At 38.5% G+C, this 57,671-nt stretch carries 52 protein-coding genes (2 of these 52 only partly in view); 34 read left to right on the top strand and 18 right to left on the bottom strand.

What is annotated here, in order from left to right; translation table 11 throughout:
• The 7 genes from dnaK to A9P82_RS01850 all read right to left on the bottom strand — a co-directional run.
• Positions 1-1,526 carry the 5' portion of a molecular chaperone DnaK gene (dnaK, locus tag A9P82_RS01880; RefSeq protein WP_066203589.1) on the bottom strand. It extends 379 nt beyond the left edge of the window, so only the first 1,526 of its 1,905 coding nucleotides appear in the window; the start codon lies at positions 1,524-1,526; its stop codon lies off the left edge, out of view.
• Positions 1,527-1,851: 325 nt separating this feature from the next.
• Positions 1,852-2,574: a pirin family protein gene (locus A9P82_RS01875; RefSeq protein ID WP_066203586.1), complete on the bottom strand. Its 723-nt coding sequence runs from the start codon at positions 2,572-2,574 to the stop codon at positions 1,852-1,854.
• 72 nt (positions 2,575-2,646) lie between these two features.
• Positions 2,647-3,303, bottom strand: a complete 657-nt coding sequence (locus A9P82_RS01870; protein WP_066203584.1) for a hypothetical protein — start codon at positions 3,301-3,303, stop codon at positions 2,647-2,649.
• Positions 3,304-3,360: 57 nt separating this feature from the next.
• Positions 3,361-3,810, bottom strand: coding sequence for a sialidase family protein (locus tag A9P82_RS01865; RefSeq protein WP_156522580.1), 450 nt, complete (start codon positions 3,808-3,810; stop codon positions 3,361-3,363).
• The gene (locus A9P82_RS01860; RefSeq protein WP_066203579.1) at positions 3,807-4,475 is read right to left on the bottom strand and encodes a DUF2461 domain-containing protein; all 669 of its coding nucleotides are present in this window, start codon (positions 4,473-4,475) and stop codon (positions 3,807-3,809) included. The genes A9P82_RS01865 and A9P82_RS01860 overlap by 4 nt, the downstream gene beginning before the upstream one ends.
• Before the next feature lie 3 nt (positions 4,476-4,478).
• Positions 4,479-4,757 carry a type II toxin-antitoxin system RelE/ParE family toxin gene (locus A9P82_RS01855; protein ID WP_082915168.1) on the bottom strand — a complete coding sequence of 93 codons (279 nt, stop codon included), beginning with the start codon at positions 4,755-4,757 and terminating at the stop codon, positions 4,479-4,481.
• Complete coding sequence (locus A9P82_RS01850; protein ID WP_066203576.1) at positions 4,757-4,996, bottom strand: hypothetical protein; 240 nt, start codon at positions 4,994-4,996, stop codon at positions 4,757-4,759. Before A9P82_RS01850 ends, A9P82_RS01855 begins: the two co-directional genes overlap by 1 nt.
• A gap of 356 nt (positions 4,997-5,352) precedes the next feature.
• Between A9P82_RS01850 and A9P82_RS01845 the strand changes: the two genes are divergently transcribed.
• The 7 genes from A9P82_RS01845 to A9P82_RS01815 all read left to right on the top strand — a co-directional run bounded on the left by A9P82_RS01845 (position 5,353) and on the right by A9P82_RS01815 (position 13,372).
• Entirely contained in the window at positions 5,353-7,179 is a 1,827-nt protein-coding gene (locus A9P82_RS01845) for a DNA polymerase III subunit gamma/tau (protein ID WP_066203574.1), read from the top strand.
• Between the two features lie 59 nt (positions 7,180-7,238).
• Positions 7,239-8,036, top strand: coding sequence for an undecaprenyl-diphosphate phosphatase (locus tag A9P82_RS01840; RefSeq protein WP_066203572.1), 798 nt, complete (start codon positions 7,239-7,241; stop codon positions 8,034-8,036).
• Positions 8,036-9,331, top strand: a complete 1,296-nt coding sequence (locus A9P82_RS01835) for an MFS transporter (protein ID WP_066203570.1) — start codon at positions 8,036-8,038, stop codon at positions 9,329-9,331. The genes A9P82_RS01840 and A9P82_RS01835 overlap by 1 nt, the downstream gene beginning before the upstream one ends.
• Positions 9,332-9,426: 95 nt before the next feature.
• Positions 9,427-10,014: a hypothetical protein gene (locus tag A9P82_RS01830; protein ID WP_066203567.1), complete on the top strand. Its 588-nt coding sequence runs from the start codon at positions 9,427-9,429 to the stop codon at positions 10,012-10,014.
• Positions 10,007-10,297, top strand: a complete 291-nt coding sequence (locus tag A9P82_RS01825; RefSeq protein ID WP_066203565.1) for a winged helix-turn-helix domain-containing protein — start codon at positions 10,007-10,009, stop codon at positions 10,295-10,297. The genes A9P82_RS01830 and A9P82_RS01825 overlap by 8 nt, the downstream gene beginning before the upstream one ends.
• A 100-nt stretch (positions 10,298-10,397) precedes the next feature.
• A complete protein-coding gene (locus A9P82_RS01820; protein ID WP_066203563.1) occupies positions 10,398-12,641 on the top strand; it encodes a TonB-dependent receptor in 2,244 nt (747 codons plus the stop codon).
• Between the two features lie 95 nt (positions 12,642-12,736).
• Positions 12,737-13,372, top strand: a complete 636-nt coding sequence (locus A9P82_RS01815) for a hypothetical protein (protein WP_066203560.1) — start codon at positions 12,737-12,739, stop codon at positions 13,370-13,372.
• A gap of 18 nt (positions 13,373-13,390) precedes the next feature.
• Here A9P82_RS01815 and A9P82_RS01810 read toward each other — a convergent pair whose 3' ends face one another.
• Positions 13,391-14,665 (bottom strand): MFS transporter, encoded by a 1,275-nt coding sequence (locus tag A9P82_RS01810; protein WP_197492211.1) that lies wholly within the window; start codon positions 14,663-14,665, stop codon positions 13,391-13,393.
• Between the two features lie 72 nt (positions 14,666-14,737).
• Between A9P82_RS01810 and era the strand changes: the two genes are divergently transcribed.
• Complete coding sequence (gene era / locus A9P82_RS01805; RefSeq protein WP_066203555.1) at positions 14,738-15,610, top strand: GTPase Era; 873 nt, start codon at positions 14,738-14,740, stop codon at positions 15,608-15,610.
• Positions 15,611-15,783: 173 nt separating this feature from the next.
• Here the strand turns inward: era and A9P82_RS01800 are convergent, their stop codons facing one another.
• Both A9P82_RS01800 and A9P82_RS01795 read right to left on the bottom strand, forming a co-directional pair.
• Entirely contained in the window at positions 15,784-16,881 is a 1,098-nt protein-coding gene (locus A9P82_RS01800) for a S1 family peptidase (protein WP_066203553.1), read from the bottom strand.
• A 9-nt stretch (positions 16,882-16,890) separates the two neighbouring features.
• Positions 16,891-17,454 (bottom strand): RNA polymerase sigma factor, encoded by a 564-nt coding sequence (locus A9P82_RS01795; RefSeq protein ID WP_082915167.1) that lies wholly within the window; start codon positions 17,452-17,454, stop codon positions 16,891-16,893.
• A 150-nt stretch (positions 17,455-17,604) separates the two neighbouring features.
• Between A9P82_RS01795 and A9P82_RS15560 the strand changes: the two genes are divergently transcribed.
• From A9P82_RS15560 to fabF, 10 genes are all read left to right on the top strand, one after another.
• On the top strand, positions 17,605-17,817 hold the full coding sequence (locus A9P82_RS15560; protein WP_066203549.1) for a hypothetical protein: 213 nt from the start codon (positions 17,605-17,607) through the stop codon (positions 17,815-17,817).
• Between the two features lie 281 nt (positions 17,818-18,098).
• Positions 18,099-18,692: a TetR/AcrR family transcriptional regulator gene (locus A9P82_RS01785; protein ID WP_066203547.1), complete on the top strand. Its 594-nt coding sequence runs from the start codon at positions 18,099-18,101 to the stop codon at positions 18,690-18,692.
• A gap of 163 nt (positions 18,693-18,855) precedes the next feature.
• Positions 18,856-20,397, top strand: coding sequence for a DHA2 family efflux MFS transporter permease subunit (locus tag A9P82_RS01780; protein WP_066203544.1), 1,542 nt, complete (start codon positions 18,856-18,858; stop codon positions 20,395-20,397).
• Between the two features lie 37 nt (positions 20,398-20,434).
• Complete coding sequence (locus A9P82_RS01775) at positions 20,435-21,103, top strand: hypothetical protein (protein ID WP_066203542.1); 669 nt, start codon at positions 20,435-20,437, stop codon at positions 21,101-21,103.
• Between the two features lie 70 nt (positions 21,104-21,173).
• Positions 21,174-21,914, top strand: a complete 741-nt coding sequence (locus A9P82_RS01770; RefSeq protein ID WP_066209467.1) for an SDR family oxidoreductase — start codon at positions 21,174-21,176, stop codon at positions 21,912-21,914.
• Between the two features lie 124 nt (positions 21,915-22,038).
• On the top strand, positions 22,039-22,584 hold the full coding sequence (locus A9P82_RS01765; protein ID WP_066203539.1) for a carboxymuconolactone decarboxylase family protein: 546 nt from the start codon (positions 22,039-22,041) through the stop codon (positions 22,582-22,584).
• A gap of 90 nt (positions 22,585-22,674) precedes the next feature.
• On the top strand, positions 22,675-23,088 hold the full coding sequence (locus A9P82_RS01760; RefSeq protein ID WP_066203536.1) for a nuclear transport factor 2 family protein: 414 nt from the start codon (positions 22,675-22,677) through the stop codon (positions 23,086-23,088).
• A 24-nt stretch (positions 23,089-23,112) separates the two neighbouring features.
• Positions 23,113-23,976 (top strand): alpha/beta fold hydrolase, encoded by an 864-nt coding sequence (locus A9P82_RS01755; protein ID WP_066203533.1) that lies wholly within the window; start codon positions 23,113-23,115, stop codon positions 23,974-23,976.
• 73 nt (positions 23,977-24,049) lie between these two features.
• Complete coding sequence (locus A9P82_RS01750) at positions 24,050-24,931, top strand: helix-turn-helix domain-containing protein (protein ID WP_066203530.1); 882 nt, start codon at positions 24,050-24,052, stop codon at positions 24,929-24,931.
• A 78-nt stretch (positions 24,932-25,009) separates the two neighbouring features.
• The gene (gene fabF, locus A9P82_RS01745) at positions 25,010-26,251 is read left to right on the top strand and encodes a beta-ketoacyl-ACP synthase II (RefSeq protein WP_066203527.1); all 1,242 of its coding nucleotides are present in this window, start codon (positions 25,010-25,012) and stop codon (positions 26,249-26,251) included.
• 119 nt (positions 26,252-26,370) lie between these two features.
• Here the strand turns inward: fabF and A9P82_RS01740 are convergent, their stop codons facing one another.
• The gene (locus A9P82_RS01740; protein WP_082915166.1) at positions 26,371-27,093 is read right to left on the bottom strand and encodes an FKBP-type peptidyl-prolyl cis-trans isomerase; all 723 of its coding nucleotides are present in this window, start codon (positions 27,091-27,093) and stop codon (positions 26,371-26,373) included.
• A gap of 86 nt (positions 27,094-27,179) precedes the next feature.
• Here A9P82_RS01740 and pyrR point away from each other — a divergent pair, with 86 nt between their 5' ends.
• Positions 27,180-27,722: a bifunctional pyr operon transcriptional regulator/uracil phosphoribosyltransferase PyrR gene (pyrR, locus tag A9P82_RS01735; RefSeq protein ID WP_066203524.1), complete on the top strand. Its 543-nt coding sequence runs from the start codon at positions 27,180-27,182 to the stop codon at positions 27,720-27,722.
• Here pyrR and A9P82_RS01730 read toward each other — a convergent pair.
• Positions 27,708-28,397 carry a DnaJ domain-containing protein gene (locus A9P82_RS01730; protein WP_082915165.1) on the bottom strand — a complete coding sequence of 230 codons (690 nt, stop codon included), beginning with the start codon at positions 28,395-28,397 and terminating at the stop codon, positions 27,708-27,710. The two genes, pyrR and A9P82_RS01730, sit on opposite strands and share 15 nt — an antisense overlap.
• Before the next feature lie 321 nt (positions 28,398-28,718).
• On the opposite strand from A9P82_RS01730, the gene A9P82_RS01725 reads away from it, so the two are divergent.
• The gene (locus A9P82_RS01725) at positions 28,719-28,991 is read left to right on the top strand and encodes a helix-turn-helix domain-containing protein (protein ID WP_082915164.1); all 273 of its coding nucleotides are present in this window, start codon (positions 28,719-28,721) and stop codon (positions 28,989-28,991) included.
• 117 nt (positions 28,992-29,108) lie between these two features.
• Here A9P82_RS01725 and A9P82_RS01720 read toward each other — a convergent pair whose 3' ends face one another.
• Both A9P82_RS01720 and A9P82_RS01715 read right to left on the bottom strand, forming a co-directional pair.
• Positions 29,109-30,413 carry a DUF4374 domain-containing protein gene (locus A9P82_RS01720; RefSeq protein WP_066203515.1) on the bottom strand — a complete coding sequence of 435 codons (1,305 nt, stop codon included), beginning with the start codon at positions 30,411-30,413 and terminating at the stop codon, positions 29,109-29,111.
• Positions 30,414-30,444: 31 nt separating this feature from the next.
• Entirely contained in the window at positions 30,445-32,832 is a 2,388-nt protein-coding gene (locus A9P82_RS01715) for a TonB-dependent receptor (RefSeq protein WP_066203513.1), read from the bottom strand.
• 146 nt (positions 32,833-32,978) lie between these two features.
• Between A9P82_RS01715 and A9P82_RS01710 the strand changes: the two genes are divergently transcribed.
• From A9P82_RS01710 to A9P82_RS01670, 9 genes are all read left to right on the top strand, one after another.
• Positions 32,979-34,049 (top strand): helix-turn-helix transcriptional regulator, encoded by a 1,071-nt coding sequence (locus A9P82_RS01710; RefSeq protein WP_197492210.1) that lies wholly within the window; start codon positions 32,979-32,981, stop codon positions 34,047-34,049.
• A gap of 10 nt (positions 34,050-34,059) precedes the next feature.
• Positions 34,060-35,034 (top strand): alpha/beta hydrolase, encoded by a 975-nt coding sequence (locus tag A9P82_RS01705; RefSeq protein WP_066203511.1) that lies wholly within the window; start codon positions 34,060-34,062, stop codon positions 35,032-35,034.
• A 338-nt stretch (positions 35,035-35,372) separates the two neighbouring features.
• Positions 35,373-35,870: a ferritin gene (locus A9P82_RS01700; protein WP_066209461.1), complete on the top strand. Its 498-nt coding sequence runs from the start codon at positions 35,373-35,375 to the stop codon at positions 35,868-35,870.
• A 156-nt stretch (positions 35,871-36,026) separates the two neighbouring features.
• Positions 36,027-38,414: a TonB-dependent receptor gene (locus tag A9P82_RS01695; RefSeq protein WP_066203508.1), complete on the top strand. Its 2,388-nt coding sequence runs from the start codon at positions 36,027-36,029 to the stop codon at positions 38,412-38,414.
• 283 nt (positions 38,415-38,697) lie between these two features.
• Positions 38,698-42,375: a DNA polymerase III subunit alpha gene (gene dnaE, locus A9P82_RS01690; protein ID WP_066203505.1), complete on the top strand. Its 3,678-nt coding sequence runs from the start codon at positions 38,698-38,700 to the stop codon at positions 42,373-42,375.
• A gap of 109 nt (positions 42,376-42,484) precedes the next feature.
• Positions 42,485-43,528 (top strand): 23S rRNA (adenine(2503)-C(2))-methyltransferase RlmN, encoded by a 1,044-nt coding sequence (rlmN, locus tag A9P82_RS01685; protein ID WP_066203501.1) that lies wholly within the window; start codon positions 42,485-42,487, stop codon positions 43,526-43,528.
• A gap of 26 nt (positions 43,529-43,554) precedes the next feature.
• The gene (tnpA, locus tag A9P82_RS01680) at positions 43,555-44,001 is read left to right on the top strand and encodes an IS200/IS605 family transposase (protein ID WP_066203499.1); all 447 of its coding nucleotides are present in this window, start codon (positions 43,555-43,557) and stop codon (positions 43,999-44,001) included.
• 743 nt (positions 44,002-44,744) lie between these two features.
• Positions 44,745-45,872 carry a pseudouridine synthase gene (locus tag A9P82_RS01675; protein ID WP_066203497.1) on the top strand — a complete coding sequence of 376 codons (1,128 nt, stop codon included), beginning with the start codon at positions 44,745-44,747 and terminating at the stop codon, positions 45,870-45,872.
• Positions 45,873-46,203: 331 nt separating this feature from the next.
• Positions 46,204-46,914, top strand: a complete 711-nt coding sequence (locus tag A9P82_RS01670) for an RluA family pseudouridine synthase (protein WP_066203494.1) — start codon at positions 46,204-46,206, stop codon at positions 46,912-46,914.
• 181 nt (positions 46,915-47,095) lie between these two features.
• Here A9P82_RS01670 and A9P82_RS01665 read toward each other — a convergent pair whose 3' ends face one another.
• A complete protein-coding gene (locus A9P82_RS01665) occupies positions 47,096-47,731 on the bottom strand; it encodes a peroxiredoxin (RefSeq protein WP_066203490.1) in 636 nt (211 codons plus the stop codon).
• A 253-nt stretch (positions 47,732-47,984) separates the two neighbouring features.
• Here A9P82_RS01665 and A9P82_RS01660 point away from each other — a divergent pair, with 253 nt between their 5' ends.
• Positions 47,985-51,308: a TonB-dependent receptor gene (locus tag A9P82_RS01660; protein WP_066203487.1), complete on the top strand. Its 3,324-nt coding sequence runs from the start codon at positions 47,985-47,987 to the stop codon at positions 51,306-51,308.
• A gap of 52 nt (positions 51,309-51,360) precedes the next feature.
• On the opposite strand, the gene A9P82_RS01655 is transcribed toward A9P82_RS01660, so the two are convergent.
• Entirely contained in the window at positions 51,361-52,263 is a 903-nt protein-coding gene (locus tag A9P82_RS01655; protein ID WP_066203484.1) for a hypothetical protein, read from the bottom strand.
• Between the two features lie 117 nt (positions 52,264-52,380).
• On the opposite strand from A9P82_RS01655, the gene A9P82_RS01650 reads away from it, so the two are divergent.
• Positions 52,381-53,595: a M12 family metallopeptidase gene (locus A9P82_RS01650; RefSeq protein WP_197492208.1), complete on the top strand. Its 1,215-nt coding sequence runs from the start codon at positions 52,381-52,383 to the stop codon at positions 53,593-53,595.
• Positions 53,596-54,024: 429 nt separating this feature from the next.
• On the top strand, positions 54,025-54,747 hold the full coding sequence (locus A9P82_RS01645) for a YebC/PmpR family DNA-binding transcriptional regulator (RefSeq protein ID WP_066203478.1): 723 nt from the start codon (positions 54,025-54,027) through the stop codon (positions 54,745-54,747).
• Between the two features lie 57 nt (positions 54,748-54,804).
• Here the strand turns inward: A9P82_RS01645 and A9P82_RS01640 are convergent, their stop codons facing one another.
• A complete protein-coding gene (locus A9P82_RS01640; protein WP_156522579.1) occupies positions 54,805-55,224 on the bottom strand; it encodes an NUDIX hydrolase in 420 nt (139 codons plus the stop codon).
• A gap of 89 nt (positions 55,225-55,313) precedes the next feature.
• Here A9P82_RS01640 and pyrE point away from each other — a divergent pair, with 89 nt between their 5' ends.
• Together pyrE and ftsY are read left to right on the top strand one after the other, a co-directional pair.
• The gene (pyrE, locus tag A9P82_RS01635; RefSeq protein ID WP_066203472.1) at positions 55,314-55,949 is read left to right on the top strand and encodes an orotate phosphoribosyltransferase; all 636 of its coding nucleotides are present in this window, start codon (positions 55,314-55,316) and stop codon (positions 55,947-55,949) included.
• Between the two features lie 31 nt (positions 55,950-55,980).
• Positions 55,981-56,943 (top strand): signal recognition particle-docking protein FtsY, encoded by a 963-nt coding sequence (ftsY, locus tag A9P82_RS01630; protein ID WP_066203470.1) that lies wholly within the window; start codon positions 55,981-55,983, stop codon positions 56,941-56,943.
• 146 nt (positions 56,944-57,089) lie between these two features.
• On the opposite strand, the gene A9P82_RS01625 is transcribed toward ftsY, so the two are convergent.
• A protein-coding gene (locus tag A9P82_RS01625) for a glycosyl transferase family 90 (RefSeq protein ID WP_066203467.1) crosses the window boundary here: on the bottom strand, positions 57,090-57,671 show its 3' portion. 405 nt of this gene lie beyond the right edge of the window; 582 of the gene's 987 nt are visible here — the last part of the coding sequence; its start codon lies beyond the right edge, outside the window; it ends in the stop codon at positions 57,090-57,092.

Raw genomic sequence — 57,671 nt, 5'->3', positions numbered from 1 at the left:
ATCTTTTCGATTTCATCTTTGCTCAAACCGCTACCTGCTTCAATACGGATTTTTTGTTCCTTGCCTGTGCCTTTGTCTTTCGCGCTTACGTGCAAAATACCGTTGGCGTCAATATCAAAAGTTACTTCGATTTGCGGAACGCCGCGCGGTGCAGGCGGAATGCCGTCTAAGTTAAATACGCCCAAACTTTTATTGTCTTTCGCCATAGAACGTTCGCCTTGCAGAATATGAATTTGTACGCCCGGTTGATTGTCGCTTGCTGTTGAAAATACTTCCGTTTTCTTTGACGGAATAGTTGTGTTCGCAGGAATCATAGGCGTCATTACGCTGCCCATTGTTTCGATACCTAAAGTCAAAGGCGTAACGTCCAGCAACAATACATCTTTCACTTCGCCTGTTAAAACTGCGCCCTGAATAGCTGCACCAATTGCAACTACTTCATCGGGATTCACACCTTTATGCGGTTTCTTACCGAAGAATTTTTCTACAATTTCCTGTACTTTCGGAATACGAGTAGAACCACCGACAAGAATTACTTCGTCAATATCGCTTGTGCTGTAACCTGCATCTTTCAACGCAGCTTCACAAGGTTTCAAACATCTTTCAAAAAGACTGTCGCTCAATTGCTCAAATTTGGCACGGCTTAGTTTTTTCACTAAGTGTTTAGGCACGCCATCAACTGCCGTGATGTAAGGCAAATTGATTTCCGTTTCGGTAGAAGAGGACAATTCGACTTTTGCTTTTTCCGCTGCTTCTTTCAAACGTTGCAAAGCCATCGGGTCTTTGCGCAGGTCAATGCCCTCATCGCTTTTAAATTCGTCAGCGAGCCAATCCATAATTACTTTATCAAAATCATCGCCGCCAAGATGCGTATCGCCGTTGGTTGATTTTACTTCAAACACACCGTCGCCCAAATCCAAGATGGAAATATCGAATGTACCTCCGCCCAAATCGAACACGGCAATTTTATGTTCCTTACCGCCTTTGTCCAAACCGTAAGCCAACGCTGCGGCTGTGGGTTCATTCACTATTCTGCGCACATTTAAACCTGCGATTTCGCCTGCTTCTTTCGTTGCCTGGCGTTGTGCATCGTTGAAGTATGCAGGAACCGTAATCACGGCTTCTGTTACTTCCTGCCCCAAATAATCTTCCGCCGTTTTTTTCATTTTCTGTAAAACCATTGCGGAAATTTCCTGCGGCGTATATTGACGACCGTCAATATCCACGCGCACGGTATTGTTGTCGCCTTTCACTACTTTGTAGCTGAAATGCGTGATTTCGTTGCCAACTTCATCAAACTTGCGACCCATAAAACGCTTTACACTCATGATGGTGTTTTGCGGATTGGTAATCGCCTGGCGCTTTGCGGGATCGCCCACTTTACGCTCGCCGTTTTTCAAAAATGCCACGACCGACGGCGTGGTACGGCGCCCCTCGTCGTTGGCAATTACCACAGGTTCGTTACCTTCCATTACGGCAACGCAGCTGTTGGTTGTTCCTAAGTCAATTCCTATAATTTTTCCCATTGTATATTGATATTTAATTTTTTAAAAAGATTTTCTAACAAATAGTCAATCATTGTGCCACAGGTAATTGCTATGCAAAAATGACAGTTTGGTAAAGGTTTGTTGATTTCAGATATTAAAAAAGTTGAATAATGTCATGTGGGAGTGAAAATGATTGACATTTTGTAAGATTTTCCCGCAGATGAACGCAGATTTGTTTCGCAGATTCGCACAGAAAAATCAGCGAATATCTACGTGTTTTTAATCAGCGTCTTCTGCGAGAAAAGAAAATAAAAAACCGATGATTTCAAGAATCATCGGCTATCTCATTCGGTTGTAGGTATTTTTAATTTAAGTTCATCGGAACTTCCATTAACAGAATTTCCGCGTCTTGCGCATTTGCCGTAATATCGATTTTGTCTGTATCCCAAATTCCCAACCCGTCTCTTTCGTTTAACACGTTTCCATTAACAGAAAAATCTCCTTTAATTACAAATGCGTAAATGCCGTTGCCATGCTTTTTCAATTTGTATTCGGCTGAAAAACCTCTGTCAAATTTCCCCATGTGAAACCATGCATCCTGATGAATCCATACGCCTTCATCGCCGGCATTAGGAGAGAGGATTTGTTGCAATTTATTATATCTGTCGTCAGCGTTCAGCGTAATTTGGTCATAACGCGGCGTTACATTTTCCTTGTTGGGGAAAATCCATATTTGTAAAAATTTTACCTGTTCGTCTTTATTCCTGTTGTATTCGCTGTGATAAATTCCGGTTCCTGCACTCATTGCCTGAATATCGCCTTTGCGGATAACGGCTGTGTTGCCCATGCTGTCCTTATGTTCCAAATCGCCTTCGAGCGGAATGCTGATAATTTCCATATTTTCGTGCGGATGCGCGCCGAAGCCCATTCCCTGAGAAACCGTATCGTCGTTCAATACGCGGAGCACGCCGAAGTGTACTCTTTCGGGATTATAATAATTCGCAAAACTGAATGTGTGATAACTGTTGAGCCAACCGTGATTGGCGTGCCCTCTTGTGTCGGCTTTATGTAAGATTGTCTTTGCCATATCGTATTTTCCTTTTTTGAATGCAAAGATGCGACGGGCAGAGAGGTGTTTCCAATAATGTAGATTAAGAGTTTAGATAGGAGTGCAATACAACTTATTGTTGTCAGAAAAATCTATCCAAAATGCTAAACCTTTTTTATTGTCTGATGAATAAATTATTTGTTGAAATGCACCAATATAATCTTTGTAATGTTCTTCGGTTGGAACTTTAATGAATCTTTTTGTTCGGTTTATATTTCCTTTAGTAAAAGAAATAATTTCATGTATTACGGAGAAATGATTGTTCTCAAAATCGTCATAGATACAACGTAAATTATCCTTTTTGTCAAAGTTAATAGTCAATAATGCGCCATGTTTTGCAAGTAATATCGGCGCACTCCAATTCTTACCTTTATTGTTACTGTAACTGATATACAGCTCATTTATATGATGCGGTTTTTGCCAACCGATTGCAATATTTTCTTTGTTGTTTGCAAGAACCGTCATTGCGCTTATAAGCGAATCAGATATTTGTGCAATTGGTTTGATATTATCCTCGTTTAAATTATTTGTAAAATAAATATTGCCTTTCCAATACGAGCCTACGGAAAATAATAATCCATTTTCCGAATTATTTAGTGATGCGCCTAAAAAAATAGTATTTCTGTTGATTGACGGCGAATATTGAGCTGACCAAGTTTTACAATCGTCTTTAGAAGTCTGTATTTGTACAAAACCTGTGTCCAGCATTTTATTGTATTGAACATAAGATAAATAACATATTCCTTTGTGAAAACTTATTGCGGGCTAGTCCAAAAGTGTGTTGTCGGAATGTACAGGGATTGAGGTTAATGCAAATTCGTTAGTTGTATTATTAAGTTTATAAACCGCAATATCGCTTGAAAAGAAACTACTATCAACGCGCATCAATGCCAAAAACGTGTTACCTAAAGAATCGGTTGTCAAAGTGGGATTTCCTATAATAAGTGTGCCTGCTTTGTCAATAATCTTCTTGGATTGCCATGTTTTACCAAAATCATTTGATACGGAATATGCCACACAAAAATCGCCTGTGTGTTGTGTATCAAATATGGTTTTTGAAGGTCTTGCTCCCATCCATACAGCAATTACTTTATTTTTTGATATAAAGGATGCTGTAATTTCATAGCATCTGCTGCCATTAGCGATTAAGGATGAAGTTTGTGAGTGGCAAATGTTTGCGCAGAAAAATAATAAAATAAATAGAGTACGCATCATGAAACATCACTTATTGCATCGTTCAAAAAATGATTAAAAGGTTGTAATGCTTTCAACGCATTCGCGGCATAAGAAAGAAATTTTTCGGAAAGAACATCTTCATCTTTTACATAATGAATGGCAATCATTTCCTTGTGTTTCAGGTATTCTGCCAAAGGATGTTCTTTATCAAAACCTTGCGGAACTTTGGATAATTTTTCATTCTCAAGCGCGTAATATTTTTTAAAAATTTTCTCATTGATGATATTGGAAAATGCTTCCGAATTATATACAATTTCCTGCCTGATTGCTTTTAAAACTTTCGGTTCGGGTAAATGAATGCCGCCTGCGAGAAAAGAACCGTTCGGCTCGATGTGCAAATAATACGCGGATTTTGCCATATTCATTTTGCCGGAAAGCAGCGCGCCGAAATTGGTTTTGTACGGCGATTTGTCTTTTGAAAAACGAATGTCGCGATTGATGCGGAACACGCAATCTTTTGCATTCAGTTCTGCAATGTATGGTTCAAACTTTCCCAGTTCTTTGAGCATTGCATCTACAAACTGATGAAAATTTCCCTTCGCTAAATCATACTTTTCTTTGTTGGCATGAAACCAATCGCGGTCGTTGTGCTTTTTTAACGCTGTGAGAAATTGGAGTGTTTGTTTATGAATTGTTGCGGACATACATTAATATTTTGAATTTCTCATTCCGTGCATAATGCTATTGACAAAAACGGTATTGTTTTCGATTTCGTAAATAATCAAATATGGAAATCTGTTGGTTTTAATCCGTCTGTAAATATCATTGACATAACTGTAATATTCGGGATGCTCACTGATTTTTTCTAAAGATATTTCTACTTCTTCCACGAACTCATTTCCTAAACCGGTTCTTTGTTCTTCATACCAATCATAAGCATCTTGCATATCCGATATGGCTTCGGACTGTAGAACAACTTGATACATTATTCCTGTTTTCTTGTGATAATACTTTTTGCTTCTTCCCAATTATATAATTTGCTTTCGCCGTTCAGTCTTTTTTGTCGGCGATTATCAAACTCGCGAATTTCTTCTTCTGAAAAAGTATATTCAAAATCATCGTCTTCACTATACTCTTTTGCAAGCGCATACAAAAGTTTCAAAAGCTTGCCATCGCCTGTATCTATATATTGATGCAGTTTCTGCCGAATAGTTGTTGTTGTCATAATTCATTCAATTTTTCGATAACAAATTTACATTTAATTCTTTCAAAAGAAAAAACTAAAAACCGTTGTGTATTTAACTGCAAAACGAAGTTTGACGCAATCAAATACACAACAAATATGTATAAACCTTAGTAACATAAACAGCCTTTGAGAAAATACCTTATTACGCTTTATTGCAAGTAAAAAATAATGTAATAAGGTGAAATTCATCAGTAATTTGATTATTACTAAGGTTGTAATAAAAGTGTTCGGAAAAAGTATAAAAAAATGTTTGGAAAACCCTTTTTATCCACACTTTCAAATCATCAATCTTAAATCCAAAATCACAAATAAGAAATGATTATCTTGCAACTCGTATGGACAATTTTGTAGTATCGGCACGAAAATATCGCCCGCAAACTTTCGACACGGTTGTGGGGCAAAAACATATCACAACAACTTTAAAAAACGCGATTAAGAATCATCAGTTGGCGCACGCATTTTTGTTCTGCGGTCCGCGCGGCGTGGGCAAAACCACCTGCGCACGTATTTTGGCAAAAACAATCAACTGCGAAAACCTTCAGCCGAATGGCGAAGCTTGCGACAAATGCCCGTCGTGCGTGAGTTTCAACGATGGTGCATCTTTAAATATTCACGAATTAGACGCCGCGAGCAATAACTCTGTGGATGACATTCGCGCGCTTGTCGAGCAAGTACGTTTTGCGCCGCAGGCGGGGAAATACAAAGTATATATTGTGGACGAAGTTCACATGCTGAGCGCAAGCGCATTCAATGCTTTTCTGAAAACTCTGGAAGAACCACCGGGCTATGCGATTTTTATTTTGGCAACTACGGAAAAACATAAAATTCTTCCCACGATTTTGAGCCGTTGTCAAATCTTCGATTTTAAAAGAATTACCAATAACGATACGGTTGAACATCTCGAAGAAATTGTTGAGAACGAACATCTCAATGCCGAGAAAGCTGCGCTGCAAGTAATTGCGCAAAAGAGTGAAGGCTGTATGCGCGATGCGTTAAGCATTCTGGATAAAATCGTCAGTTTTACCGATGGAAAATTAACGTACCAAAATACAATTGATAACCTGAATATTCTGGATGAAGATTATTATTTCAAAATGCTGGAATGCTTACTGCAACAGGATTTGGCAGGATTAATGTTGTTGTACGACGAAATCAACCGAAAAGGCTTTGAAGGCGACATGGTACTAAACGGCTTTGCGGAATTTATCAGGAATTTATTGGTTTGCCAGGATTCAAAAGCCGCAAGTTTACTGGATGTTGTGGAAGGTTTGCAACAGAAATATTTGGACTTTGCGAAGAAAGTTTCGGCTTCATTGTTGGTAAGTGCGTTGAATATTTTGAACGAAGCGGAAATCAATTACAAGCAAGCGCGCAACAAAAGGTTGCACGTAGAAATGGCATTAATCAAACTGAATTTTTTACAACAAGCCATAGAATTAGCTTCCGAGAATGGAGTTGTTATAAAAAAAAAGCGGATTGACGGACCGGTAGCTTTTCGCGAAAAGAAAATCGAGCCTTTGCAAATCATTGCGCAGCCGCAGGCTCCGAAAGACACTTCTGCGAGATTGTATATAGCAAAAGAAACTCCCGGAAAAACTACGACAAAAGAAGATGTGAAACCGATTGTTGAAGAGAAAAAAACTGTCGCACAAAATCCTTTGCCGAAAGCAAAACCACAAATTTCGACACGAGTACAATCGCCTGTTTCCAAACAGACTTTACTGGATGCAATTAAAGCGAAAGTGGGCAAAGAATATGATGTAACGGAAGTTGAAAATCCCGAACCGCTTGAACTGTGCCGGTTACAGAGTACGTGGCTGGCGTATTCCGACGAACTGCTACAGCAAAATAAACATGCTGCCGCAATGACTTTTCGCGCTGCAGAATTAATGATTGTGGACGACGAAAATTTTAAAATATTCGTTCATACAACAGTGCAGAAAAAACAGATTGAATTGGAAAGATTGTTTGTTATGGAAAAAATCTGCGCGCTGTTTAAAAACCGGATGCTGAATTTTCAAATCGAATTTTCGCAGTCCGATGAAGAGCCGGAAGATGTAAAACCTGTATTGAACAGTCGTCAAAGATTTGAAATAATGGCAGAAAAAAATCCTGCGTTGAAATTGCTGAAAGACAAACTGAAACTAAATATCGATTATTAATTTGATAATTTGACGATGTGATAATTTGATAATATTATTGTGAAAATTTAATTCAATACATGAACTATTTACAAGCGCTCATTCTCGGTATCATCGAAGGATTGACGGAGTTTTTACCTGTTTCGTCCACAGGACATTTGATTATCGGAAGCACACTGCTCGGACTTGATACAAGCAATCAATTCGTACAATTGTTCATTGTTGCTATTCAGCTTGGGACAATACTTTCCGTAATTGTTTTGTACTTCAAAAGATTTTTAAAGTCGCTGGACTTTTATTACAGATTGATTGTTGCATTCATTCCCGCCGCGATACTCGGCGTATTGTTTAGTAAAAAAATAGATGCGTTTTTGGGAAGCATCGAAGTCGTTGCTGTTGCACTGTTGGTCGGCGGTATTGTATTGTTGTTTATTGATAAAGTATTTAAAAATCCCACGGTAGAAAGTGCCGATAAAGTTCCTTATCCGAAAGCGTTTGTCATTGGCATTTGGCAATGTTTGGCTATGATTCCGGGCGTAAGCCGAAGCGCAGCAAGCATCATTGGCGGAATGCAGCAAAAACTTACAAAGAAAGCGGCAGCGGAATTTTCTTTCTTTCTTGCTGTGCCAACTATGTTCGGCGCAACGGCAAAAAAATTATTTGATTTTTACAAACAAGGTTATCGCGTTTCTTCGCACGAATTAGGATTGTTGGGCGTAGGAAATTTAGTTGGATTTGTTGTGGCAATTATTGCTATAAAATCGTTTATCAATTTTGTATCCAAACACGGATTTCAGGCATTTGGCGTGTATCGCATCATTGTAGGAATTGTAATTTTAATCTTCATTTTTTCAGGGCATAGTTTGCAAATGGTTTAATGAACAAAACAACTTCTTCTAAAAAAATTATTAACGGCTGGGCAATGTACGACTGGGCAAACAGCGCGTACAATCTCGTAATTACTTCTACTATTTTCCCTGTTTATTACGATGCCATTACTACATTGAAAGACAGTAATGGTAAGGCTTTTAGCCATTCGGTTTCTTTTCTTGGGACAAAATTTGAAAGCGGTGCTTTGTATAATTATGCCATCGCAACAGCTTATTTGATTATTGCGATTTTATCGCCGATGCTCTCTTCCGTTGCCGATGGAAGAGGAAACAAAAAACGCTTCATGCAGTTCTTTTGTTATCTCGGTTCGCTGGCTTGCTGCGTGCTGTTTTTCTTTACAAAAACAAGATTGAATTTGGGAATTATCTGTTGCATTTTAGCTGCGATTGGTTATTGCGGAAGTCTTGTTTTTTACAACGCATATCTGCCGGAAATTGCGCCTGAAAAAGAACAAGATAATGTGAGCGCGAAAGGTTTTGCTTACGGATATATCGGCAGTGTAATTTTACAATTAATTTGTTTTGTTTTTGTATTGACGAAGCCTTTTGGTATGGACGAAGGCTTTGCTTCACGGTTGTCGTTTTTACTTGTAGGCTTGTGGTGGCTTGGGTTTGCGCAGATTACTTTTGCTGTTTTACCGAAAGTAAAAACCAATAAAACGGAAGTAACATTATTCAACAAAGGCTTTGTCGAATTAAAAAAAGTTTGGCAACAACTCAAACATTTACCTGTATTAAAAAGATATTTATTTGCCTTTTTCTTTTACAGCATGGGCGTACAAACCGTGATGCTCGCAGCAACTTTATTCGGAAGCCAGGTGCTACAATTGCAAGCCTCGCAGTTGATAACCTGTATTTTAATTATTCAGTTGGTTGCCATTGCCGGCTCATATTTAATGGCGAAATTATCGGAACGCTTCGGCAACCTAAAAGTCTTGTCGTTCGTAGTTTTGGTGTGGATTGGCGTTTGCGCGATGGCGTATTTTATACAAACGGCAACAGGCTTTTATATCGTTGCAACGCTTGTAGGAATTGTTATGGGCGGCATTCAATCTTTAAGTCGTTCCACGTATTCCAAACTGATGCCCGAAACCAAAGACACTGCTTCGTTTTTCAGCTTTTATGATGTGTCGGAAAAAATCGGAATTGTGATTGGAACCTTCAGTTTCGGATTTATCCAGCAACTCACAGGCAATATGCGTTATTCAATTTTGGTACTGATTGCTTTCTTTCTCGTTGGTTTCTTCGGGCTGATTTATTCGCAAAAGAAAAATATTCTTTGAGACTTCTCCCTTTGGTAGATATTTCGTTTTTTAAATAAATTTGGTTTATATTGTAAACTACTTTATTTTTGTGTCATATTTATAAAAACAAAATCATGGAAGAAAAAAATATCTCGCCTGAAGAAAGCCTGCAAATCATTGAGAAAATGCTTGCTGATACAAGAAACCGCTTTTACAATAATGGTTTTGCATTTCTGTTTTGGGGCGCATTGATTATCATTGCTTGTATTGTAGATTATTGTTCAGATGTGGCCGGTCATAACATTTCCGGCTATGTATGGATGATGGCTATTGCTATCGGCATGATAGTTACGGCGTTGTATTACGCAGTAATTGCGCCTAAAGAAAGAAGGTTTTCCAAGCTTGATTCCATCAACGGAAAGTTGTGGATCAGTTTTGGTATAAGTTACCTCGTTCTTGGATTTCTTTGTGTTCACTTAAAAGTAGATATGCCACCATTTATTTACTGCATATTGGGATTGTGTATGTTCACGTCGGGCGGCATTTATAAATTCTGGTCGTTGTATGCAGGCGCGGTTGTGTTTTGGCTCGGAGCGATTGCCGATGTGTTGTTGCCTCGCGGCACGGATACATTGCTTGTAGCTATTGCCGTTATGTTTTTAGGGTATCTTGTTCCCGGATATTTATTGTGGAAGAAAGCAAAAAAAGAAGCGAATGTTTAAAGCGTTAGACCCTCTGTTACATTCGGAGCTGCGACTCGCAATCATCAGCTTGTTGGTAGGTGCAACGGAAGCAGAGTTCGGAGAAATAAAAGAAAAAACGGGCGCAACATCAGGTAATCTCAGCGTACAGTTGCAGAAACTTGCCGAAGCAGAATACATTACGCTGAAAAAATCTTTTAAAGGAAAATATCCATTGACGACCTGTAAAATCACGAAGAAAGGCATTAAGGCGTTTGACGATTATGTGGACGCTTTGAAGGATTATTTAAAGCCGAAAAAATGATGTTTTACCGAAAGTTAATGTTGACTGAACGGAAAGGTGTTGTTGAATAATTTTAATCAATTTTATTTAGCATAAAGTTTAAAAATTGCTTTTTCTTTCTATGAAAAAAATATCGCTCATTATTATTTTTATTGTTTCATCAACAATGTCATTTTCCCAAACCATCATCAAAGGTTGGGTAAAAGACAGTAAAATGAAACCGATTCGCAACGCAGGCATCGCCATTAAAAATGGTTACGACGGCACAATCACTGACAGTGCAGGAAATTTTTCTTTCACTACAACTGACAAAGGAATTGACACAATACAAATCACTTTTACGGGTTATGAGCCTTTTGAAAAAGTTGTCAATATCGGCAATGAAACTATAAACATAAATGCTGTACTAAAAGAATCGTTCAATGAACTGAATGCTGTTACCGTGAGCGCAGGTTCATTTTCCGCAGGCGACAATAAAAAAGGTGTTGTAATGACCTCACTCGATATTTTAACCACAGCAACCAACGGCGATATTTCCACCGCAATGCGCACACTGCCGGGTGTTCAGCAAGTAGGAGAGCAGGAAGGATTGTTTGTGCATGGTGGCACGGCGGGCGAAACAGCGCAGTATATGGACGGTGCGGTTATCTCAAATCCGTACTTTAGAGGAGCACCGCAAATAATGCAGCGCGGGCGTTTCGACCCGAATTTATTTAGCGGAACAATGTTTGCAACCGGCGGTTATTCGGCTTTGTACGGCGACGCGCTTTCTTCCGTATTATTAATGAACAGTAATGATTTTCCTGAAAAAACGCAGTACGAAATCGACGCTTCGCCTTTGGTTTATCTGGTGGCACAAACACAACAATTATCGAAAGATAAAACTTCAGCTTGGGGTGTGAATTATAATTTTGTGAATGTGAAACCTTATCTCGATGTGGTTCATTCGGAGTATGAAATTTACGATGTGCCGCGTTATCAAACCGGACATTTTTATTATCATAAAAAAACGAAGCATGGCGGAATGTTTAAGTTTTACACGGCTTTCGGTTACAACGCTTCGGGAATGCGCAAGCCTGATGTGGACAGCCTTTATTTGAAAGACCAATACAATGTGAAAAATACCAATTGGTATAATAATTTCAATTATACACAAAACTTGGGTAACAGCTGGAAAATGATTTGGGCAAACAGCTTTACGATTAATGCCGATAAAATTAATGTTTCGATTGTTGATAAAAACAATATGCCGAAAGCGTTTGATTCGAGCGTGTATTGGATGAATATAAAAAAAGTGGCATTGCACCAACCGACGGATAATTTGCAATCGCGTTTGGTGTTTGAAAAGAAGTTTAGCCATTTAGACGCGGTGCGTTTCGGCGGTGAATATGATTATACAAATTCGCGTTTGACGTACAACAATTATCCGCTTAATTTTAAAGATAATTACGGTGCGTTGTTTGCAGAAACGGATGTGTACTTCACACACGATTTTATGATGAAACTTGGCGCGCGCGGCGAACTTTCATCTTTGATGAATCAGTCGAAAGTGGCGCCACGAGCGAGTTTGGCGTATCGTGTTGGCGACAATGGACAAGTATCTGCCGCATACGGAATTTTTTACCAAAAGCCGGACGGGGTCTATTTAATGTATAATCCCGACTTGAAATTTACACAAGCGACGCATTATATTTTGAACTATCAAAGAAGTACAATTAATCAATTATTTCGTGTAGAAGCATACTATAAAAAGTATGACGATTTGATAAAAACAATTGCGTTGCCCGATGCTAATTTTACTTATAACAATAATGGTAACGGTTATGCGAAAGGCGTCGATTTATTTTGGAAAGACCAAAAAACGATTAAGGGTTTTGAGTATTGGATTAGCTATTCTTACATTGATTCTAAAAGAAATTTTTTGAATTATTATCAATCTATACAACCCGATTTTATTACGCCGCACACATTGTCCGTTGTGGCAAAATCTTTTGTACTGCCGATTAAAACGGAATTTAATTTGACCTATACTTTTTCAACAGGCAGACCGTATTATTATTTTGCGCCGCAACAAAACGGAACATACAACCTGGAGCATCAAGGCAAGACGCAAACCCTGAACGATGTAGGTTTCAGCGTAGATTATTTGCCGACATTCGGAAAGAAGAATGCGAAAACGAATATCATTATCGTAGGTACGGTAAAAAATTTGTTCGACTTTAAGCAAATTTATTCTTACAATTATTCTTACGACGGTTCGTACAGACAAGCCGTGTTGCCTGCGACGCGGCAACAATTTTTCTTGGGAATATTTTTCACGTTCGGTGTGGACAGGTCGCAGCAAATTATTAATGATAATCTTTAAAAATATTCAATACACAATGATTAATAATCAATATTCAACAGCAAAGTAAAATCCAATTAATAATCAATTTAATCATTCAAAATCCCCGTTAAAAAATGAAAAAGTTAATTTTCTCAACACTACTGTTTATCAGTATTTCAGCCGTTCAGGCACAGTCGCCGAAATATATTGGCGCAATGAAAAGCAATTTGGAGTTATTAAAAAATGCAAAAACGTTTAATGATTATTTAAGTGTTTCCGCAGCTTTTGAAAGAATCGGTAATGCCGAAAAAACTTTGTGGCAGCCTTATTATTTTGCAGCATTGTCGCAACTAAGAGGTGAAAGTGAAGACAAAACTGTTGATAAAGATGCAACCGGACAAAAGATTGATTCTTTATTGGCAAAAGCCGAAGCTATCCAAAAAAATGCTGAGCTGAGTGTTCTGCATTATTATAATGAAGTAATGGAAATGACCGTTGACCCGCAAACGCGCTGGCAAACGAGCGGTGTTGCGATGGAAAAATACTACGAGCAAGCGATTGCTCAAGACTCGACAAATCCGCGTATTTACTTTATGAAAGGCGAAACTGTTTATCATACGCCCGAAAGTTTCGGCGGTGGAAAAGCCGCCGCAAAACCTTTGTTTCAGAAATCTGTGGACTTATTTAACAATGAAAAACCGTCAATGGATTTTTCGCCGAGATGGGGCAGGGAAGAGGCAGAAGGCTTATTGGAAGAATGTAGTAAATAAAATGACGAGTGTAAAATTTCAGGCGGCTAAAACTTTAGCCGCTTTTTTATTGAGCGATGCACAAAGTAAAAGCCCGATAAATACAATCCCTGTACAGAATGTGAACATAGATGCAATGCCAAAACCTTCTATAACACCGCCAATTAAAGGTCCTGTAATGCCGAGCGAAATATCGATAAACAATCCGTAAGCGGCTAAAGCCGCTCCACTACGTTCAGCAGAAAATAATTTTACAGCTTCCACGCCAAGCGCCGGAAATACCAACGAAAATCCAAAGCCGGTAACCGACGCTCCTAACAATGCAAAATAAGGATGATGAATGATTGCCAATAAAAACAAACCCACTGTTTCGCAAATAAGACAGGCAAGGGCAACTTTGATACCGCCGTGTTGATTAATGGCATTGGAGAAAAACAACCTTCCTACAATAAATAAAATACTGAAAACAGAAAGACAAAGCGCCGCATTTGCCCAATGAAAATGGTCATAATACAATGTAATGAAATTAGAAATTGTTCCAAACCCAAGTCCTGCAAGCATTAAACAAATGCCATAAGGCGCAACTTTCCGCAGCACAGAAAAAAACGGAACGTGCGAAGCATTATTATCTTGTTTTGCCGAAACAATTTTTTCTTTTTTAGTAGCAAGAAAAAATCCGAAAACAGCTATTAACAGAATCAGTATTGAGACAGCGTTTAAACCGAATTGTTCATTTAGTAAAACGCCAAGCGGCGCTCCCACAGCTAACGCGCCATACGATGCAATGCCATTGTATGAAATTACTGTTGCAGTATGTTTCTGTCCTACAATCATCATTGCCCAGGCAATAGGAGAGGCGCCTATAAAACCTTCGCCGCAACCGGTAATCAACCTTACGACTACTAAGGTAATGAGGCTTAACGACGGATTTGCTCTTAACAAATAAACCGCATATAGCAAAATACCATTCAGCATAAAACATATCATACTGATATACACGGAAAGTTTTGGTCCGTATTTGTCAATCATATTGCCCGAAATACCACGTGTAACAAAAGTCGTAGCATATTGCAGACTAATCACAACGCCGGCAACAAGCGCACTGTAACCTAAGTTTTTTGTAATAAATATCGGAAGAATTGCCAAAGGCAAACCAATGCAGACATACCCTAAAAAGGTAAATAATACATAGTTGATTATCTTTAGTTGAATACTTTTATAATCAGACTTTGAAACAGTTGCGCCAAGCATAAAATTAGATGAATTGCATTGCAAAGTTAGATAGCTTTCACAATACAAAACTCTAAAGAACATTCGTTATGGGCGCTTTAAATTTAAAATAACATTGTGTTTATCTTTTTATCTTTACACACTTTAGAATAATTTATGAAATCAGGATTTGTCAATATTTTCGGAAAACCCAATGCGGGAAAAAGTACGTTGCTCAATGCTTTGTTGGGAGAGAAACTGGCAATTGTGTCCAACAAAGTGCAGACGACAAGGCATCGCATCAAAGGTTTTCTGACGAAAGAAAATGAATACCAAATTATCTTTTCCGATACGCCCGGAATCATAGAACCGAAATACAAACTGCACGAAAAAATGATGAGCGCCGTCAAGAGCGCGTTGGAAGATGCGGATGTAGGTTTGCTGATGGTTGATATAAACGATGACTGGAGAGAAAATGACGAATTGTTTAGTTCGTTAAAGCTAAAAGTCCCTTGCATAATAGTCTTGAATAAAATTGATGGCGTAACAAAAGAACGCATTGATGAAGCCGAAAAATATTTTCAATCGAAAAATTATTGTAAAAAAACAATTGCCATCTCGGCATTGTCGCAGAAAGATTTTAGTGGATTAATCAACGTAATTATTGAACTCTTACCCGAAGGTTTTCCTTTTTACAGCGAAGATGAATTGACGGATTTGCCGGTAAAATTTTTCGTAGGCGAAATGATTCGTGAAAAAATTTATCAATTTTTCGGCGATGAAATTCCTTATCACACAGCGATTCTTGTAAATGAATTTAAAGAAAAAAATACGTTGGTAAAAATTCAGGCGGATATTATTGTGCAGCGCGAAACACAAAAAATCATACTCATTGGCGAAAGTGGAAAGATGATTAAAAAAATAGGAACATCGGCTCGCGCAGATATTGAGCAGTTTTTAGAGCAAAAAATATTTCTTGAACTATTCGTAAAAGTTCGCCCGAAATGGAGAGACAACGATACGCATCTTAAAGAATATGGATATAATTAAAAAGAAACCGAGCAATTATGGATGTTTAAAAATAGCTGCCTCTAATTTAACGAAATAACAGTGCAAATATTCATGAAATTACTGCAAAATTCGTGAAAATGTTCTTGCCATTAAGGTGGATGCGGGCGCTATAGAGGTGCAACCTGACAGGAATACGCTGACCGATGAAAATATCAATTATACGCTTTTACATTGTACACATAGTTCTCCAATTTCTTGATGAGCTCTGTACGGTTCGCTCTCGCGTTATTATTTTTTCTCAATGGTGTTACTTTAACATCGTAAGCGCTGTCCGATGTTTTGCGCCAGTCGCTGAGCATACGGTATATCTCTTTAGATTTGATTACAAAAGTTACTCCCTGGGTATTTGCTTCACGAGCGCCTAAGACGCCTATCACATCGCCACTTTCGTTGAAAACAGGACCGCCGGAATTGCCGGGGTTTGCCAATAAAGAAACGGAAATAGTTGAAGTGTCGCCTTCATACCCTTTCAGCGAGCTTATATAACCTCTGTTGTACGCAATATCGTTACTCGGATAACCGAATGTAAATACATTTTTCCCCATATCTTCTTCGGTTGTTTTAATGCCGTAAGGAAGATATTTTACAGGATTGTAATCTTTATCTGTAATTTTTAAAACAGCCAAATCTCTTGCCTCATCCACATACATAATAGAGGTACTGAATTCATGTCCTTCGTGATTTACAACAACCGCACCGGAGCCTTTTAATACGTGCGCATTGGTAATCAAAAATCCATTGCCGTCAATCAGAAAAGCAGACCCGCCGCTTTTAATAACGGCATCAGCCGGCATTTTGGTTACTTCTTTTATTTTGCTCGATAAATAAGCTTGATTTTTCTGAAGTTGCTCTGTAGTATTGCTCAGCAATTCTATTTTATTGTTATTAGGAGAAAATAAAGAAATCAAGCCGCTGATAACGAGGGCTGTTACACCTGCAATACAAGCGGCAATGGCTGTTGTTTTTCTATACCGTTGCCACAATGAAATTGTTTTGCCGTCTGTTTCATTCTCTGCACCGCAGATAGCGCCGTTTACCGACAAATCATTATGAACAGCATTCAGTTCCTGTCTGAAATTTTTTCTTTCTGCGTAGGAAGATAATGTTTGCATAAATATTTTATGCTCAGCAAGCATTTTATCAATTTCCGGATTGCTTGCACGCATCTGCTCGAAGTATTGTTTTTCTTCGGGCAGCATTTCGCCGTTGACATATCGTTCGAGGGATTCGATTAAATAAAAGTCACTCATATCTGTATCCTATTTTTTGTATTGAGCGAAGAATAGTTTTTTCAGTCGCATCAAACATTTATATTTCTGAGTCTTGGCATTGTCTGTATTGGTGTAGCCAAACATTTCTGCCAGTTCGCTCATTCCTTTTTTCTGTATATAAAATGCTTCAAGCAGGCTTTTGCAAGGTTCGCCCAGTTTGTTTAAAGCATTTTCCATGATAGAAAAATCCGCATCTTTTTGCCGTGCATCATCCGCGTCTTCGGTTGTAAAAATATGCTCTTCCAAATCTACATCTGACGAAATATAATATCGTCCCTGCAACTGTAGTTTTTTCAACCATAACTTGCGGGAAACAGCGTACAAATACGTTTTTATCCGGCTCGACAATTGAAAATTTCCTGTTTGTACTTTCTCGTACAATATTACTAACGCTTCCTGAAAAATATCTTTTGCATCGTCGTAGGAGCCGTTATTATTGATAATGAGAGACAAAATTGTATTGAAATTATTTTCATAAATAACCTCAATCGCCTGCCTGTCGCCCTTTGCCAAACCGTCTAAAAGTTGTTGTTCTGTAGCTCCTGATTTCACAAATCCACTTTTAATTCTTCAAAATGCGTAAAAGTAACCCAAAAAATATCTTAAAAAACTTTTTTCAAAAAAAAGGAATTTTCCGGGTTACCTTTTTCAATTTTTCGGATTAACTATTGAAATTTTTATAAAAATTAAAATTAAACGAAAATGAAAAAGTTATTATTTGTTGCTGTTTTAGGCTTAGGTTTCGCATTGACTTCTTGCGGTGGTGCATCTACAACTTCTGCTGCAGATTCTACTGCAGCTGCTGTTGATTCTACAGTTTCTGCAACTGCTGATTCTGCAAAAGCTGCAATTGATACAACTGCATCTAAAGTTGATTCTACCGTTAAAGCTGCTGCTGATTCTTTGAAAAAATAAGCTAAGCACACTTAAACAGTAAAAAGGAACATGATTTCAATGTCATGTTCCTTTTTTATTTCCCGCTACGCTACTCCGAAAGTTTTCTAATTCAAATATTGTTTTTAGATGGCCTAAGCTGACACCTGTTTCTCTTTTGAAAAGGCGCAAGTAGAACAACGGAATACTTAATATGCTTTGAGAAAATCAATAATTTTTCTTATACAGATGTTATTTCGAAAAAATAAAATATACCGATTGGTATATTTTATTATCTTTGCATCGGATTTAAAAAATGAGCTATGACAAAGGCAGAACAAACACGACAGTTTATTATAGAAACAACGGCGCCTATTTTTAATAAAAAAGGGTACGAAAATACTTCTTTGAGCGATGTGCAGGAAGTTACCAAACTCACGAAAGGTGCGATATACGGCAATTTTTCGGATAAGAACGAATTGGCTGTTGCGGCTTTTCAACACAATTGCATTGTTGCTGCGCGAAGAATAAAAGCTGCGATGGAATCAGCAACTTCTGCGAAAGAAGCCTTAAAATCCCTTGCTGTTATGTATGCGCAAAATTGGAATAGTGTGTTAGAACGAGGTGGTTGTCCCATGTTAAACGCTTCTGTCGAAGCTGACGATCATTTGGTGTTTTTGCGTGCAGAAGTTCGCAAGACTATCAAGCAATTCGTAAAAAATCTTAGAATTCTGATAGAACAAGGTCAGGCAAACAATGAATTTGATAAAAAGGCTTCTGCATCGGATATTGCTGATAGTATTTTTATGATTTGGGAAGGCGGCGTTCTGTATTCCAAAATAATGAATGATGCGAAATATCTAAGCATTGCAGCAGAACGCATGAATGCTATTATTGACAATGAACTGAGTAAATAAAAATTTTTTAATCAAAAATATACCGATTGGTATATTTTATTCCCTCGACAAATAATGCCTGTTTTTATACAATATATTTTTGTAAACTAATTATTCGATATTTTTTCTTCAAAAATATACCAATCGGTATATTTTATAAAAACAAGTATCTCATCTAAATAAAATGAAAAGAAAACTACTCATTATTACGGTAATTGCGGCGGCAATCATGGAATTGATTGACACTTCCATTGTGAATGTTGCGCTTAATTATATGAGCGGAAATCTTGGCTCAACGCTGGAGGATACTTCGTGGGTAGTTACGGCTTATGGCATTGCGAATGTAATCATCATTCCAATGACGAGCTTTTTGGTAAATAACCTTGGGCGGAGAAATTATTATATCGGTTCGATTATTCTGTTTACATTTTGCTCTTTCATGTGTGGCAATGCCGGCAACATTTGGGAATTGGTTGCATTTCGTTTCTTGCAAGGCGTTGGCGGTGGCGCACTCTTGTCTGTTTCTGCAATGGTTGTGTACGAAGCGTTTCCGAAGGAAAAGCAGAATGTCGCAAGCGCATTGTTCGGCATAGGTGTTTTTATCGGACCAACAATTGGACCGACATTAGGCGGCTACATTACGGACAATTTTTCGTGGAGGTGGATTTTTTATATCAATATTCCTATTGGTTTGCTCACAGCAATTTCCTGTTACAAATTATTGCCCGAATCGCCTACAAGACAAAAGGTTAAGAAGATTGACTGGGCGGGAATTATTTTATTAATCATTGGTATAGGTTCTTTGCAAACCGTGCTGGAGCGCGGCGAAACGGACGATTGGTTCGCTGCAACATACATTACCGTACTCACTGTTGCCGCTGTAATGTCTTTGATTTTATTTGTTTACAGAGAACTCACAACGGAGCATCCTGTCGTAAAATTATCCATACTGAAATATCCGTCGTTGAGCATTTCTGCTGCGCTCACATTTGTTACAGGCATGGGAATGTTTACGTCCATTTATCTCACGCCGATTGTAGCGCAACGCTTTCTTGGTTTCAGTCCTACGCAATCGGGATTATTATTATTGCCCGGTGCGATTACGGCGGTGTTTGCATTGATTATTACAGGCAGATTACTACAGCGCGGAGTGCCGCCTGCATTGATTGTGTTGCTTGGTTTTATATGCTTTATTTATTTCAACTGGTCAATGTCGCAGGCGAATCTGGCTATATCATTTGGAGCAATTTCTATGAGTTTAATTTTTCGTGCTATCGGCATGGCGTTGCTGACTGTTCCGCTTGCAACCCTTGCTGTGTCTGCATTACAGGCGAAAGATATGCCGCAGGGAACGGCTATCAACAACATGATGCGGCAACTTGGGGGCTCGTTCGGCATTTCCATTATCAACACTTATGCCGCACACAGAGTGCAACAGCACCGTGTGGATTTAATATCCAATATTCGTAATGATAATATATTGATGACCGACAGATTACACGCTTATACTTCTATGTTTATGAGTAAAGGTTCGCCTATGCTTGAAGCCAAACAAAGAGCGGTTGGACTTATGGAAAAAGTGGTGGAAAAGCAATCGTCTTTCATTGGTTATTTAGACAGTTATCAATTGATAGGGTTGATTTTTATTTTGGCAATACCGTTGCTATTATTCTTTGTCGGCAAAAAGAAGAACAAGAAAATCTTGATTGTATCGGCTGACCATTAAACAAGTTTTTATTTTTTAATTCACTAATCAAACAAAAATGAATATCACAGTAAATACACAAAACGTTAATCAAAGCAACAATGATTTGAATATTTTGGAAAAACAATCAAATGCAGTTCTGCAATTTAATCTTGAAAAAAGAGTTGCTATTGGTGTTGCGATTTGGGGAATAGCAAGTTTTTTTCTGGGTTATTATCGGTTTTTTACACACATACCACGACTTTTTTTCGGAGTAACTGTAATCATCATTTTGACAAGTTTGATTATAATTTATCAATATAATCAAACTTTCAAAAATTTCAGTAATTCTATACCATTAAAGGCTATTGCACTGTTTCACACATGGCGAATTTTTGCAGGCTGGATTTTTCTTTCATACAGCGGAATGTTGTCGCAAACGTTTATCAACTGCGCCGCTTACGGCGATATTATTTCAGGCTTTTTGGCATTGGCAATTTTTATATTCGGACACACAAAATTGAACTATTATATTTTCGATGTTATAGGATTATTAGACTTCATAATTGCAGTTGGAGCGGGAATTACATTAACGATAACCGGCGACAACCAAATGCTTCCTATCGTTCAATTGCCACTCATAATGATTCCGCTTTTTGGAGTTCCGTTGTCAGGGTTTACTCATTTCATTTCTTTAAATCGTCTATCGAAAATGAAAAACAAAAAACTGATTGAGTTGGTTGAATAACACGAAGGAAACAATTCATAAATTACCAAACGCATTAACAATAAATTTTCACAATAAAAATCAAACAAAAATGAACATTAAAAACAAAACAATCCTCATCACCGGAGGAGGCTCAGGAATTGGTTTTGAAACAGCCAAATTATTAAGCGCGGATAATAATATAATTATCGCGGGAAGAAACAAACAAAAGCTGGACGCGGCAGCTTCTAAACTAAAGAATACTGTTGCCATCCAAGCCGATATTACAGACGAAAACGATGTGAATCGTCTTGTTGATGAAATAAAGAATAAATACGGCGATTTAAGTGTGCTTATCAATAACGCAGGTATTGGAAATTCACATAAGGTTTCCGAATCTCCTGATGTTTATTCAATAGCATTAGCTGAATTTATGACCAATTATTTTGCTCCGCTTCGATTAGTTGAAAAACTTTTGCCCGTATTGAGAAAACAACCTGAAGCAGCAATAGTAAATGTTACTTCTGTGGTCGCATTAACTCCATGGTTGATTATTCCTACTTATTCCGACAGCAAAGCGGCGCTCCGTTTTTATACGCAGATTTTACGCCACGAGCTAAAAAACACAAACATTAAAGTGTTTGAATTATTGCCGCCTTTGGTTGATACGGAACTTACTACCGAACTCGGCGGAAAGCAAAATGGAATATCGCCGGTTGAAGTCGCCGAAGGGTTATTGCAAGGTCTGGAAACCGACAACTACGAAATTCCTGTTGGACAAGGAATAGCGTTGTATAACGGATTTTTTTCTTCATCAAAAGCCGCATTTGCTGCATTAAATCAATTAGGATAAAAAATCTTTAGGTCAGCGGGAAAATTATCCATCAACAAGCGTTGTCAGTCCATTTTCGGGCGTGCATTACTGCCGCAACTTTGCATTGTCAATAACGACATAAACAAATTAAATTTTAAAGACAATGACAAACACAAAATTTGCAGTTCCGCAAAGAGAAGATGTATCGGCAAACAATCAGGCAATTTTTGACAACCTCAAAAAAGGACTTGGCTTTGTTCCAAACGCCTTCGCAACCATCGCATACAGCGATAAAGCATTGGAAACATATCTTAACTTTTCCAACGCAAAAAGTTCCTTGAGCAAGAAAGAAAAAGAAGTAGTTAACCTTTCGGTAAGCGAAGTAAATGGTTGTGATTATTGTTTGGCAGCACACACAGCAATCGGTAAACTCAACGGTTTCAGCGAAGAGCAAACTTTCGAAATCAGAAAAGGCGAAGTTTCATTTGACAGCAAATTAGATGCTTTGGCAAAGTTTGCAAAAGAAGCAGCAATTACCAAGGGGCGCGTGAGTGAAACAACTCTTGATAACTTTCTGAATGCAGGCTATACAAAGGCGAGCGTGATTGATGTAGTTCTGGCGATTGCAGACATTACGGTTACCAATTATGTGAACAACATCGCAGGCACACCGATTGATTTTCCTTTGGCAAAAGCGTTGACAAATTAAAAATTAAATGCCACGAATGCAGGAATAAATCTGAACGAAGAATTAAAGATATTTGTGCATTCGTGGCCTGATGTTTTAAAAACTTAATTAATGAATCAGCGAAAGCTATTATTGCCGCCGTTTACTTTAGAAACCGCTTTACAAAAAGTTCAGTTGGCGGAAGATGCATGGAACACACGCAATCCCGAAGTGGTTTGTTTGGCTTATACCGAAAACTCTGAATGGCGCAACCGAACTGAATTTATAAACGGACGAGAAGCCATAAAAGATTTTCTGAAACGCAAGTGGGAAAAGGAATTGGACTATAAACTGAGAAAAGAATTATGGGGTTTTCGCGAAAACAGAATTGCAGTTATGTTTGAGTACGAGTGGCATAACAATGCAGGACAATGGTTCAGAAGCTACGGAAACGAGCTTTGGGAATTTGACAAAAACGGTTTGATGCACAAGCGTTTTGCAAGTATTAATGATTTGGAAATTGCAGCATCGGAACGAAAATTATAATTATCAAATAAAATTGAGTAAAAAATGAGTAATTCAATTTCTTATAAAACAAAAAACATTAGCGGTATCAATATCTTTTATCGCGAAGCAGGTTCTTGGGACAAACCAACTATTTTTCTACTGCATGGCTTTCCTGCGTCAAGTCATCAATACAGAAAAGTTTTGAGAACTTTAAATGATGAGTTTCATTTAATTGCTCCCGACTATCCAGGTTTTGGGGTAAGCGATTTTACGTCAGAAGAAATTTTTGAATATTCTTTCGATAATTTAGGCAAAATAATGGATGCCTTTGTGCAAAGTTTTAATTTGGAGAGTTACTGCCTGATGATACAGGATTACGGTGCGCCAATTGGGTTTAGGATTGCAACAGCTCATCCCGAAAAAGTAACGGCAATTATCAGCCAGAACGGAAACGCTTATAAGGAAGGATTAGGCAAAGCCTGGGAGGGAATAAAAAAGCTTTGGGATTCATCTAATGGCGTGGCTGAAAGGAATGCATTGCTTGATGCGTTTAGTTTAGAGGGATTAAAATGGCAATACACGCACGGTACACGAAACCCCGAAACGATAAATCCAGATAACTGGGAACTGGATTATTACAGGCTTTCGCGCCCCAATGCACACAAAATCAATCTTGATTTATTTTATGATTATAGGAATAATGTAAAACTTTATCCTGAATGGCATGAATATTTGCATAAGTATCAGCCATCGGTGTTGATTGTGTGGGGAAAGAACGATGCTTTTTTTCCTGTAGAGGGGGCAGAGGCGTATAAGAAAGACGTAAAAAATATTGAGTATCATTATTATGAAACAGGACATTTTGCGTTAGAAGAAGATGGCGAAGATATTATTGAAAAAATGCGCCTATTTTTAAGAAAGGTATAGTATAACTGACAATCTTTTTATATTTAAGACCTTGAAAAGAAAACATTCAGGGTCTTGAAACCATTTTGAAAAAATGTTTGAACACAACAATTACACATTAATCAATCCGCAAAACGGCAACCTTGCCTTCAAGATTTTTGATTTTGAAAGTAATGAACATTTTGACCATATTCAGCGCAACAATTATTTTTCATTAATCTTTGTAAAGCAAGGTGCGGGCGAAGTAAGAGCCGATTTTACGACATATGAATTGCAGGCAAATTCAGTGTTTGCCTTTTCGCCTTATCAGCCTTTTATGTTTGCAACGGAACAAGGTCTTAAAGGTTTTGCCATTCAATTTCATCCGGATTTTTTCTGTATTCACAAGCATCAAAACGAAGTTGCCTGCAACGGCGTTTTGTTTAACAATATTTACAATCCGCCTTATCTAAAGCTTGATGCAACACAGGAATTGCTGTTAGCTACGATTGTTGCACAGCTTAAAGATGAAGTTCGAAATGATGCGTTGGCACAATATGAATTGTTGGTTTCGCAATTAAAAATCCTGTTAATTCATTTGTCAAGAATCAAAGTAGAACAGCAGCCTGATGCGGCAACGAACGTTGCGGATAATGAACAACCTTTTATATTGCAAAACCTGAAAGATGCAATTGAAAACAATTTCAAGACAAAACATTCAGCAGGCGATTATGCAGATATGCTGCACATTTCAGCGAAAGCATTGGCAAGAATTACCAAAGCGCATTTCAATAAAACATTAACGGAATTGATTTCGGAACGCATCGTAATTGAAGCAAAACGAGAATTATATCTTACTTCAAAAACCGTAAAAGAAATTGCATACGAATTGGGTTATAACGATGAATATTATTTCAGCCGTTTCTTCAAAACCAATGCTGATGTTTCGCCGCAACTATATCGCGAAACAGTCGGTTTTGCTGTTGCGGAAAGATGATATAAATTCTTCTGTAAGAAAATTCATATATGATTGCAGAAATGTATTTTTGCACCTTTTGAAAATCGAATCAATAAAATGACAAGAGTTGTAATCACAGGTTTGGGCGCGGTTACGCCAATCGGAAACGACGTAAACACCTTCTGGGAAAATGCGCTGAAAGGCACAAGCGGCGCAGGTTTGATAACGCGTTTCGATGCGGGATTGTTCCGCACAAAACTTGCCTGCGAAGTAAAAGGCTTTACGCCCGAAAAGTATTTGGACAGAAACGAAATCAAGCGCTCCGACTTGTTTTCGCAATATGCTTTGTATGCAGCAGCCGAAGCGATGAATGATTCAGGCTTAGACGTTTCCAAAGAAGATCCTTTTGATATCGGTGTAATCTGGGGTGTGGGGCAGGGCGGCATGGAAACGTTTGAGCAGGAAGTTACAAACTATGTTGAAGGAAATTACAATCCGCGTTTCAATCCGTTTTTTGTTCCCAAGCTGATTGTCAATCTTGCGCCCGGAATGATTTCGATGAAGTATGGTTTGCAAGGCATCAACTATGCTCCGGTTTCTGCGTGCGCTACGTCTAACACTGCGATTATGGATGCGTTTAACTATATCCGTTTGGGCAAAGCGAAAGTGTTTATTACCGGCGGTTCCGAAGCGCCGGTAACGCCTGCGTCTGTCGGTGGATTTTCTGCGATGAAAGCCATGTCCACGCGCAATGACGACCCGCAACACGCAAGCCGTCCGTTTGATAAAGACCGCGATGGTTTTGTCATGGGCGAGGGCGCCGGCGCGTTGATTCTGGAAGAATATGAACACGCGAAAAAACGCGGCGCAAAAATTTATGCAGAGCTTGTAGGCGCAGCTATGACGGCAGATGCATATCATCTCACATCGCCGCATCCCGAAGGAATTGGCGCGGCAAAAGCGATGGAACTTTCGCTGAAAGAAGCGCAGTTGAATCCTGACGAACTGGATTATCTCAACCCTCATGCAACGTCCACACCGATTGGCGACATTAGTGAATTGAACGCGGTACAAAAAGCATTTGGCGGACATACGCAACATTTGCATATCAGCGGAACGAAATCCATGACGGGACATTTGTTGGGCGCGGCGGGAGCAATTGAAGCGATTATTGCTATCAAGTCAATCAATCATAATATTATTCCGCCGACAATTAATGTAGAACACCTTGACGAAAAAATACCGGGTAACATTAATATCGTGATTAATCAGCCTTTTGAAAAAGAAATCAATACAGCCATGAGCAATGCTTTCGGTTTCGGCGGGCACAATGCAAGTGTGGTGTTTAAGAAGATATAAGCTTATTTGGAATGATTCGTAATTTGTATAAAATGAATTACTCCAAATATTTTTTATATAGTTCATGTTGAGACAAGATGCTTCGTAAGAAAGTATCTTGTCTCAATTTTTTTTGAAGATTATTTATTGATGCCCAACAGTTCTATATCAAACTGCAATGTGGCTCCCGGTGGAATCATTTCGCCGGCGCCACGGTCGCCATATGCCAAATCGGAAGGAATCCACACACGCCATTTACTGCCTACAGGCATCAGCTTCAGTACCTCTGTCCATCCTTTGATAACGCGTGTTACATCCATATCAAGCGGTTCTCCGCGCTTATAAGAATTGTCAAATTCTGTTCCGTCCAGCAATGTTCCTACGTAATTAACTTTCACATTGCTTGTATCTGCCGGTATTGTACCGGTTCCTTTTTGCAACACTTCATATTCAATGCCGTCGGGCAAAGTAACAACGCCCGGATTGGTTTTATTTTTTGCTAAAAAAACTTCGCCCTCATGCTTTGCTTTTGACGCTTTTTCCTCTGCCGCGCGCTGTGCAGAACTCATCAGAATATCGCCCACCTGCTCATCGGTAAATAATGCAGAATCCTTGCCCATTGCGGTTTTAATACCCCTGGACAATAATGTCGTGTTAAGATTTTTGATCCCCTGTTGCTGGTAAAACTTGCCAATGCTCAAACCTAAAGCGTAGCTTACAGTATCGTCAAAATTCGCAAGACGAACCGGTTGTTGCATAGTTGTCTTGGAATGGACCGTCGAATGCGTAACAGTTTTATGTACTTGCGCCTTTGCTGCAGCTGCAAACAGAGTTGCCGTAACAATAATAAAAGGTTTCTTCATTTTAAATTAATTTGTAAAACGCGAATGTAATTGATTCGCTTCAAGTATTTTTGTTTACAAATTACTAATCTTTTGTTGAAGTGATAATGAGTAGCAATGCAAAATCTATATTAACCCCGCAGCAGGTGGATTTAACAATAAAACGATTGGCGCACCAGATAATTGAAAATCATTTGGGGCTTGAAAGTGCCGTCATCATTGGGCTGCAGCCGCGCGGTGTTTTTCTGAGCAATAGAATTGTGGATGAGCTGGAGCAAATTGTTCCGACCGAAAAAATTGCTTACGGCAAGCTTGATATTACATTTTACCGCGATGATATCCGCAACAACCTGCATGTGGCAAATGAAACGGATATCCCTTTCAGCATCGAAAAAAAATCTGTGATACTGATTGATGATGTCTTGTGGACAGGTCGTACCATTCGGGCTGCGCTTGATGCTTTGCTTGATTTCGGTCGCCCTTCAAACGTAGAACTTTGCGTGTTGATTGACAGAAGGTTTTCCCGACAACTTCCTATTCAGGCAAATTATATTGGTCGTGCTATCGACACTTACCAATCGCAAAAAGTAAAAGTGTATTGGAAAGAAAACAGTGGGCACGATGAAGTAGTTTTGTTATCTGATGACTAAATATACAACTAAGCAAACCACAACGGTAGCCGCCAGTACAAACAATAATTTATATTTCTCCCAAAAGAAAACGCTTTGTTGTTTCTTCAAAAAAGCATTGATTTTTTCTTCCCGGTTTTGAGGAATATCTTTAAACCAGTCGGTAATAATTTTTTGTTGTTCCGCCGGCAGAAATGCAAGTATGGTAAGCGTTTCATCGATGATAGAGTTGTTCAGTGCAATATTATTTTCCTTTTTCAAAATCGCTAAATGATATGCGGAGAAAAGTTGTTTCAATTGGAGCAGCAGCGAAGGTTTGTCCATACGATAAGGGTCGGTATGTTCAAGACTTTTACGTATTTCTACTATTTTTTCACAGATAAATTGAGGTGTTATATTCAAATGTGCATCTTCCTTTTTCGCAATAAAATTTCCAAAATTCTCCCGATGATAGGCTGCACGTTTTTTTTCGTCCGAAAGTATGGAATATGCTTCGTTGATTTCTGTGAAAGCTGCATTGGTCGAGGTATTGCCCACATTTTTATCCGGATGAAAACGAAGCGCTAACTTTCTGTATGCACCTTTAATTTCGGCAGAAGAAGCCGTAGGAGAAACGCCCAGAATTTGATAATAATTTTTTGCCTGCACTCTGCAAATGTACCCCCTGAATATAAAAATTTCCGCATTTCGGTACATAAGTTTGTATATATTACTGAATGTAACTTGACATTGAAATACCTTTCGTCCCTGTCTGGTATATATCTCCTTTATAAAGAATGGTAAATGCTCTTGGAAATGTGCTATTATAGCTGAAAGAAGTGTCGTTTATATTTGCCCGTTTACAAGAATATTGAATGTATCACTACCTTTGACTACGCTTGCAAAATTGGGTGAGGCATTTACTATTTTCAAATAGGCGTGGGTACTATCCATTGCTGTAAAAAATTAGCTGTAGCCAAAGTTCCGAAAGGTATGACCAAGCAAATCAGTTTGGAAATGTATCTCGTGTGAAAACGCATCGACGAAATTGCGCAGGAACGCAATCTCGTGAGAGGCACGGTTGAAGGGCATTTGATGGAATTTGTCCCAACCGGGGAAGTGGATATTTCTGTTTTTGTTACGGAAAATGAATTGAAAGAATTAGAAAAATTTATGAAGAAAAAGCCTGAATTATCTTCATCTCAAATATTTTCGTCATTCAATGAAAAATATAGTCATACACAAATAATAGCCGTAAGGTTGTGGTTACAGAGCAGGAGTGAAGAAGAAAAAATAGCCGCTTTGGAGTAAAGCGGCTGTACAATAAACAAGTAAATTAAATATAGTCTGGATAATTCGTTATTCTTCTTACCTCACATTCCGCTATTTTTTTTGAACAACGGGGAACTGTACACTCCAAGAAGGGGGCTACTCCGCTGCTACGGGCAACCTGCTGATACCTGTAATGATAGCATTGCCGTCTGTGGTAAGCCCGGGCGTTGCGGTTGCAGTTGCTGCATCGAATTTAAAAACAGTCGATTTTGCCTTACCGGCATCAGTATAATAAATAGCCGCATATCCTGTTCCGTCCAATGCGGAATAAGAATATGAACCGCTGGTAAATTGGATGTCAGTGGCTTCCGGCGTGCCGGTTACCCATTTGAAAGAGCCGTCATAAACATTTACTACGGCATATTTAATACCGCCCATCAACATGGGATATAAATACAATTGTACGGCATATACATACGGTTGCGGAACCATAGTCAATAAGAAATATCCTTTACCCAGATAATCTTTGCGCCAAACGTATTCTCCGCCGGAAGCGGAAGTGATATTGAAGAAAAACGTTGGGTCGTATTCCGTGGTACCGCTTTTAATTTTCATAATTCCGACAGGTGTTGCCGTGCTGTATTTGCCCGACATATCCCAGTCCAGTTTTGTACCGAAAACATACGTGTCGCCGTTTTCATCCACGTCCATGCCTCTTACCCAATAAGTTCCTATAGAGCCGGTACGCCCGTCGCGGATTACCTTATCCAACGTCATATCGGGATAGTTGTACACGGCAATCCAGTTACTATCGGGATATTGTGTTTCAAAATTCAGTCCGCTTTCCACGCTGATGAACGAAGCGAAAATTTTATCGCCCACTTTTTTAATATCGGTAAAGAATGCTTTTTGCCCGTTGGCAGCCAATGCTTCTGCATCAATTTGTCCTTGCGCTACAATTTCCATACTTTTTGTATCGAGCCTGTACCATTGTGTATATTGTTCTTCCGGCTGCCAGGCGTTTTTTACCATCAGAACTTCATCGCCTGCGTTGCCGAACATGGTCATGGATTCCGTTTGGAAATCGGTAGCTGTTACCAATTGCTTAGATGCATCGGCTTTGTATGCCGTTACGGCGCCCGGATTGCTTTGCCCGAACAAGAAGCTGATAAAATAATCTCCGTTGACGATGTAATTGTGTGTGGCGCCGTCTTGCTCTATCCCCGTTCCTTGCGTGTTTAATACACCCGAATCTAACGTTTCGGCGGTATTAATTACCTCAGCGCCGGAGGGGGAGCTTGCAGTGGTTAATACAAATATGCTGTCTTTCGGTTGCTCAATGACGGTTGAATCCCCGCCGCCGTTTCCGCCGGACTGATTACCGGATACGTCTTTTTTGCTGCACGCGCTTAATAATAAAAGCGCTGATGATACTAAGATTACAAACTTTGATTTTGTCATATTTATTTGATTTTGTTTTTTGAAAAAAGAATTATTGACCGATAAAATATCTGAGTTTTATACTGAATGACCGTCCCGGTTTTTGCAGGCTATAATTATCGTATAACTTTTCACCGATAATGTTTTTACATTCAATTGCGGTATTATACCTGCCGTTTTTAAATGTGTAAACGATGCTTACATCGTGCGATATTTGTGTAGGAATCATGCGTTTTGTATCTGCCGCGCCTTCGCTTGCCCAGTACAAATAGAAATTGTGCACATACATCATGTTGTAGCCGATGGTCAGCTTACCGGCGCCGGAAAAAATATTTGGAAAATAAAGCGCCGCATGGACATTACCGAATAAATAAGGAATATTGGGAATGCGTTCTTTGTAGGTAATGCTGGGAATGTCCGGAAGGTCTGTACGGTATTTATTTCTATCCCTCAAATTTTGGTAAGTAACGTTTATTCCGGCAACAAAAATCTGTTGGTAAGAATATCTTATTTCGGATTCCAACCCCAAATTGGATACATTGTACAGGTTGTCGGGATACAATTTATTCGGGTTTGGCCCGAGCGGGTTATAATAGATAAAATCTTTAGCATAGTAATATATTCCCGTACCGCTAAAGTAAAAATGATGCTTATCTAAGTTTAAATTGTAACCCAGTCCCAGGTTGATATTATTGCTTCGTTCCGGTTTTAAATTCCAGTTGCCGTCTTTGTTGATGATGTCTCCGAAGAGGTCTTCGCTTTCCGGCATCCGGTATGTTTTTTCGTAAGAAAATTTTAGTTGAAGCTGCGGCTGAATAAAATAAGTTGCTGCAACGCCGTAGCCCGGCTTGTTTCTGTTGAGTCCTGTTTTGTTATAAACGGTATCGCCGGGATTATTATAATCGGTTTGGATAAGCGTAGTACTTGCATGCTGATAAAAATATTTTCCGAATACGGTAATATTGAATTTACCGGGGATATGATATTGATAACTTGCGCCTAATATATTTTTTTCAGTCTTCTGCGGGATATTGTCCACCAAAGGATTTGGTGATACCAGGTTGGCGCCTTTTCTGTTGAAATAGCTGAAGACATTATCAAAAGCAATGTTCTGCCTGCCATTGATAGAATACTTTGCCGAAAGCGATGCGCTTCCGTTATGATTCCTGTATTTATACAGGCTGTACCAGCTTTCACCGCCTTTTCCAAGGTAGGTGATGGAATCGCCTAACCAATTGTAGCGGGCGTGTATGGTATCAATACTTTGGTCTTGCCCGAGATTATAATCGGCATTGAAAGTTACATCCAATCCCTTTGTTATAAAGTTCTTTTTGGCATATTTCAGTGCAGGCATTATAATGTTGCCTTTGGTAAACCATGCGCCGAATACCGCCGTGCTGCGTGCGCCGGTTTGTATTTGTTTATAATATTGTCCTAATGTGATGCCGAACAGTAATTGGTCTGTCCATTTTTTATCCGTAAAGCCTATTTGTGCAATTGCTGTTTCGTTGTGATATTTATCGTGGAACCGCTTGACCGTTGTATCTCGGTAATATTGCCCCGTGTGTATATCGGCGGCATCCACGGTAACTTTATAATCGTTATCTGAATAATTCTGAAAAGCGTTTAACCTTACCGTAAAGCCTTTTTTTGAAGTGTAGCCTGCATTGATATTCGTTCTGTGCGTATTAAAAGAGCCGTAGGAATAGGATACATCCAGATAATTTTTAAGCCTGTTGTTTGTAACAATATTTACTGCGCCGCCCAATGCATCGCCGCCCAGCCATACAGGCACTACACCTTTGTACACTTCTATCCGCTCTGCAAGATTGACGGGTATATTGTTGATTTGAAACGATGGTCCGAAACTTTCCATCGGAATGCCATCCAGGAAAAATTTTATCCTGTTACCGGAAAATCCGCTGATGGAAAAATCATAGTCTGATCCCAAGCCTCCCGTTTCCCGCAGACGCGCTCCGGGAACATGGTCCAAAACATGTGCCACGTCTGTTACCGTATTTTGCAGTTTTTGTGCATCTATGGCAGTTACGTTATAGGCTTGTCTATTCAACGATTTAATACGTGAATATCCGAACACAGATACATCATTAAGTAAAGCGGTACGGGTTTTTAACAGGAAAGAAAAATTCTGGGCACGCTTCGTTACTACAATTTTGCTTTTCAACGTGATGTAGCCTGTTGCCGAAATAATAATTGTATAAGTGCCTGCCGGCATATCTGAAAGTGAGAACCTGCCGGAAGAATCGGTAACAATATTTTTCTTTAGTTCGGGAAAACGGACAGAGGCAGCAATAACCGGAAACTTATGTTGGCTAAATACTTTTCCCGAAATATGGTAAACATCCGTTTGCGCCATGCCTGATATATAAGCAAACAAAGTGGTTATCGTGAATATGTAATATTTACATTTATAAGACATACTATTTGTTCAAATAATTGGATATGCTGTGTTTTCAAAACCCATTTTATTCCTGTGCGTATTTATTTGTTTACGAAATCGGGAATTTTTTTACATTGTTTGGGTGAACACTTTACATATCTATATTGTATGGTTTATTTTCGTGGTTGCGAAAGTATATTTCGCCACGTTTATTCATTTATGATTATGGAAGTATTTATTATGAAAAAGGAAGTATTATGCAATATGTAATGACGGGCGATGACTTTAATCATTTTGTTTCTGTTGCCGGGAAACAAAATGCGGATAATAACAGCGATATAAACAGTATGAAGGTTATCACACCTAAGGGAGATGCGCATTTTCGCAAGCAGACTTTGGACAGCAACCTGTTCATATTAGAAGCCGATTACCTTATGAACGGAGATGTAACGATTTTAGGAAAAGGAACATCTCCATTACTGGAAATCCAATGTAATTTATCCGCTATGCCCATTGTATATCACGATGATGCTAACGTAGAACATACAGTTGCTACAATGTCTTCTAATATCGCTTTTTTACCTGCCGAACAAAATGAAGCGAAAATCCATCTCTCCGAAAATGTGAATTACAATACGTTCGATATTCATCTTCCGCTCTCAATGCTGGACGGTTACGCGGGCGAATCTGGCATTATGGATAATTTCCTGGCAAAAATCCATAAAAATATCAGCGGCAAACTCAGCCCAAGCGATATCGGAATAAGTGCTGATATTTTTAACGTGATACAAGATATAAAAAGCTGCACTTATGAAGGACTGGTAAGAAGGATTTACTTTGAATCTAAAACATATGAACTCATTGCGTTGCTTTATAACAATGCTGAGAATAAAAAAGAAGATTACATGCTAAACGCCGTGGACAAGGATAAAATCCATTGGGCAGCCTCATTAATTAAAGCAAACCTGGACAGACCTTGTACCATTATAGAATTGGCTCATCAGGTAGGCATCAACCAAACAAAACTCAAAGCCGGCTTTAAAATCTTATTTGATAATACTGTTTTTGGTTATATGCAAGACCTCAGAATGCATCAGGCAAAAAAATATTTAATGGATACAAATATGTCTATACAGGAAATAGGCATGAATTTAGGATACCAAAATACATCCAATTTCAGTATCGCTTTCAAAAAAACACACGGCATCTCGCCCATGAAAGCAAGAGAAATTTATACAAAAAAACAACCCGGATAAAAAAACTTTTATGATTGTATTTTTGCTTCTGATTCTCCTGTGGGTTATTGGCGTTTTTACCTTGTTGTTATTCGCAGGTTTCCTGTTTGAGCAATACTCCAGAAGAAAGCTGGAAAGAAAAATATTTAAAAGAAAAACCTTTGCAGATATTGACGGGAAAAAGTTGCATTATGTAAAGAAAGGCAAAGGAAACTGCACTGTGGTGTTCCAGTCCGGCATGGGAAGCAGCCATGCCATCTGGCACGAAATACAGGAAGCCATATCACAAAATGCAGTAACCATTTCTTATGACCGCAACGGCATTATGCTGAGCGAAGCAACGGGAAAAACGGTTACAAATGACCATGTTTCTAAAGAACGCGAATTGCTTTTAGAAAATACACACTGCCCCAAGCCATACATTTTAGTAGGACATTCAATGGCAGGAATATATTTAAGACCGTTTATCAAGCGGCACGAATACGATATTGCCGGAATTGTTTTTGCGGAAGCCGCACATCCTAAACAAATAGAAATGGCTTCGCCGGAACTCCTAAAAACTTTGAAAATACCACCACACCAGCTCATTAAATTTTTAGTGCAAACAGGCATCTACCGGATTTTATTTTCTTTTATACCCTTGTCGCCGGAAATACCTGTCAGGCACAGGCTGCACCGCATGGAAAAAAATTTCTTTTACAGGTCGTGCAATAAAGTATTGGAAGAACTGAAAAACGACAGGCACAATTTTAAAGATGCCGAAGAATATAATTCCTTTGGAAATATACCATTAACCATAATTACCGGTACATCTGAAATACGATATGCAAAAATTAAAAATGCCGGATTAAAAAACGAATTACGCCAATTGACAGAAAAAGTTCAGCTTGATTTATTAAAACTTTCATCCAACAGCCGCCTTGTAAAAGCAGAAAACAGCGGACATATATTGCAAATTAATGATGCAGAACTATTTGTTTCGGAGATACAGAGTTTGTACTGCTAATTTAAAAAAATGTTTTTACAAAAGACCTATTAAAAATGATTAGTTATACCCCGCATACCCAAATGGCTTGGCGATACTATGGAAACGGTTTTTAACCGGATGGTTATTCCCGTACAAGTTACACACATAGAATACATATTGCCCGATTTAAAAAAGATTATCATAGAAGGCGATTTTACAAAAACAAAATAGGGGCTATAACAAATGGCAGGCTTTTTTATACGAAAGTGAAAATATAGTCAGACGCAATTATGATACTGTATTTGTTTTTAGTAAAACGCGATATTTTACTTTTTTCTGAGCGATACCAAATATTTCTGAAATTAAAATCAAAAGCCATGTTATCACAAACTATGAAAGAAGCGCTGAACAAACAAGTGCTGATGGAAGCGCAATCGTCGCAAGCTTATCTTGCAATGGGAAGCTGGGCAGAAATCCAACCCGGATTAAAAGGTGTAACGCAATTCTTTTTCCGTCATAGCGACGAAGAGCGTATGCATATGCTGAAACTGATTCATTATATTAACGAAAGAGGCGGTTTTGCAGTTGTTCCTAAGTTAGAACAGCCGACACTTACTTTTGTTTCACTGAAAAAAGCATTTGAAATATTGTTTGAGCATGAAGTGAAAGTAAGCGAAAGCATCAACAATCTTGTAGATATCGCCTTGTCCGAGAAGGATTATGCTACGCATAATTTTCTGCAATGGTATGTGAACGAACAGATAGAAGAAGAAAGACTTGCCCGTGAATGTAACGATAAACTTGAACTGATAGGCGAAGACAAAAGCGGCTTGTATCTTTTTGACAGAGATATTATGACGATGGACTCGGAATAATTTTCATGGTTTGGTAATAGCAATCCTATAAGATTTCAGGTCTTATAGGATTTTTTGTTTGAAATTTTCCGCATCTCGTAAATAGTTTTTCCCGATTTCGTAAAGAGCATTGGTAAATGTGAAAATAATTTCGCACACAAAAAAATATACTCATTTATGAAGCATTTAAGTTTACTGTTTATTTCGTCTGTTTTATGCCTGCTTTTGACTCCGGAAATCATGTTTGCGCAAAGTGCCGGCGGCGCTGTTAGAGGAATTATTACAACAAGCGATAACAAGCCTGCATCAAGCATTACCATCCAAATCGAACAACTGAAACGCGGCGCTGTTTCAGACAATAATGGTAGGTATATTATTAACAAGCTCGCGCCGGGGCATTATGTTTTAAAAATTTCTTCCATAGGCATTGCTATGCAGGAAAAAGAAATTATCGTTTCCACAGGAGAAACAACTGAAGAAAATTTTACGATTAATATTACTTCACAACAATTACAGGATGTTATTGTAAACACACAGCAAGCGAAATATCATGCGGGTACGAGCAACGATGTAGCGAAGATGCCGCTGAAAAATTTGGAGAATCCGCAGGTATATACAACCGTTACAAGTGCGTTGCTGAAAGACCAGCAAATTGTTACTTATTCCGATGCATTGAAAAATATTCCCGGCGTTATCATGCAATTGGAAAATAACACGGCAGGCGGTTCGGTTACTTCGCGCGGTTTCCCTACCCAATCGTTTTTAAGAAACGGCGTGGTGGGCATTGGCGGAGATGGCAATATTGATGTCTCCAATATCGAAAGCATCGAAGCCATCAAAGGTCCTTCCGGCGCATTATACGGAAGTTCGCTCATCAGTTATGGCGGGCTGTTCAACATTGTTACCAAAAAACCTTTTGATACCTTCAAAGGAGAAGCAGGCTACACTTGGGGCGGCTATGGATTAAGCCGTTTTACGGTGGACGTGAATACACCGTTGAATGCGGACAAAACATTGCTGTTCCGCTTGAATGGCGCCATTCATCATGAAGGGTCCTGGCAAGATGCAGGCTTTGCTTCCTATGAATTTGTTGCACCCTCTTTGACATACAAAATCGATGATAAAAACACGCTTGAATTAGAAGGCGAGTATCAAAATGAACGTGCCAATAGCTTTTATCGCATTTTCATAGATGGTTCGTATAAAACCGGTGTACGCAGCCCAAAAGATGTCAATATAGACTGGCACAGAAGATTTATTGGCAATGGGCTTGTTCTTAAGCCAAAGCAGGCAAAACTTTTTACAACATTAACACATCAATTCTCCAAGCAATGGGTATCGCGTACCAACTTTACTTATCTCAGCAGTGCTGAAAGTGGGGGCAACGCTTATATGTCTGTGCTTGCCGGCAATGACTCTCTTATTCGTAATGCAACCTATTATGATTATTATAAAAAATATACCACGGATATTCAGGAAAATATCAACGGCGATTTTCATATCGGGAGCTTGAGAAACCGTACGTTAATTGGCGCAGAAGTATATAGCGTTACTACAAAGGCAAGCTATGGCAGTCTGGCATTTGATAAATTGAGCCTTGCTAACCCAGGAGTTGAATATGTGAAACTAAGCAATACAACATTGCAAAATGCATTGCTGGATGTTCCTTTTATACAAACGGGAAGCATTCTTACAAATACTTACAGCGCCTATGTGCAGAATGTTTTGAACGTTACAGACAGATTACTTGCAATGGCAAGCGTACGTTGGGATTATTATGATTACAAAGGGCAAAAAAGCGTGATTACGGAAGAGGCAACAGGCGGTTATCATCAAAATGCATTTTCGCCGAAATTCGGTTTGGTATATCAAATCGTGAAAGATAAAGTGTCTTTGTTTGGTAATTACATGAATGGTTTTACCAATGTGGCGCCTGTGCAACAACCCGATGGAAGCACCAGCGTTTTTAAACCACAACACGCCAACCAATGGGAAGGCGGTGTTAAAGCCGATGCGTTCAACGGAAAATTAAGCGGCAGCATTAGCTATTATGACATCAAGGTAAGTAATGTTGTTCGCAGCGATGCTCCGGACAGACCGACTTATCAGGTGCAAAATGGCACGCAATACAGCAAAGGTTTGGAAGCGCAGGTTACGGCAAATCCTTTTGCGGGCTTCAACATTATTGCAGGCTATGCGTATAACAACAGTAAATATGAAAAAATTAGTACGGCGCTCGACGGCTTTCGTCCAAGCTCCGCAGGTCCGAAAAATTTGGCAAACGCTTGGCTAAGCTATCGTGTGCAAACAGGAACGCTGCAAGGTTTAGGCTTGGGCTTCGGCGGCAACTATGCAAGTGAAAATGCAGTGATTAATGATTTGGATGATTATTATGTATTGCCGTCATTTACTACATTAAATGCTTCGCTTTCATACGACAAAAAGAAATATAATATTACCTGCAAAGTGGATAATCTTACCAATAAACAATATTGGGTAGGCTGGGGAACAACCATTCCGCAAATGCCGAGAAGATTCTCTGCAAGCTTTACCGTGAAATTTTAGTTCGTTTGTTCCGATTTCACTTTTACCACAGGGCGACATTGTTTGCTCTGTGGTATTTTGTTGCAAAAAATCTTTCGCTATGTGCGGAGTCCTCGCCGCACATTTTTATTCTGTCGGCTCTGCCGACAAATTGCCACGAGGCAATAAAATAATCGTGTGAAGCGAAGACGCTTCACACAGCAAGTCTCACTTCGTGGATAACTTTCACTTTTCTTTCCGCCCGTTTTTTACGAAATTTGTTGGTTCTTGTAAATCATTAAATCATACAAATCACGGTTTATATATGCCCCAGTTTTCGCATCTTCACGTTCATTCGCAATATTCTTTGTTAGACGGCGCTGCATCCATCGGAAGCCTTTATAAAAAAGCTGAAAAAGACGGTATGAACGCCGTTGCATTGACTGACCACGGCAATATGTTCGGCGCATTTGAGTTTGTGGCACAGGCTTGGAAAAACACAAAAGTCGTGGGCAAAGATGCCAACGGAAAAGATATTCTTGAACCGAAAATAAAACCTGTTGTCGGCTGCGAATTGTATGTAGTGGAAGACCGTTTTCAAAAGACTTTTTCTAAGGATAAAAAAGATAAACGTTATCATCAAATTTTGTTGGCGAAAAATGAATTGGGTTACAAAAATCTCGTCAAGCTTACGTCGCTCGGTTTTATCGAAGGAATGTACAGCAAATATCCCCGCGTGGACAAAAGCCTGATTCAGCAATACCACGAAGGATTGATTGCGACTACTTGTTGCATCGGTGCGAGTGTTCCGCAGGCGATTTTAACTAAAGGAGAAGAAGAAGCGGAAAAGGAATTTAAGTGGTGGCTTGACTTGTTCGGCGAGGATTATTACGTGGAACTGCAACGCCACCACATGGAAGAGCAAAACAAAGTGAACGAAGTATTGCTGAAGTTTGCGAAGAAATACAATGTGCCTGTTATTTGTACCAACGACAGTCATTACACCGACAAAGACGATGCAAACGCGCACGATATTTTGCTCTGCATCAATACAGGAGAAAAGCAAACGACACCCGGTTTTGACGATTTTGTAAACGATGATGCACTGGTAAAAAACCGCCGGTTTAAATTTCCCAACAATGAATTTTATTTTAAGACAACGAATGAAATGGAAAAGCTTTTCCAAGACATTCCGCAGTCGCTCGAAAACACGCAGCAAATCGTTGACAAGATTGAAGTACTGAATTTGAAGAAAGATATTTTACTGCCCGCGTTTCCCATTCCGCAGGAATTTAAAACCACAAACGACGACAATATTAATCAATGGAATTACCTGCATCATCTCACGTATGAAGGCGCAAGAAAAAGATATGTTGATTTAACCGATGAAATAAAAGAACGTATCGATTTTGAATTGTTCACGATTAAGACAATGGGCTTTGCGGGTTACTTTTTGATTGTAAGCGATTTTATCAAAGCCGGTCGCGATATGGGCGTATTCATTGGTCCGGGACGCGGTTCTGCCGCAGGAAGCGCGGTGGCATATTGCATTGGTATTACCAACATCGACCCGATAAAATATAATTTGCTGTTTGAAAGATTCCTGAACCCGGACCGTAAATCCATGCCCGATATCGACACGGATTTTGACGATGAAGGCAGGCAAAGAGTGATTGATTATGTAGTGCAAAAATATTCCAAGCAACAGGTAGCGCAAATCATCACGTATGGCACGATGGCGGCAAAAATGTCCATTAAAGACGTGGCGCGCGTAATGGATTTGCCATTGGCTGATGCGAATGCTTTGGCAAAGCTCGTGCCCGATAAGCCCGGAACACAGTTAGGTCGAGTGTTGAAAGCACCCATTACAAACAAAGAAGCGAAAGACGGCGAAAAATCTTTGGAAGACAAAGAAGGCTATATGCCCGAAGATGTGGAAAACATTAAGAAGCTGCGCGAAATTTATGATGGCAATGATATGCGCGCGGCGGTGTTGCACGAAGCGGAAAGGCTCGAAGGAAGCGTGCGCAATACGGGCATTCACGCGGCAGGCATCATCATTGCGCCGAAAGATTTAACGGAGTTAATTCCTGTTGCAACAGCGAAAGATTCCGACTTGTGGGTTACACAAATCGAAGGCAGCAGCATTGAAGAAGCCGGCGTTATCAAGATGGACTTTTTGGGTTTGAAAAATCTGTCCATTATCAAAACGGCGTTGCAGCTTATCAAACAAAATCATGGCGATGATATCGTCATAGACGATATTCCTTTGGATGATGAAAAAACATATCAGCTGTATCAGCGCGGCGAAACCAATGCGACGTTCCAGTTTGAAAGCGCCGGAATGCAAAAGCATCTGCGCGATTTAAAGCCCGACGTTTTCGCCGATTTGATTGCGATGAATGCGTTGTATCGTCCCGGTCCCTTGGCATACATTCCAAACTTCATCAAAAGAAAACACGGCATCGAAAAAATCGAATACGACCTGCCGGAAATGGAAGAATATCTGGCGGATACGTACGGTATTACGGTTTATCAGGAACAGGTAATGCTGCTGTCGCAAAAGCTCGCAGGATTTTCCAAAGGCGATGCCGACGTGCTGCGTAAAGCGATGGGTAAAAAGCAAATTGCCGTGCTGAACAAAATGAAAGCGCAGTTTATCGAGGGCGCAACCAAGAAGGGACATCCGCAGGATAAACTTGAAAAAATATGGGCGGACTGGGAAGCATTTGCGCAATATGCTTTCAACAAATCGCACTCTACATGCTATGCTTTTGTGGCGTATCAAACGGCGTATTTGAAAGCGCATTATCCAAGCGAATACATGGCTGCCGTACTGAACCACGCGGGCGCTATTGAAAAGCTCACTTTCTTCATGGAAGAGTGCAAACGCATGGGCATCAAAGTGCTTGGCTGCGACATCAATGAATCGCACAAAGGTTTTTCGCCGAACAAAAAAGGCGAAATACGTTTCGGTTTCGGCGGCTTAAAAGGCGTGGGCGATGCGGCTATTGAAAGCATTCTGGAAGAAAGAAATAAGAACGGCGCGTTCAAAGATATCTTCGATTTTATCAAGCGTGTGAACCAAAGAACAGTGAATAAAAAATCTATTGAAAGCCTTGTATATTCGGGCGCTTTCGATTGTTTTGAAAATATGCACCGCGCACAGTTCTTTGCCGTACAGCCCGGCGAAACAACAAACAATCTGGAACGTATTATTAAGTTTGGCAACGTTTACCAGACAAGCCAGGAGAATACTGCGAACAGTTTGTTCGGCGATATGGGAATGCCCGAAGTTGCCACGCCGAAGATTCTTCCGTCACAGGAGTGGAGCCTGATTGAAAAATTGGAAAATGAAAAAGAAGTAACGGGCATTTATATCAGCGGACATCCGCTGGACAATTACAAATTTGAAATGCAGCATTACGGCTTTATGCAAATCAGTGATTTCAACGAGTTGAAAGATAACAATGAAATTAAAAACAAAGGCGGCAACGTTATCCGCATCGCTGGTCTGGTCATTGATGCACAGCACCGCACGACAAAAACCGGAAAAGATTTCGGCATTCTGACTATTGAAGATTTTTCGGGCAAAACAGAAATTGCGCTTTGGCGCGACGATTATATTAAGTACAAAAGTTATCTTGAAAAAGGATTGACATTGTCGCTCACAGGATTTTTCAAACAACGTTATAATCAGGAATCATTCGACTTTAATGTAACCAATATTATGTCGCTCGATAGTGTGAAAACAGCATTTACAAAATCGATTGACGTAGCGATTGCCTTGCAGGCTTTGAGCGAAAGTATGGTAGAATTTTTCGCGGAAAATTCAAAGAAAAATGCAGGCAATACAGCGTTGAAGTTTAAAGTGTTCGATGCCGACGAGGAAATGTCCGTGAACCTGTACACGATTGAAAAAGGCATTGCCATGAACGATGAACTGGTTAGTTATCTCCGTCAAAACCCCGATATAGATGTACATATTGGTTTGGCTGTCTGAACTTTGTCAGATGAATTTTAACCACAGATGTACAGATTAAAAATTATCTGTATATCTTCGGCTTTATAACTAATCCGTAAAATCTCCAAATCATGGTTATCTTTGCAAAATGGAATCGCCCAAGCAAAACATCAGGCATTTGAATTTATCGGAGTTGGAAAGTTATTTCGTTAGTCATGGCGAAAAGAAATTCCGCGCAAAACAAGTCCACGAGTGGATTTGGCAAAAAGGCGCAAGCTCGTTTGACGATATGTCGAACCTGAGCAAAGACCTTCGCAAATATTTGTCGGACCATTTTTCTTTCCCTGCAATTGCCATAGACACTTTGCAAAAAAGTTCGGATGGAACCATTAAAAGCCGCTTCAGAACTTTCGATAAACATTTGGTTGAAGGTGTTTTAATTCCTACCGACGAAAGAAAAACCGCTTGCGTTTCTTCGCAAATCGGCTGTAGTTTAACTTGTAAATTTTGTGCAACAGGTTATATGGAGCGCAAGCGTAATCTCACTTACGACGAAATTTACGACCAGGTTGTTCTCATTAATCAGCAAAGCCTGAAAGAATACCAACAAAAATTATCCAACATTGTTTTCATGGGAATGGGCGAACCGTTGCTCAATTATACCAATGTGATGAAAGCAGTTGAACGTATTTCTTCGGAAGACGGATTAGCTATGAGCCCGCGCCGCATCACGGTTTCAACCGCAGGCGTTGCAAAAATGATTAAGAAGCTCGGCGATGATAATGCAAAATTCAAACTCGCGCTTTCGCTACACGCTGCGAATGATACGAAGCGTAACGAGATAATGCCGATTAATGAAAGTAACAATATTAATTCTTTAGTGGATGCACTAAATTATTATTACAAAAAAACAAAACAGCCTGTGACCTTTGAATACATTCTGTTTCAGAACTTTAACGACAGTCTGAAAGATGCGGAAGAACTGGTAAAAGTTTATCGCCGTGTGCCTGCGGATTTGGTCAATTTAATCGAATACAATCCGATTGATGCGAGTAAATTTTCCAAGCCCACAGATGAAAGAGTTGAAGCATTTATGAACTATCTTGAATCGCACAAAGTGAATGCACGCTTGCGCCGCAGCCGGGGAAAAGACATTGATGCAGCCTGCGGACAGTTGGCAAACAAAGGATAACTCAATTCAGTAATCAGAAAAATAATATGAGTACATATACTCAGATATTATATCAAATTGTTTATAGTACAAAAAACAGGGAGGCAACGCTGAATGCCGAAAACCGTAAAGAATTGTACAAATATATTTGGGGCATTTTAAAAAATAAAAATTGTCATTTATATCAAATTGGCGGAATTGAAAATCACTTGCATATTGTAACACATCTTCATCCGTCTGTTGCTTTGGCAGATTTAGTAAAAAACATAAAATTAGCAAGTACCGATTACATAAAAAGTAAAAATCTTTTTCCGGATTTTACCGGCTGGCAGGATGGTTATGGCGCTTTTACTTACTCCGTTGAAGCAAAAGAAAATCTTATCAACTATGTAAAGAATCAGGAAGAACATCATCGAAAGAAAACGTTTGTTGAAGAATATAAAGAACTTTTAAACGAGCATAATATTGAGTTTGATGAAAAATATTTGTTGTAGTAGATTGTTCAACCACTTCGTGGTTGGGTGTTCTTTCTCTGCGTTTCGTAAGTTCTCTGCATTTCATACAGAGTTATTGAAATTAAATCCTTTCAGGATTTTCTCTGACTTGCTGGACTTAAACATTAGTAATCTCATATATGCTTTAAAGTGAGAAAACAACAAGTAGTAAAAAATTGAGGAATAGAATAAAGTAAGCCCAAAAGCAATTCGGGAGCGAAACAAAACAGAAGAGTTATTGAAATTAATCCTTTCAGTATTTTCTCAGATTTGAAGGTATAAAACATCAATAACTCGGAATACAATTTGAATAGGAGAACACAAGCAGATAAATATTGAAGAATAAAACAAAGCAAGCCCGAAGAGTTTACGCATCAATAATCTTCGATACACTTTGCAACTGAATAAATTGATAATAAAATATAGCAGCATAAAAACAAAGCAAGCACGAAGAGTTTACACATCAATAATCTTCGATACACTTTGCAACTGAATAAATTGATAATAAAAATATAGCAGTATAAAAACAAAGCAAGCCCGAAGAGTTTACACATCAATAATCTTCGATACACTTTGCAACTGAATAAATTGATAATAAAATATAGCAGTATAAAAACAAAGCAAGCCCGAAGGGCTTAAATATCAATAACCCCGAATGCAATTCGGGGAGAGAGAAAAACAGAAACAAAATAGGTACAGAACCCTGAAAGGGTTCAATATGAACTAAAATCACAAATAATACAATGAGCAAACAAGCTTTTGAAAAATTCATCAATCCTAAATCTCCTGCAAAAATCAAGGAAGAGTTTCGTCAGGAGAAAAGAAAAATAAAAGCCGAAATGCGTGCGGAAGGAGAGGAGCGCCGCAGAATAAAAGCAGCAAAACTGCGCGGCGAAAATATAGAACCAACGAACACTTCTCAGAATAAAAATAATTATCAAAACGATAATAAACGCAGTAATAAATTTTCCGATAAAAGAAAAAACAACACTTTCGCCAAATCTCCATCTTCTGAAAAGACCGATTCATCAAGATTTGAAAAGAAAGGAGATTTCAGAAAAACCAAAAATTACGGTGTAAAAAACGAACGCTTTGTAAAAGAAGATGAAGGCAAAAAAGAAGAAATGCCTTTGAATAAATTCATCGCACATTCCGGCGTGTCGAGCAGAAGAGAAGCTGCCGAACTGGTAAAATTCGGACACGTAAAAGTAAATGGCGATGTTGTGTACGAGCCTGCGTTTAAAGTTTCGGAAAAGGATAAAATTGAGTTGAAAGGCAAGCCCGTTCATTTGCAAAAAAAATTAGTTTACATTTTATTGAACAAACCGAAAGACCACATTACCACCACCAAAGACGAGAAAGGTCGCAAAACCGTTCTCGATTTATTGAAAGGGATAAATGATATCAACGGCATTTATCCTGTGGGGCGTTTAGACAGAAATACTACCGGCGTTTTGCTTTTAACCAACGATGGCGAACTCGCACAAAAGCTCACACATCCATCGTTTCAGATAAAAAAGATTTATGAAGTCGGCTTAAACAAACCTTTGACAAAGGAACACGCGGAAGCTATTGCAAATGGCATTGAGTTGGAAGACGGTTTTATTAAAGCAGATGCTGTTGGTTATGCAGATACAAAAGATAAAAGTATTGTAGGCGTTGAAATTCACAGCGGTCGCAACCGCATTGTTCGCCGTATTTTTGAGCATCTCGGTTATGAAGTGAAAAAATTGGACAGGGTAATGTTTGCCAATTTGACTAAGAAAAATGTAGAGCGCGGCAAGTGGCGCTATCTCGCAGAAAAAGAGGTACGCTTGCTGAAATATATGAATGCTTCTTTAGGTAAAAAATCAAAAACAAAAGTAGAATAGAAATAATTTTTTTGAAATTTCTCCCTGCGGTCGAGATTGGGTTCGGCAAAGCCAAATAATATTTTAATTCTCGATATTGTAGTGATTTACAAAACAATGAAAACGTGAGTACCGTCATTTCGACCGCAGGGAGAAATCTCAGTTTAATATTTTAATACTTAGAACGTTTTGACATGAAACGAGGCGGTAGTATTTATATAGATTTATGGGTTGAAGTACAATATTGGTAATTTGTTTATTGAGATTTCTCCTATCGTCGAAATGATGACGCAGAGGTTTTTATTATTTTCAAATCATCATCAACCTTAAAATATAAAGCAAATTAGTTTGAATGAAGTTAGACATTATTTTTGAAAACGAAAATTTTATTGCGATTAATAAACCTTCCGGGATGTTAAGCATTCCCGACCGCACACAATCGGAAGTTTCGCTAAAAGATTTACTCTTGGAAAAATACGGCGCAATATTTATTGTCCATCGCATTGATAAATTCACAAGCGGCTTAATCATTTTTGCAAAAAATGCCGAAACGCACAAACAACTTTCGCAATTATTTGAAGGACGTGAAGTAGAGAAATTTTACATCGGTTTGCTGAATGGAACTTTGTATCCGTCTTCGGGAACAATAAGTGCACCTGTTATAGAACACCCTTCAAAAAAAGGTTTGATGGCGACGAATGCAAAAGGCAAACCTTCGGTTACCGATTATGAAACCATAGAGACGTTTAAAAATTATTCTTTGGTTCAGTTTCAGATTCATACGGGACGTACGCACCAGATTCGTGTACATACGCAGTGTCTCGGACATTCATTGGTAGGCGATGAATTGTACGGCGACGGCAAATTTTTGTTGCTTTCTTCCATTAAAAGAAAATTTAACCTTTCTAAAAATCAGGATGAAGAAAAACCTTTAATGGCACGATTGGCTTTGCATTCTTACAAAATAAATTTTACACTTAACGGCGAACAATATTCGCTCGAAGCCCCGCTGCCAAAGGATTTTACAGCTACATTGCAACAATTGCGGAAGAATAATGCTTAACATCTTTGCACAGATAAAATTTATATGTGCATCTGCGGCTTATATAAACAAAAAGCCCCGATAGAAATCGGAGCCGCAAGTACAATGTAATAACTAACTAAGAAAAATAAAACCATGATTTAAGTAATGTGAGCAACAGGATAATCATCGTCTTCTCAATCTTTTAAATCATGGTTCGACATTATTTATTCGGTTGTGGTGTGTAACGCAAATACGGTTTCACAACATTTACCCCTTTCGGAAAGCGTGTATAAGCTTCATCAGTCGGGATGTTTGGCGTAATAATCACATCTTCGCCTTCTTTCCAGTCTGCAGGTGTGGCTACACTATAATTTGCCGTCAGTTGCAGCGAATCAAGCACACGCAAAACTTCGGTAAAGTTTCTTCCGGTTGATGCAGGGTAAGTGATAATCAGTTTTACTTTTTTGTCCGGTCCTATAATCAGCAAAGAGCGAACCGTTGCTGTTGCGGAAGCATTCGGATGAATAAAATCGTACAAATCAGATACTTTTCTATCTTCATCTGCAATAATCGGAAATTCAACACTTGTGTTTTGCGTTTCATTAATATCGTTAATCCAACCTCTGTGATGCTCCACACTATCCACGCTCAGTGCTAAAACTTTGGTGCCGCGCTTTTCAAACTCAGATTTTAAAGAAGCTGTTTTGCCTAATTCTGTTGTACAAACGGGCGTATAGTCGGCAGGATGCGAAAATAAAATACCCCAGCTATCGCCTAAAAATTCGTAAAAATCAATATCTCCGATGGATGTTTTTGCCTGGAAGTTTGGCGCTGTATCGCCTAATTTAATTGACATATTTTAAAATTTATTTTAAGATTAAAAAATTATTGGATGGCAAATATATACATACCCTACTAAAAAACAAGACTAATGTGATTATTTTTTGAATAAATGTGCATAACTGTGGAATAATTATGTTAGTATAGATATTGTAAATATCAGTTATTAACACGTTATTTGCAATATTATTTAATCATTAACAAAAGACAAACAAACTGATTTTCTTGGAGTGAATTATTTTCTTTGCAACTAATTAAAATCATTAACTATGCAATTAAGAAAGATTTTTACAATTTTAATCCTCTTCCTGCTGCCCGCATTTGCCATGGCACAGGTTACAACCAGTACTATTACCGGTAAAATTTCAACCCCAGAAGGACAGCCATTGGGAGGAGCTACAGTTACGGCTACGCACACACCATCCGGAACTGTTTATAAAGCTATTTCGAACGACAAAGGGCTGTTTACTTTGCCGGGTTTAAGGATTGGTGGACCTTATACTGTAACAGTGCAATATGTAGGTTATGCTTCTCAAACAATAAACGATATTAATCTTAGGTTAGGCGAGCCTTATGATGTATCAATTACTTTAGCTGAAGCTTCAAGCGATATGCAGACTGTAACAGTATCTGCAACTGCTAAAAAAGCGTTAGTGGAAAAACTGGGACCTACGACTGTAATTGGCACTCGTGAATTAAGTACAATGCCGACTATTTCAAGAAGTATTACAGACTTTACTCGTTTAACACCACAAGCCAGCGGAAATAATTTCGGGGGTAGAGATGGACGTTATAACAATTTAAAAGTTGATGGTGTAAACTTGAATAATAACTTTGGATTAAGCAATGATCCTTTACCGGGCGGTGGTCGTTCGCCAATATCTTTGGACGCGTTTGAACAGATTTCTGTTGCAACAACTCCGTTCGATGTTCGCCAGGCAGGATTCACGGGTGCTGCAATTAATGCCGCGACTAAAAGTGGTACAAACGAATTTCATGGTACGGCTTATGCTTTTACTACAAATCAAAATTTTAATGGTAAAAAAGTAGGTTCTTACGATTTAGGCGATTTGGCTAAGAATAGCAATAAAATATATGGAGGTTCAATTGGTGGTCCCATTATCAAAAACAAATTGTTTTTCTTTGTAAATGGCGAATATGAAAAGAGTTCAAAACCAGGTCCAGCATATTATCCTACTGGAGGCAATGGAACAGGAACGGAATCCCAAACAACTGTTGCCGATATGCAAAAAGTGTATGATTATGTAACAACGAATTTCGGTTACGACCCGGGGTCTTACCAAAGCACTCCGCCATTTGCCGGACACGACTGGAAAATCTTAGCTAAGATTGACTGGAATATTGATGTGAATAATAAATTAACTTTGAAATACACCAATTTCAATAACCAAAATGATTGGAATTTACTCAATGGTGGAAGTATTCCGAATGGTGGAGGTTTCACAGTTACAGGTAGAACGGGTACTGTTGGCTCATTACCCAACAGTCGCTATAGCAATAACTCTATGGCATTCTTCAATTCTAACTATGGATTTAAACATTTAGTTAAAACTTATTCCGCTGAGTTGAATAGCCGTTTCTCCTCAAAGGTATCCAACCAATTCTTATTTACCATTACAAGAAACCGTGATACACGTATAACGCCAAACGGGCAATTTTTTCCGACTGTTGATATCTTTAATGGAAATGGTCAAAATTACATCAGTTTAGGTACAGACCCCTTTACGCAGAACAATGATGTTATCAATAATATTACTTCAGTCCTGGATAACTTAACCATTTATGCAGGTAAACATACTATTACAGCGGGTATCAGCTATGAACACCAATATTTGGGTAATATGTTTATGCCGGGTGCTGCAAGTTATTATGCATACAATTCTTTAGATGATTTCTTGAATGATGCAGCTCCAGCTTATTATGCTTGGACATATTCGTTATTGCCGGGCACGCCCAATCCTTATTCTGCGAATCTTAAAACCGGGCAATGGGGTTTATATGTGCAGGATGAAATCAATGTAAGCAACAACTTTAAACTTACAGCAGGTATCAGAGCTGATAAAGTAAATTATTTGGGTAATCCTATTGGTAACTCTTCTATCGATACTTTATTTTTGCCTAACGCCAATGGAGATTTTGTTCATTACTCAACAAGTAAATGGCCTTCCTCTCCGGTAGTTTTTTCTCCTCGTGTGAGTTTTAGATGGGATGTATTGCACGATCATTCTTTAGTTGTTCGTGGTGGTACAGGGTTATTTACAGGGCGTTTTCCATTGGTATGGTTGACAAATATGCCAAGTAATGCAGGTGTCGTACAATTCGGAGGACGTATTACAGACCCGAATGTATTGAAGAATATCAAGTTTAACCCAGACCCAACTGCGTACAGCAATCTGTTTACGCCAACGCCAAATCAAGCTTTGAGTGGCACACCGGTAATTCCGACAGGTTATTTCGCCTTGATTGATAAGAACTTTCGCTTCCCGATGGTATGGACATCTGATTTAGCGGTGGATAAAAAATTTGGAAATGGATTTACCGCAACAGTTGAAGCGACTTTTACAAAGGACTTATACGCATTATTTGTTAGAAACTCTAACTTGAAACCTGCTGATAGTGTCTATTATGAAGGAGATTATACAAGACCAAGATATACTTCTTCGTACAATAAATATTATAATGGTGGTTTCTCTGCTTATACTTTGGAAAATTCAAGCAAAGGCTATTCTGCTACATTTACGGCACAAATCAGCAAATCATTCAGTAATGGCTTTTATGGTTCATTAGCTTATGTGCGCACAATCGCTAAAAGCATAACAGGTTTGGCAAGCGCGCAAGCTAATTCATTATGGACATACAATCCAACAGCAGGAACTGGCAATAGTATAGAAATGGGTAATTCTCAATACATGACTCCGCATCGCGTAACAGCAAATGCTTCATATCGTATGGAATACGCCAAACATCTCGCATCAACATTCTCTCTGTATTATTCAGGAGGTGCACAAGGAAATATATCGTATACTGTATATAACGATATTAACAATGACGGCAAATCTTACGATTTGATGTATATACCGAAATCACAGGAAGAAATGAACTTTGCCTCTTATACGACTGGAGGTGTAACTTTTACTCCGGCACAACAGAAAGAAGCGTTTGAAGAGTTTATTAATAATAGTCCTTATTTGAGAAGCCATAGAGGTCAAATTGCAGGACGTAATGCAGCATTCTTACCTTGGTACAATCAAGTTGATTTCACTTTCTTGCAAGACTTCTTTATTAAGGCAGGAAAAACACGCCACGACTTACAATTTAGTTTAACTATTTTGAATTTTGCTAATTTGTTGAATTCTAAATGGGGGGTGTATAAGAGTACTGTTACAACATCTCCTCTCACATTCAAATACTTTGACGCGACAGGTCATCCAGTTTATACATTATATACTCAAAGTGTTTCTACTGATGGCGGAAAAACATATACTCCACGATTGATAACTCAACCATATCAGGATAATAGGTCAATCAGTAGTACATGGCAAATGCAGTTAGGTTTACGTTATTCTTTCTAAAACAATGCACGTGAATATTCACTCAAAAGCCTCGCTTTGCGGGGCTTTTGTTTTAGAACGAGTAACAACCGGATATGAATAAACCCTTTACTGTTCTGTATGCTCCGTTCATTTTCGTTCTTGTATTACTTCCATTACTTAGATATAACACATCAATGCCAGCGTTTGTTTTCCAATTAGAATAAATTCCTGAAAGATTTATCGTAATATGTTTGAATAAACAATATTTAAATTCTAAATCCAAATCTGTTCCATATCCTTGCGCCTTGTCGGTAAAGCTTTTGGGGTGGTTAAAATCGGTTCTTAATAACCAATTAGCGGTTGCGTGATAGAACAAATAACTTTCATTAATTCTTAATTCAATAGCAAACTTATTAAATAGATGTGATGTTAACATAGTATGCAGTTGTGCAGCTTGCCATGTAGGATAGTAAATGGTTTTTATATCAGATGCTTGCTCACTTGTAAAATAGTATGAATTTTTTGTTACATTATATCCGATTCCGATTACCAGATTTATTTTTTTATCTTTTAGTATGAGATAGTCTATATAGGGATTAAACATATTTTCTTTTCCTTTTTTACTCTTAAATAAAAGTTGTGAATTAGGATATGTTCTGTTATCTCCTGCATAGTCAATATCGGTTACTTGCCCATTTATCGTATAGAGATGATTCAGCGTTACATTAAAAAAGAATTGATTGGTAATATTGTAATGTAAATTCATAGCAATTCCAAATCGTTTTATTGATTTATAGGTAATTTCGGAAAGTACGTTTGGATTTTTTCCTTGTTGATTTCCCGCGATAGACCATTTAAAATTATCTACACTATAATTAGTTCCAAATTCAATTTTCAGTTTTTTTTTTAAATATTTTTGAGCTGTTGTTTTAGAACAAAAAAAAGTAAAAGCTATTATAGAGCATTTGAAGATGGAACTTTTTTTTAGGCACATAATTATAAATATGTTGATTATTATGATTGTGTTAACTTTTTATTAATCCTATTTTTTGCGTAGTAAAATGAATAATTTCGGAGATAAATTTAAAAACACTATAAAAACTTAATGTCTATGAAAAAGCTATCAATTAAATGTATTTACACATTTCTTGTATTATTCTTCTTATTTTCCATTAATTCTTGTTCAAAAAACGACTTAAATGAGAGTTCTTCAACAACAGGTACAAATGTGTTGAACGAATATACAATTAAGTTTAATGGAAAAGACATCAAAGTGGTCAAAAAGGGAGATTTATATTTTTGGTTTGATGATGTTGCTTTTGATGAGCAAACATTTGATTCACTAAAGGCTCTTGAGGATAGTTTACCCACACAGCCGAGAAGTGCTTATACGACAGATATAGATAATTATTGGCCTAATGGGATTGTATATTATACTATAACAACTGGTTTCTCCAATAATGATTTACAAATGATTAATGCGGCATTAAATAATTGGTCAACTAATACCGGTATTACATTTGTTTCTCGTACAAATCAACCAAACTATATAAAAATCCAAAAAGTATATAATCAAAATTATGGTGGAGAGTCCGAAGGTATCGGAATGTTAGGAGGGCAACAGTTTTTATATTTGAACGATGGGCAATTTAATACTACGACCATTATTCATGAAATTGGACATAGTATTGGTTTTTATCATGAACAATCAAGAACAGACAGGGATAATTACATCATAATTTACACACAGAATATTGAAAGTGGAGAATTGTCTCAGTTTGAAACGTATGCTCAATTGGGAGAGCCGGGTGCAAACCTTGGAACTTTTGATTGGTCTTCTGTAATGTTATATGATTCATACGCATTTTCTGCTAATAATAGTCCGACAATGGTCAGAAAGTCCGACAATCAACCTTTTTTTACTACTAATAATACTGTATTGTCTCAAGGAGATATTGTAAGTGCAAAAAACCTCTATGGTCCCCCATTTGCAAAAATTATATACTATCAAGACGATTATAGTGATGATGCTGATGCAGCTAATGAAACAATTCACATTGAAGGACATTATGATATTGGATTATTTTCTGACGCAGCCTGCACTATTCCCTATACGCTTGCCAGTCCTAAAACTGTAACTTATTATTTAGGAGATTATCCTTCCGGTGGTAATAAGCAATTAAATCAAATAACAATTTCATCTGGACAGCAAGCATTAACTGTTGCATCATTTACATCTGACATGGTATATGAGTATGGGAGTCTTACAAGAGATAACGAAAGAGGAGACATAGCTTTTCCTGGCAAAGATGGTTTTTGGAGATGACCAATATACAGGCAAGCCTTGGGCTTATTCTGACTACCTGTCTCGTTGGAATATGCAAATCGGTTTACGTTATTCTTTCTAAAACAATGCACGTGAATATTCACTCAAAAGCCTCGCTCTGCGGGGCTTTTGTTTTGTTGATAATCTTTAAAATGAATCCATATCAAGTCCGCATTAAATGCGTATCAAGTGCGTATTAAATGCGGACTTACCTTATAATTAGTAGCAGTATAACCGCTGCATAATGCCGGTATAAGCCGGTTATACAAGCAAATAGCTATAGCGTAAGAACCAACAATTAAGCTTATAGCTATATTAAATCCCGGCAACAAATAACAAAGCGATAAAAATGCTCATTTAAAATTCACAATTTATCGTTCATCATTATTCCTTCATAACCCTTACTTTTGCGGCACAATTTATATTTTTATGGGAAGAATATTTGAGGTAAGAAAAGCGACCATGTTTGCGCGTTGGGACAGAATGTCCAAGCAGTTTACGCGCATCGGAAAAGAAATTAATATCGCGGTAAAAGCCGGTGGCGGCAACCCGGACACAAATCCTGCGCTGCGTCGTTGCATCCAAAATGCCAAGAGCGTGAATATGCCGAAGGACAGGGTAGAGGCTGCCATTAAAAAAGCATTAGGAAAAGATACGGAGAATTATGAAGAGCATTTATATGAAGGTTACGGACCACATGGCGTAGCCATCCTGGTAGAAACAGCAACAGACAATCCTACGCGCACGGTCGCTAATGTGCGCTCGCATTTCAATAAAGGCGGTGGTTCCTTGGGTACCAACGGAAGTGTAAGTTTCCAGTTTAAAAAAATGGGAACATTCAAACTGAATCCAGAAGGCGTGAATGCAGATGAACTTGAACTCGAACTCATCGATGCCGGTTTGGAAGAGCTTGGCGAAAGTGTTGATGATAATGAAAATGCCATCCTGGTTTTACGTTGTGCGTTTGCCGATTTTGGCAGTTTGCAAAAAGCGCTGGAAGACAAAAATATTACGCCTATCAGCGCAGAGCTGGAATGGATTCCAACGGTTACTGTTCCGGTTACTGATGAACAAGCCGAAGAAATCAGTAAACTGATTGACCGCCTGGAACAGGACGATGACGTAAATAAAGTATTCCATAATATGCAATAAAAAATGACACAGATATATACACGAATAAATTATCAGTAAAAATCCGTGCATTCATGGCTAACTTACAAAATCCGATTTGTTCACAATCTCAACAATATTCGGATAACTGTTTTGCAAATGGGCGGCAACCTCTTCAGTTGTTGCCCATTCTGCTTTTTCAATATCTTCTTCTGTCTGCGGAGTGAGTTCCGGCGAGCCTGAAACGAACATTTTAAACCAATGCGTCTCTTTCCGCACATCTCTGTTCGTCCACTTGTCAAAATAATCGTGGTATGTAATACCAATCAATTCTTCTAACTGTATATTAGTCAATCCGGTTTCTTCTTCAACTTCACGCAAGGCACATGATTCAATCGCCTCGCCTTCGTCAAGTTTCCCTTTAGGCAAATCCCAGAAACCCCGACGAAAAATCATCAGCAATTCATTATTTCCGTTAAACACCAAGCCGCCCGCAGCTACAATAATTGATTTTTCCACCGGATAAAATTTTACAGGCAAATTTATTAAAAGATAGGATAGGGGGCGGAAATTATAATTTATCTTTGTGAAGAATTTTAAAAGTCAATATGTCATCATCTAACGAAAAAGTCATTGCCGAAAAGTTATTACAAGCCGGTGCCGTAAAATTGAATGTAGAGAATCCGTTTACGTGGGCGAGCGGTTGGAAAAGCCCTATTTATTGCGACAACCGCAAGCTGCTTTCATTTCCTTTTATCCGGGATTTCGTAAAAAGTGAGCTGTGTAACGTGGTCTTTGAAAAATATCCGGAAGCAGAAGCTATTGCAGGTGTGGCAACTGCAGGTATTCCCTGGGGGGCATTAATTGCCGACCAATTAAAATTGCCATTCATGTATGTTCGTTCAAAACCTAAGGCACACGGAATGGGTAACCAGATTGAAGGTGTTTACGCTGCCGGACAAAAAGTTGTGATGATAGAAGATTTAATTTCAACGGGGTTAAGCAGTTTGGAAGCAGTATCTGCATTACAAACTAATAATGTGGAAGTTATATCAGTTATTTCAATTTTTAATTACGATTTTAAAAAAGCTGTGGATGCATTTGCAAATGCCGGCGTTCCTTATTATTCTTTGACAAATTACCCGGCATTAATCAGTTTGGCAATTGAAAAATCAATTGTCAAACCCGAAGAAGAAGCAACCTTGCTTGAGTGGAGAACAAATCCTGACATTTGGAGAAAATGATATTTATCAACTATTTTATAATCAATATATTATGAGTTTTTTTGGAAATTTATTCGGCAAAAAAGAAAAGCAGGCTTTAGATCAAGGATTGGAGAAAACGAAGGAGAGTTTTCTCTCAAAAATTTCCAAAGCAGTTGCCGGAAAATCTACCATTGACGAAGAGGTGCTTGACAATCTTGAAGATGCATTGATTACTGCAGATGTGGGAGTCGATACAACTTTAGAAATTGTGAACAAAGTCCAGGAAAGAGTTTATAAAGATAAATATTTGAATACCAGTGAATTGAATTTATTACTTCAAGATGAAATAGAAGATATTCTTGTAGATTCTCCAAATGATATTTATAAAAACTTCGATTTATCACATACTAAAAAACCATATATATTATTAGTTGTAGGAGTGAACGGCGTAGGAAAAACGACCAGTATCGGAAAGATTGCATCAAAATATAAAGCCGCAGGCAATGAGGTAATTTTAGGTGCGGCAGATACCTTTCGTGCAGCCGCTGTTGACCAGTTGACTATCTGGAGCGAACGCATCGGTGTACCCATTGTAAAGCAACCGATGGGCAGCGACCCGGCATCAGTTGCATTCGACACCGTGCAAAGCGCCTTGGCGCGTAAAGCCGATATTGCAATTATTGACACAGCGGGACGTTTACACAATAAAGTTCATCTGATGGATGAATTGACCAAAATCAAGCGTGTAATCCAGAAAGTAATTCCCGATGCACCACACGAAATTATGTTGGTGCTCGATGGTTCCACTGGACAAAATGCCTTGGAACAAGCCAAACAATTTATGCAGGCAACAAATATAAATTCATTGACTATCACAAAATTAGATGGAACAGCAAAAGGCGGCGTAGTGTTGGCAATTGCACACCAAATGAAAATTCCGGTTAAATACATTGGCGTTGGCGAAAAAGTTGATGACCTGCTAATCTTTGATAAGCATGAATTTGTTGATAGTTTATTTAGTCTGAAAAAATAATCATATAGATTTCCTATAATTTATATTATGTTAAATTGTATGCAATCTTTTAAATGTCAAAGAATGTTTTACACCGTATATGCTCAAAGCCCATCTCCTTCCTATTTTTTCAAGATTGAAAATTGAACCGGTCAATAATTTGCGGGTTAATTTGTTATACTAAAATATTTATCTAAAACCATCAGAGAAATCAAATTTTCCATCCGCTTATTTTTAAACTGCGCAATAAAATTGTTAGCGTTTTTTATAATCTCTTCCGCGTCTATTGGATGATTGATGTAATAATTTAACTTCTCTTCCAAATCGGAAAAATCATCGTTGATTAAAACATAATGTTTATCCGGAACGAGCATTCCTTCCATAAACCAGGTTTCAAATTTCGGCTTCGGCATCACGGCTAAAGAGTTGGACGACATTATCCATTTGAGATTTGTAGCCACATCGTTTCCTTCCAGACTCAGAATAAATTTGTATTCAAGTTGCTCATCAATCGTCATTCTGCCGACCTTCCATTCTGCGTTCAACTGGTTATCATTTACTTTTCCGATATTACACATCGGATGCCCGAAATACCTTTCCATAAAACGGATTCGGTGCGGTTGTTTGAGGTTCACATTGCCACGCCAAACCAATAGACTTTTCTTTTCAGCAAACTGTTTCTTATCGTTTTTAACAAACATAAAATGCCGCATTTTGTTCAACTTAAACAAAATTGAATTTTCGTTGAA

The sequence above is a fragment of the Arachidicoccus sp. BS20 genome (assembly GCF_001659705.1).
In the GTDB taxonomy this organism is placed as follows: Bacteria; Bacteroidota; Bacteroidia; order Chitinophagales; family Chitinophagaceae; genus Arachidicoccus.
This window is presented reverse-complemented; position numbering and strand designations above follow the sequence as displayed.

Bases quoted from the DNA above. Each gene is read 5' to 3' on its own strand.
- A9P82_RS01645 (WP_066203478.1), top strand. From the start codon at position 54,025: ATGGGAAGAATATTTGAGGTAAGAAAAGCGACCATGTTTGCGCGTTGG.
- A9P82_RS01855 (WP_082915168.1), bottom strand. From the start codon at position 4,757: ATGTATCAAGTTGTTCTACAGTCCGAAGCCATATCGGATATGCAAGAT.
- A9P82_RS01700 (WP_066209461.1), top strand. From the start codon at position 35,373: ATGTTATCACAAACTATGAAAGAAGCGCTGAACAAACAAGTGCTGATG.
- A9P82_RS01870 (WP_066203584.1), bottom strand. From the start codon at position 3,303: ATGCTGGACACAGGTTTTGTACAAATACAGACTTCTAAAGACGATTGT.
- A9P82_RS01695 (WP_066203508.1), top strand. From the start codon at position 36,027: ATGAAGCATTTAAGTTTACTGTTTATTTCGTCTGTTTTATGCCTGCTT.
- rlmN (WP_066203501.1), top strand. From the start codon at position 42,485: ATGGAATCGCCCAAGCAAAACATCAGGCATTTGAATTTATCGGAGTTG.
- A9P82_RS01785 (WP_066203547.1), top strand. From the start codon at position 18,099: ATGACAAAGGCAGAACAAACACGACAGTTTATTATAGAAACAACGGCG.
- A9P82_RS01810 (WP_197492211.1), bottom strand. From the start codon at position 14,665: ATGTTCTTTAGAGTTTTGTATTGTGAAAGCTATCTAACTTTGCAATGC.
- A9P82_RS01705 (WP_066203511.1), top strand. From the start codon at position 34,060: ATGATTGTATTTTTGCTTCTGATTCTCCTGTGGGTTATTGGCGTTTTT.
- A9P82_RS01830 (WP_066203567.1), top strand. From the start codon at position 9,427: ATGGAAGAAAAAAATATCTCGCCTGAAGAAAGCCTGCAAATCATTGAG.
- A9P82_RS01820 (WP_066203563.1), top strand. From the start codon at position 10,398: ATGAAAAAAATATCGCTCATTATTATTTTTATTGTTTCATCAACAATG.
- A9P82_RS01715 (WP_066203513.1), bottom strand. From the start codon at position 32,832: ATGTCTTATAAATGTAAATATTACATATTCACGATAACCACTTTGTTT.
- A9P82_RS01755 (WP_066203533.1), top strand. From the start codon at position 23,113: ATGAGTAATTCAATTTCTTATAAAACAAAAAACATTAGCGGTATCAAT.
- A9P82_RS01665 (WP_066203490.1), bottom strand. From the start codon at position 47,731: ATGTCAATTAAATTAGGCGATACAGCGCCAAACTTCCAGGCAAAAACA.
- A9P82_RS01655 (WP_066203484.1), bottom strand. From the start codon at position 52,263: ATGTGCCTAAAAAAAAGTTCCATCTTCAAATGCTCTATAATAGCTTTT.
- A9P82_RS01770 (WP_066209467.1), top strand. From the start codon at position 21,174: ATGAACATTAAAAACAAAACAATCCTCATCACCGGAGGAGGCTCAGGA.
- A9P82_RS01865 (WP_156522580.1), bottom strand. From the start codon at position 3,810: ATGATGCGTACTCTATTTATTTTATTATTTTTCTGCGCAAACATTTGC.
- A9P82_RS01835 (WP_066203570.1), top strand. From the start codon at position 8,036: ATGAACAAAACAACTTCTTCTAAAAAAATTATTAACGGCTGGGCAATG.
- A9P82_RS01765 (WP_066203539.1), top strand. From the start codon at position 22,039: ATGACAAACACAAAATTTGCAGTTCCGCAAAGAGAAGATGTATCGGCA.
- A9P82_RS01730 (WP_082915165.1), bottom strand. From the start codon at position 28,397: ATGTACCGAAATGCGGAAATTTTTATATTCAGGGGGTACATTTGCAGA.
- dnaE (WP_066203505.1), top strand. From the start codon at position 38,698: ATGCCCCAGTTTTCGCATCTTCACGTTCATTCGCAATATTCTTTGTTA.
- A9P82_RS01740 (WP_082915166.1), bottom strand. From the start codon at position 27,093: ATGAAGAAACCTTTTATTATTGTTACGGCAACTCTGTTTGCAGCTGCA.
- tnpA (WP_066203499.1), top strand. From the start codon at position 43,555: ATGAGTACATATACTCAGATATTATATCAAATTGTTTATAGTACAAAA.
- A9P82_RS01780 (WP_066203544.1), top strand. From the start codon at position 18,856: ATGAAAAGAAAACTACTCATTATTACGGTAATTGCGGCGGCAATCATG.
- A9P82_RS15560 (WP_066203549.1), top strand. From the start codon at position 17,605: ATGAAAAAGTTATTATTTGTTGCTGTTTTAGGCTTAGGTTTCGCATTG.
- ftsY (WP_066203470.1), top strand. From the start codon at position 55,981: ATGAGTTTTTTTGGAAATTTATTCGGCAAAAAAGAAAAGCAGGCTTTA.
- fabF (WP_066203527.1), top strand. From the start codon at position 25,010: ATGACAAGAGTTGTAATCACAGGTTTGGGCGCGGTTACGCCAATCGGA.
- A9P82_RS01750 (WP_066203530.1), top strand. From the start codon at position 24,050: ATGTTTGAACACAACAATTACACATTAATCAATCCGCAAAACGGCAAC.
- A9P82_RS01760 (WP_066203536.1), top strand. From the start codon at position 22,675: ATGAATCAGCGAAAGCTATTATTGCCGCCGTTTACTTTAGAAACCGCT.
- A9P82_RS01840 (WP_066203572.1), top strand. From the start codon at position 7,239: ATGAACTATTTACAAGCGCTCATTCTCGGTATCATCGAAGGATTGACG.
- A9P82_RS01875 (WP_066203586.1), bottom strand. From the start codon at position 2,574: ATGGCAAAGACAATCTTACATAAAGCCGACACAAGAGGGCACGCCAAT.
- era (WP_066203555.1), top strand. From the start codon at position 14,738: ATGAAATCAGGATTTGTCAATATTTTCGGAAAACCCAATGCGGGAAAA.
- A9P82_RS01720 (WP_066203515.1), bottom strand. From the start codon at position 30,413: ATGACAAAATCAAAGTTTGTAATCTTAGTATCATCAGCGCTTTTATTA.
- A9P82_RS01860 (WP_066203579.1), bottom strand. From the start codon at position 4,475: ATGTCCGCAACAATTCATAAACAAACACTCCAATTTCTCACAGCGTTA.
- A9P82_RS01800 (WP_066203553.1), bottom strand. From the start codon at position 16,881: ATGAGTGACTTTTATTTAATCGAATCCCTCGAACGATATGTCAACGGC.
- A9P82_RS01660 (WP_066203487.1), top strand. From the start codon at position 47,985: ATGCAATTAAGAAAGATTTTTACAATTTTAATCCTCTTCCTGCTGCCC.
- pyrR (WP_066203524.1), top strand. From the start codon at position 27,180: ATGAGTAGCAATGCAAAATCTATATTAACCCCGCAGCAGGTGGATTTA.
- A9P82_RS01845 (WP_066203574.1), top strand. From the start codon at position 5,353: ATGGACAATTTTGTAGTATCGGCACGAAAATATCGCCCGCAAACTTTC.
- A9P82_RS01775 (WP_066203542.1), top strand. From the start codon at position 20,435: ATGAATATCACAGTAAATACACAAAACGTTAATCAAAGCAACAATGAT.
- A9P82_RS01815 (WP_066203560.1), top strand. From the start codon at position 12,737: ATGAAAAAGTTAATTTTCTCAACACTACTGTTTATCAGTATTTCAGCC.
- pyrE (WP_066203472.1), top strand. From the start codon at position 55,314: ATGTCATCATCTAACGAAAAAGTCATTGCCGAAAAGTTATTACAAGCC.
- A9P82_RS01650 (WP_197492208.1), top strand. From the start codon at position 52,381: ATGAAAAAGCTATCAATTAAATGTATTTACACATTTCTTGTATTATTC.
- A9P82_RS01850 (WP_066203576.1), bottom strand. From the start codon at position 4,996: ATGACAACAACAACTATTCGGCAGAAACTGCATCAATATATAGATACA.
- A9P82_RS01825 (WP_066203565.1), top strand. From the start codon at position 10,007: ATGTTTAAAGCGTTAGACCCTCTGTTACATTCGGAGCTGCGACTCGCA.
- A9P82_RS01670 (WP_066203494.1), top strand. From the start codon at position 46,204: ATGAAGTTAGACATTATTTTTGAAAACGAAAATTTTATTGCGATTAAT.
- A9P82_RS01675 (WP_066203497.1), top strand. From the start codon at position 44,745: ATGAGCAAACAAGCTTTTGAAAAATTCATCAATCCTAAATCTCCTGCA.